This is a genomic window from Pseudomonas grimontii, assembly GCF_007858185.1.
GTDB classification, from domain to species: Bacteria; Pseudomonadota; Gammaproteobacteria; order Pseudomonadales; family Pseudomonadaceae; genus Aquipseudomonas; species Aquipseudomonas grimontii.
In genome coordinates, this window is sequence record NZ_VFES01000004.1 from 230,687 (window position 1) to 284,992 (window position 54,306).

Sequence of the window (54,306 nt, forward strand, 5' to 3'; positions counted from 1 at the left end):
GTCTACTCCCTTGACCTGGGCGCGTTGCTCGCCGGGACCAAGTACCGTGGCGATTTCGAGAAGCGCTTCAAGGCGCTGCTCGGCGAGCTGAAAAAACGCCCGCAGGCGATCCTGTTCATCGACGAAATCCATACCATCATTGGTGCCGGTGCGGCATCCGGTGGGGTGATGGACGCCTCCAACCTGCTCAAGCCGCTGCTGTCGTCGGGTGATATCCGCTGCATCGGTTCGACCACTTTCCAGGAATTCCGCGGCATCTTCGAAAAAGACCGTGCCCTGGCGCGTCGCTTCCAGAAAGTCGACGTGTCCGAGCCGTCAGTTGAAGACACCATCGGCATTCTGCGCGGGCTCAAGGGGCGGTTTGAAGCGCACCACGGCATTGAGTACACCGATGAGGCGCTGCGTGCGGCTGCTGAGCTGGCATCGCGCTACATCAATGACCGGCACATGCCGGACAAGGCCATCGACGTGATCGACGAGGCGGGGGCCTACCAGCGCCTGCAGCCGGTCGAGAAGCGTGTGAAGCGCATCGACGTGCCTCAGGTCGAGGACATTGTCGCGAAGATCGCGCGGATTCCGCCAAAACACGTCAACAGTTCCGACAAGGAGCTGCTGCGTAACCTGGAACGCGACCTCAAGCTCACCGTGTTCGGCCAGGATGCCGCGATCGACGCGCTGTCCACCGCGATCAAACTGTCGCGTGCGGGCCTCAAGTCGCCGGACAAGCCTGTCGGCTCGTTCCTGTTCGCCGGTCCTACCGGTGTCGGCAAGACCGAGGCGGCACGGCAATTGGCCAAGGCCATGGGGATCGAGCTGGTGCGCTTCGACATGTCCGAATACATGGAGCGTCACACCGTGTCGCGCCTGATCGGTGCGCCTCCGGGCTATGTCGGTTTCGATCAGGGCGGTCTGTTGACCGAAGCGATCACCAAGCAGCCGCATTGCGTACTGCTGCTCGATGAAATCGAGAAGGCCCACCCGGAAGTCTTCAACCTGCTGCTGCAGGTGATGGACCACGGGACCCTGACCGACAACAACGGGCGCAAGGCGGACTTCCGCAATGTCATCGTGATCATGACCACCAACGCCGGTGCCGAGACGGCTGCGCGGGCTTCGATCGGCTTTACCCATCAGGACCACTCGTCTGATGCGATGGAAGTGATCAAGAAGAGCTTCACGCCGGAGTTCCGCAACCGCCTGGACACCATTATCCAGTTTGGTCGCCTCAGCCATGAGGTTATCAAGAGCGTGGTGGACAAGTTCCTCACCGAGCTCCAGGCGCAGTTGGAAGACAAGCGCGTGCAGCTGGATGTCACGGAGGCGGCGCGCAGCTGGATCGCCGAAGGTGGCTACGATGCGGCAATGGGCGCTCGTCCGATGGCGCGTCTGATCCAGGACAAGATCAAGCGGCCGTTGGCCGAAGAGATCCTGTTTGGCGAGCTTTCCGACCATGGTGGCGTGGTGCACATCGACCTGAAGGATGGCGAGCTGACCTTCGAGTTCGAAACCACGGCTGAAATGGCCTGATCGTTCTGCAATAACGCAAAAGGCGCCGAAAGGCGCCTTTTTGCTGTCTGAAATGCAATTCTTAGGACAATGGATATCCAATGTGGAAGGGGCAAGCCCCCTCCCACAGGATCCCTCGGTGTTGGAGAAATCCCATGCACACAAAAACGCCCGGCATAACCGGGCGTTTTGTATTGACTTGCTTAGCGAGCGCGGTAAGTGATGCGCCCTTTGCTCAAGTCATAGGGCGTCAGCTCGACGCGCACTTTGTCACCGGTAAGAATACGAATGTAGTTCTTGCGCATCTTGCCGGAGATATGCGCGGTTACGACGTGCCCATTTTCCAACTCCACACGAAACATGGTGTTGGGCAGGGTGTCGACGACAGTGCCTTCCATTTCGAAGCTGTCTTCTTTCGACATGCAGTAAAGCCCTCGGTATCCAGTGAATGGCCCGGTGCAACTGCGCCAGGCAAAAGCGGCGTGCATTGTGCCCGAAAAAGGGTGTTTAAGCCAAGGGGTTCTAGTTAAGCGTGACCCATCTTTGATTAATTAGCAGTTCTATGGGGCGATATTGGGTCTTGTAGTTCATCTTTTTGCAGTTCTTGATCCAGTATCCGAGGTACACCGCCTCCAGTTCCAGGCGCAGCGCCTCACCGATTTGCCAGAGGATCGCGAAGCGCCCGAGGCTGCGGCGCTCTTCGGCCGGCTCGTAGAAGGTGTAGACCGCTGACAGGCCGTTAGGCAGCAAATCGGTCACGGCGACGGCCACCAGGCGGCCGTCCGCGCGGAATTCGTAGAAGCGCGAGAACGGCAGGTCGCGCACCAGGAAAGTGGAAAACTGGTCGCGGCTGGGTGGGAACATATCGCCGTCGGCGTGGCGTTGCTCGATATAGCGCTGGTACAGGTCGAAGTACTCTTCGGTGAATCGTGGTTTTGCCGCCGTCACCGTCAGGTCGGCGTTGCGCTTGAGAATGCGCTTCTGATTGCGGTCCGGGAGAAACTGCGCCACGGGAATGCGTGCCGGCACGCAGGCATTGCAGTTCTGGCAGTGAGGCCGGTACAGATGATCGCCGCTGCGCCGGAAACCCATTTCCGAGAGATCGGCATACACGTGCACATCCATTGGCTGGCTGGGGTCGAGGAACAGTGTGGTGGCCTGCTCGTCGGGCAGATAGCTGCAAGAGTGGGGTTGAGTGGCATAGAACTTCAAACGCGCCAACTCGGTCATGATCAACCCTCGGATAAGCTTTGAAATAAGTGTAAGCCAGGAGCGCGCAAGTCGCCTAAGAAACCCACGGTCCTGCGTTGGGTTGGTCCAGATGGTCACGCAGGAAACCTGCGAAGTCGCTGCGGGATATGGCACGGGCGCCCAGGCTGTGCAGGTGATCGTTGGGCATCTGGCAGTCGATCAGTACAAAGCCCCATGCCTGCAATTGCCGGGTCAATGTGGCAAAGCCGAATTTCGAGGCGTTGTCGGCGCGGCTGAACATGGACTCGCCGAAGAACAACTGTCCCATCGCCAGGCCGTACAGGCCGCCCACCAGCTCGCCGTCGTCCCATACCTCTACCGAATGGGCGTAACCGCGCTGGTGCAGCGTCAGGTAGGCGCTCTGTATGCCCTTGGTGATCCAGGTGCCATCGGCATACGTGCGCGGCGCGGCGCACGCCTGGATGACGGCGGCAAAGTCCTGGTCGAAGGTCACGGTATAGCGCTGCTGGCGCAATAGTTTGCCCAGGCTGCGGGAGATATGCAGTTCGTCGGGGAATATCACAGTGCGCGGGTCGGGCGACCACCAGAGGATCGGCTGGCCGTCCGAGAACCAGGGAAAGCAACCATGGCGATAGGCTTGCACCAGTCGCTCGGCCGACAGGTCGCCACCGGCGGCGAGCAGGCCATTGGGTTCGCGCATGGCCTTGGCCAGCGGGGGGAATGTCAGTGAGTCGCGTTGTAACCAGGTCAGCATGGCATCCAGGCTTACGGAAGGGGAGGGGAGTGGCAGGCAACTCGCCTGCGCCAAGGGTGTGATTATTGTCGACGCAGCGCTGTGGGGCCAGCCCGAATCGGCCATTGGCGCGCATTAGCGTGAGCGGGTGTTTCTGCAACTCTCTGCGTGAGGCGTGGTCGTAATCGGGTCTGGCCGATGCAGGCCATTTGCCAAGCTTGCCTGGATTGGTAAAAACAGCTCATAAGCCTTTGTCAGCAAAGACAATGCATGCTCAAATTGAACATGTTGTGACACACAATTGGCTATCCTGCTTGAAGAAAGCCAAGTGGCGTGGCAACAGGAACACAAACCCGTACAATGCGGCCATTGTGGCGTTATCGCCATTTCATCCAGCAATCGCCCAGTGTTAAAAGTAGATTCCACGACGTTCGTTCATTTTTCAGCTGCTCGGATTGGGCAGTATTTGCAGTTATTCAACAGATGGACGCGCTAACAGGCGCAGGAAAAGACCCGTTTTGAAGAAATCCGCCGCAACACCTAAAGCAGCAGTCGTGCCGGCCTGGCGCCAGCACCTGCATTATCGACTCAAGGAAGGCGCGCTGATCGCTATCGGCGCGCTGTGCCTGTTCCTGATGATGGCCTTGCTTACCTATGGCAAGGACGATCCGGGCTGGAGCCACAACAGCAAGATCGAAGACGTGCAGAACTTCGGTGGGCCTGCCGGTTCCTACAGCGCCGATATTCTGTTCATGGTGCTGGGTTACTTCGCTTACATTTTCCCCTTGCTGCTGGCGATCAAGACCTGGCAGATCTTCCGCCAGCGTCATGAGCCGTGGCAGTGGAGCGGCTGGCTGTTTTCGTGGCGTCTGATCGGCCTGGTATTCCTGGTGTTGTCCGGCGCCGCCCTCGCGCATATTCATTTCCATGCCCCCACCGGCCTGCCGGCGGGCGCGGGTGGGGCGCTGGGCGAGAGCCTCGGCGACCTGGCGCGCAAGACCCTGAATATCCAGGGCAGCACTCTGATGTTTATCGCGCTGTTCCTGTTCGGCCTCACCGTGTTCACCGACCTCTCGTGGTTCAAGGTGATGGACGTGACCGGCAAGATCACCCTCGACCTGCTGGAGCTGTTTCAGGGCGCAGCCAACCGCTGGTGGGCCGCCCGGGTTGATCGCAAGCGCATGGTGGCCCAGCTGCGGGAGGTGGACACCCGCGTCAACGAAGTGGTGGCCCCAAGCACGCCGGACCGCCGCGAGCAGGCCAAGGTCAAGGAGCGCCTGATCGAACGCGAGCAGGCCCTGAGCAAGCACATGTCGGACCGCGAGAAGCAGGTGCCGCCGGTGATCGCCCCGGCGCCACCCAAGGCCGCCGAGCCAAGCCACCGCGTGCAGAAAGAGAAACAGGCGCCGTTGTTTGTCGACAGCGCCGTGGAGGGCACCTTGCCGCCGATCTCGATCCTCGACCCGGCCGAAAAGAAACAACTCAACTATTCCCCTGAGTCCCTGGCGGCCGTCGGCCATTTGCTGGAAATCAAACTCAAGGAGTTCGGCGTCGAAGTGTCGGTAGACTCCATCCACCCCGGCCCGGTGATTACCCGTTACGAAATCCAGCCGGCTGCCGGCGTCAAGGTCAGCCGCATTTCCAACCTGGCCAAGGACCTGGCGCGCTCCCTGGCCGTGACCAGCGTGCGCGTGGTGGAAGTGATCCCCGGCAAGACCACCGTGGGTATCGAGATTCCCAACGAAGACCGCCAGATCGTGCGCTTCTCCGAAGTACTGTCGACCCCTGAGTACGACAACTTCAAGTCGCCGGTCACCCTGGCCCTGGGCCACGACATCGGCGGCAAGCCGGTGATCACCGACCTCGCAAAAATGCCTCACCTGCTCGTGGCCGGTACCACCGGTTCGGGTAAGTCGGTGGGCGTGAACGCGATGATCCTGTCGATCCTGTTCAAGTCCGGCCCGGAAGACGCCAAGCTGATCATGATCGACCCGAAGATGCTCGAGCTGTCGATCTACGAAGGCATTCCGCACCTGCTGTGCCCGGTGGTCACCGACATGAAGGACGCCGCCAACGCCCTGCGCTGGAGTGTTGCCGAGATGGAGCGCCGCTACAAGCTGATGGCGAAGATGGGCGTGCGTAACCTGTCGGGCTTCAACGCCAAGGTCAAGGAAGCCCAGGACGCCGGCACGCCGCTGACCGACCCGCTGTACAAGCGCGAAAGTATCCACGACGAAGCACCGCTGTTGAGCAAGCTGCCAACCATCGTGGTGGTGGTCGATGAGTTTGCCGACATGATGATGATCGTCGGCAAGAAGGTCGAAGAGCTGATCGCGCGTATCGCCCAGAAGGCGCGGGCGGCTGGTATTCACTTGATCCTCGCCACCCAGCGTCCGTCGGTGGACGTGATCACCGGCCTGATCAAGGCCAACATCCCGACCCGCATGGCGTTCCAGGTGTCGAGCAAGATCGACTCACGGACCATCATCGACCAGGGCGGCGCCGAGCAACTGCTGGGCCACGGCGACATGCTCTATATGCCGCCCGGCACCAGCCTGCCGATCCGGGTTCACGGCGCCTTCGTGTCCGACGATGAAGTGCACCGCGTGGTGGAAGCCTGGAAGCTGCGTGGCGCGCCCGAATACAACGACGACATCCTCGCGGGCGTTGAAGAGGCCGGCAGCGGCTTCGACGGCGGCAGCAGCGGTGGCGACGACGATGCCGAAACCGACGCGCTGTATGACGAAGCCGTGGCGTTCGTGCTGGAAAGCCGCCGCGCCTCGATTTCTGCGGTGCAGCGCAAGCTGAAGATCGGCTACAACCGTGCCGCTCGTATGATCGAAGCCATGGAAAACGCTGGCGTCGTCACTGCAATGAACACCAACGGCTCGCGTGAAGTCCTTGCTCCTGGGCAGGCGCGCGACTGATTCCGTGCCGCGTGGCTGCACGCGGCACGCCCTTACGACTCAATGAGGACTCCCATGCGTCTTATCCGCATGCTGTTGTTGCCGGCACTGGCCCTGACCGCTGTTTCGGCCCACGCTGACCCGGCCTCCGTTGCCAGCCTGAAGAACCTGTTGGACAAATCCCAAACCCTGACCGCGCGCTTTTCCCAGCTCACGCTGGATGCCGGCGGCACCCAGTTGCAGGAAACCGCTGGCGAGATGGCCGTGCAGCGCCCAGGGCTGTTCTACTGGCACACGGAAGGCAAGGCCGAGCAGACCATCGTCTCGGACGGCCAGAAAGTCACGCTGTGGGACCCGGACCTGGAGCAGGCGACCATCAAGAAGCTCGACCCGCGCCTGAACCAGACTCCGGCGCTGCTGCTGTCGGGCGACGTGTCGAAAATCAACGACAGCTTCGACATCACCTCCAAGCAGACCAGCAACGTGATCGAGTTCACCCTCAAGCCGAAATCCAAGGACACGCTGTTTGACACGTTGTCCCTGTCGTTCGGCAACGGCGTGATCAATAACATGCGCCTGGTAGACAGCGTCGGCCAGCGCACCGATATTCTGTTCTCCGGGGTCAAGGCCAACCAGCCGGTACCGGCGTCCAAGTTCAAGTTCGACATCCCCAAGGGTGCCGACGTGATCCAGGAATAAACTGCCCAGAGGTTTCAAACGCTGCCCATGGATCTGTTTCGAAGTGACCCGATTGCCCAGCCTTTGGCCGCGCGCTTGCGCTCGACCAACCTGGATGAGTACGTCGGTCAGGAACACCTGCTCGCTCGCGGCAAGCCTTTGCGCGAAGCCCTGGAGCAGGGTGCACTGCACTCGATGATTTTCTGGGGGCCGCCGGGCGTGGGTAAGACCACCCTGGCGCGGCTGCTGGCAAAAGTCTCGGATGCGCACTTCGAAACGGTCTCGGCCGTACTGGCCGGGGTCAAGGAGATCCGCCAGGCTGTCGAGGTGGCCAAGCAGCAGGCTGGGCAGTACGGCAAGCGCACCATCCTGTTTGTCGATGAAGTGCATCGCTTCAATAAGTCGCAGCAGGATGCGTTTTTGCCGTATGTCGAGGACGGCACGCTGATTTTTATCGGTGCTACCACCGAGAACCCTTCCTTCGAATTGAATAACGCCTTGCTCTCGCGTGCGCGGGTCTACGTGCTTAAAAGCCTGGACGAAGCCGCGATGCAAAAGCTGTTGCACCGCGCCTTGAGCGAAGACAAGGGCCTGGGCAAGCGCCAGCTGAGTCTCAGCGACGAAGGCTTCAAGATCCTGCTCACCGCCGCAGACGGCGACGGTCGCCGCTTTCTCAACCTGCTGGAGAACGCCTCCGACCTGGCCGAAGACGGCAGCGAGATTGGCGTCGAGCTGCTGCAAAGCCTGCTCGGCGATACGCGTCGGCGTTTCGACAAGGGCGGCGAAGCCTTCTACGACCAGATTTCGGCGCTGCACAAATCCGTGCGCGGCTCCAACCCGGACGGCGCGCTGTATTGGTTTGCGCGCATGATCGACGGCGGCTGCGACCCGCTGTACCTCGCCCGTCGCGTGGTGCGCATGGCCAGCGAAGACATCGGTAACGCCGACCCACGCGCCCTGAGCCTGTGCCTGGCCGCCTGGGAGGTGCAGGAGCGCCTCGGCAGCCCGGAAGGCGAGCTGGCGGTGGCCCAGGCCATCACGTACCTGGCCTGCGCGCCGAAAAGCAACGCGGTGTACATGGGCTTCAAGTCCGCCCTGCGTGCGGCCGCCGAACACGGCTCCCTCGAAGTGCCGCTGCACCTGCGTAATGCGCCGACCAAGTTGATGAAACAACTGGGCTACGGTGATGAATACCGCTATGCCCATGATGAGCCGGACGCCTATGCCGCCGGCGAAGACTATTTCCCCGACGAGCTTGAGCCGCAGCCGTTCTATCAGCCGGTGCCTCGTGGCCTGGAGCTGAAGATCGGTGAAAAGCTCAATCACCTCGCCCAACTCGACCGCCTCAGCCCCAAACAGCGGAGAAAGTAGTGTTCAAGACGATTCTTGCCGTGTCCGCAGCCGGCATCGCTGGTACATTATTGCGTTTCGCCACCGGTACGTGGGTGAGCGCCAATTGGCCGAAGCATTTTTATGCAGCGACCCTGGCGGTCAACCTGGTGGGTTGCCTGATCATCGGCTTGTTGTACGGCTGGTTCCTGTTGCGCCCGGAAGTACCGATTGAAATTCGCGCCGGCTTGATTGTCGGCTTTGTAGGCGGTCTGACGACCTTTTCATCCTTTTCACTGGATACGCTGCGCCTGCTGGAAAGCGGGCAGGCCCTGGTCGCCTTCGGGTACCTGGGCATCAGCGTGTTCGGCGGGCTGCTCGCCACCTGGGCCGGCCTGTCCTTGACCAAACTTTGATAAACGAGAGACCGACATGCTCGATTCCAAACTGTTACGTAGCAACCTTCAGGACGTAGCGGACCGCCTGGCATCCCGTGGCTTTGCCTTGGATGTTGCGCGCATCGAAGCGCTGGAAGAACAGCGCAAGACCGTCCAGACCCGCACCGAAGCACTGCAGGCTGAGCGGAATGCGCGTTCCAAATCCATCGGTCAGGCCAAGCAACGCGGCGAAGACATTGCGCCGTTGATGGCGGACGTCGAGCGCATGGGCACCGAGCTGTCCGACGGCAAGGTCGAGCTGGAAGGCATTCAATCCGAGCTGGATTCGATCCTGCTGGGCATCCCCAACCTGCCGCACGAGTCCGTGCCGATTGGCGAAGACGAAGACGGCAACGTCGAAGTGCGCCGCTGGGGCACGCCAACGGCGTTTGATTTCGAGATCAAGGACCACGTCGCCCTGGGCGAATTGACTGGTGGCCTGGATTTCGAAACCGCCGCCAAGATGTCCGGTGCGCGTTTTGCCTTGCTGCGCGGCCCGATTGCGCGGATGCACCGTGCCCTGGCGCAGTTCATGATCAACCTGCACACCGGCGAACACGGTTACGAAGAGGCTTACACCCCGTACCTGGTGCAGGCGCCGGCGCTGATGGGCACCAGCCAGCTGCCGAAGTTCGAGGAAGACCTGTTCAAGATCAGCCGCGATGGCGAAGCCGATCTGTACCTGATCCCGACCGCCGAAGTGTCGCTGACCAATATCGTTGCCGGCGAGATCCTCGACGCCAAGCAACTGCCGCTCAAGTTCGTCGCCCACAGCCCGTGCTTCCGCAGTGAAGCCGGTGCGTCGGGTCGTGACACCCGCGGGATGATCCGCCAGCACCAGTTCGACAAGGTCGAGATGGTGCAAGTGGTTGAGCCGTCGACCTCCATGGACGCCCTGGAAGGCCTGACCGCCAACGCCGAACGCGTCCTGCAGTTGCTGGAGCTGCCGTACCGCGTCCTGGCGCTGTGCACCGGCGACATGGGTTTCAGCGCCGTGAAGACCTACGACCTCGAGGTGTGGGTACCCAGCCAGGACAAATACCGCGAGATTTCGTCGTGCTCCAACTGCGGTGATTTCCAGGCCCGGCGCATGCAGGCGCGTTTCCGTAACCCGGAAACCGGCAAGCCGGAGCTGGTGCACACCCTCAACGGTTCGGGCCTGGCTGTAGGCCGTACCCTGGTGGCGGTGCTGGAAAATTACCAGCAGGCTGACGGTTCGATCCGTGTACCTGAAGTACTCAAGCCGTACATGGCGGGCGTTGAGGTCATCCGCTAAATGGAATTTCTGCCGCTGTTTCATAACCTGCGCGGCAGTCGTGTGCTGGTCGTCGGTGGGGGGGAGATTGCCTTGCGCAAATCCCGCCTGCTGGCTGACGCCGGCGCAGTGCTGCGGGTGGTTGCTCCCCAGATCGAAGACCAGTTGCGTGAGTTGGTGCAGGGCAGTGGCGGGGAACTGATTTTGCGCGGTTATCAGCAGGCCGACCTTGAAGGCTGCACCTTGATTATCGCGGCGACCGACGACGAGCCACTGAACGCGCAAGTGTCCAGCGATGCCAAGCGTCGTTGCGTACCGGTCAACGTGGTGGACGCGCCGGCCTTGTGCAGCGTGATCTTCCCGGCGATTGTCGACCGTTCGCCTTTGGTGATCGCGGTGTCCAGCGGCGGTGATGCACCGGTGCTGGCGCGCTTGATCCGCGCCAAGCTGGAAACCTGGATTCCCTCCACCTACGGCCAGTTGGCCGGGCTGGCGGCGCGGTTTCGTGCGCAGGTCAAAGGTTTGTATCCGGACGTGCAGCAGCGTCGGGCGTTCTGGGAAGAAGTGTTCCAGGGCCCGATTGCCGACCGTCAGCTGGCCGGGCAGGGCGATGAGGCCGAGCGTCTGTTGATCGAAAAGGTCAACGGCGCGCCACCTTATGCGCCGGGCGAGGTGTATCTGGTCGGTGCCGGCCCGGGTGACCCGGACCTGCTGACCTTCCGGGCCCTGCGCCTGATGCAGCAAGCCGATGTGGTGCTGTACGACCGCTTGGTGGCTCCGGCGATTCTGGAGCTGTGCCGTCGTGATGCCGAGCGCATCTACGTCGGTAAACGCCGCGCCGACCACGCCGTGCCGCAAGACCAGATCAACCAGCAACTGGTGAACCTGGCCAAGCAAGGCAAGCGTGTGCTGCGTCTCAAGGGTGGCGATCCGTTCATCTTTGGCCGTGGCGGTGAAGAAATCGAAGAACTGGCGGCCCATGGCATCCCGTTCCAGGTGGTACCGGGGATCACCGCAGCCAGTGGTTGCGCGGCCTATGCCGGGATTCCGCTGACCCATCGCGACTATGCACAGTCGGTACGCTTTATCACCGGGCACTTGAAGAATGGGACGTCGGACCTGCCTTGGAGTGACCTGGTAGGGCCGTCGCAGACCTTGGTGTTCTACATGGGCTTGATTGGCTTGCCGATCATCTGTGAGCAACTGATCAAGCACGGTCGCGCCGCGGATACCCCGGCGGCGTTGATCCAGCAGGGCACCACGTCCAACCAGCGCGTGTTTACCGGCACTCTGGCGGACCTGCCGCGCATGGTGGCGGAGCATGAAGTGCATGCGCCGACGCTGGTGATCGTCGGTGAGGTGGTGGTGTTGCGCGAGAAGCTGAAGTGGTTTGAAGGTGCCCAGTCACAAGTCTGAGCACCTGCACACACACTTCAATTGTAGGAGCGAGCTTGCTCGCGAAAATCGTCAACGATAACGCGCCCACCCTGAATGCACGCGGTGTTTTTGAGTTCTTCGCGAGCAAGCTCGCTCCTACGGGTTTTGTATCAGCTCCAAACGCCTTTGCTGGTTAGCTTCACTCGATCATGCCCGGCATCAAACGCCTGCAACGGCCCCTTCGGTACAATCCCCGTCGGGTTGATCGTGCGGTGGCTCGCATAGTAATGCCCCTTGATGTGCTCGAAATCCACCGTCTCGGCCACGCCCGGCCACTGATGCATCTCCCTCAACCAGTTCGACAGGTTCGGGTAATCGGCAATCCGCCGCACATTGCATTTGAAGTGGCTGTAATACACCGCATCAAAACGAATCAGCGTGGTAAACAACCGCACATCCGCTTCGGTCAGGTACTCGCCAGCCAGGTAGCGATGGTCGCCCAAGTGCTGCTCCAGGTGATCGAGTTCGGCAAACACATCATCAAACGCGCTTTCATACGCGTGTTGTGAGGTGGCAAAGCCTGCGCGGTACACGCCATTGTTCACGGCCGGGTAGATCCGCTCGTTCAGCGCATCGATGGTCGGGCGCAGTGCCTCGGGGTAGAAGTCCAGGGTGTTGCCGGTCAGCCCGTTGAACGCGCTGTTGAACATGCGGATGATCTCCGCCGATTCATTGCTGACGATGCGGTTGAGCTTCTTGTCCCACAGCACCGGCACGGTGACGCGACCGGTGTAGTCGGCGGTGTCGGCGGTATAGCGCTGGTGCATGAATTCGAAACCATCGAGCTTATCGCCGGTGGAGCCTTGGGCCTTGTCGAAGGTCCAGCCGTTTTCCAGCATCAGCCAGCTGACCACGGACACGTCGATCAAGCTTTCCAGGCCCTTGAGCTTGCGCAGGATCAGGGTGCGGTGGGCCCATGGACAGGCCAGGGACACGTAGAGGTGATAACGACCGGCCTCGGCCTTGAAGCCGCCTTCGCCGCTGGGTCCAGGCTGGCCATCGGCGGTCACCCAGTGGCGGCGCTGTGCCTGTTCCCGCTGGAAAGCGCCATCTGCGCTACTTTCGTACCACTGGTCTTTCCAGTGTCCTTCGATCAGCAAACCCATGACTGGCTCCTTGGCTAATAAGCGTTGGAGCCCAGTCTAAAGGGATGAGTTCGAACTAAAAGCGCAAAGACCGGGCGTGAATGATCGATTAAATCGATTTGTCCCGAGCGTCCCAATATTGCCGGGCTAATTCGAACGCCTGTTCCCGTGAGTGACCGAGGCCGCGCAGAGCCAGGGCCATGGTGGCGATCAGCGCCAGTTGTGGGTAGCTGTCCTCTACGTCGCCGCGCCACACGGCCTTCAAGTGCTCCGGCTCCAGGGTTGCCGGCTTGACGTGGCGCTGGTCGGAGAGGGCGGGCCATTCTTCATCCCAGCTTTCGCCACCGGTGGTGCCGTAGAGGTGGCTGATCGTGTCGGGGTTGATCTCGACTTCGCCGCCGTCGCCCTTCACCACAATCACATGGTCGCCGAGCAGGCCGCTGGCATCGCGGTGCACGCCCTGGTAACCGGGGTGGAAAATGCTTTGCAGGCCGCAGCGCGCATTCAGCGGGTTGAGCAGGCGCGCCAGGGAGTGGATCGGCGAGCGTAGGCCGAGGGTGTTGCGCAGGTCGATCATGCGTTGCAGTTGCGGCGCCCAATCGCCCAGCGGGATAAACGCCAGGTTGCCTTGTTCAAACGCGGTCCCGACCTGCTGCCAGTTGCGGCATAACGGAATTTGCAGGGTTTGCAGCAATTGTTCGGTGTACAGCCGGCCCGCCGTGTGTGCGCCGCCGCCGTGCATGAGGATGCGCACGCCATTTTGCGCCAGGCACTTGGCCGCCAGCAGGAACCAGGGCAGGTGGCGTTTCTTGCCGGCGTAGGTCGGCCAGTCGACATCCACATTCAGTGCCGGGGCGTTCAGGCGTTCGCGCACGGCTTCGGTAAAACCGGCGAGTTCTTCCGGGCTTTCTTCCTTGTGGCGCAGCAGCATCAGGAAGGCGCCGAGCTGGGTGTCTTCGACTTTTTCGTCGAGCAGCATGCCCATGGCTTCGCGGGCCTCGTCGCGGGTGAGGTTGCGCGCGCCGCGCTTGCCTTTGCCCAGGATGCGCACGAACTGCGCAAACGGATGCTCGGCAGGGGTTTCAAGGGTCAGTGGGGCAAAGTCGGTCATAAGCAATTCGTCGGCCGGGGCAGGCCCGCCAGCTTGGCGGCGAGTTTGGCGGGAGTGCCGTTGAACAGTGTGTTGAGGTGCAGGCTGTTGCCCTTTTGCGGGCCCAATTTCAAGGCGGTGTACTTGATCAGCGGGCGCGTGGCGGGGGACAGCTGGAATTCGGCATAGAACTGGCGCAGCAATTCGAGGATCTGCCAATGCTCCGGGGTCAATTCCAGGCCTTCGGCGGCGGCCAGGGCGTTGGCCACCTCAGGGGACCATTCGTTCAGGTCGACGAGGTAACCGTCCTTGTCCAGATCCAGGGTGCGCGCGCCTACGGTCAGGGTGTTCATAGCCAGGTGTTGACCTTGCTGTAGTCGAGCGACAGCTGCACGAAACCCGGGTAGTCCACGCTGTCGGCCCAGTCGGGCAGCGGCAGATTGCGCGCCAGCATGTCTTCGGCCAACACAAAGACCTTCACGCCCTTGGTGTGCAGGGCTGGGTTGTGCAGCCCGTAGGCGCCATCGCCGCAAAGCAGGATCGCATCCTCGGCGCCACAGATACGCAGGCAACTGGCGAGGCGGCTATCGGTAAAAGGAGAGTGAGATACCACATGTAAAGTCGACATCAGAGGGTTATCACCTGGTCGTAACGGTCAATCAGCCTGGAGATCGCCTCGCTGTCCAGCGACTGGGCATTGGCCGGCTGTGTCAGCCCGCGCTCACCCAGGCTGTGGCTGCAGGCGAACACGTCATCGATGCCGAACAGGCCCAATGCCTGCAGGTTAGCGCCGAGGTCCTTTTGCTGCACGGCCTTGGCGTCCTGGTGCGGCGCCAGTTGGAACACGCCGTCATCCATGAACAGCACGCCGATCGGCAGATCAAACGCGCCCCCGGCCAGCACGATATCCAGCGCTTCGCGCGCGCTCGGCCCGGCCCATGGCGCCTGGCGGCTGATCACTAACAAGGATTTGGACATGTCACGGCCCTCCAAAACAGATCAGGCGGTCGGCGGCCTGGGCGGCGTCGTGCAATTGTCCCAGGCCTGACAGCGCCCAGGGCGCACCCAGGTTGGCCGCGCTGCGTTGATAGCGGGTGGCTTCCTCGGCGTTAAGCACGCCACGACGCAAGGCGGCGGCGATGCACACCACGCCGTCGAGCTGATGCGTGCTGACCAACTCGCGCCATTGGCGGGCGATGTCCTGCTCATCCTGGGGCGCAACGATGGTGTTGGCGGCGCTGTAGACGCCATCCTGATAGAAGAACAGCCGCACAATCTCATGCCCGCCGGCAAGCACCGCCTGGGCGAACAGCAAGGCGCGGCGCGAGGAGGGCGCGTGGGCGGCGGAAAACACTGCAATCGCAAACTTCATGGAACACTCTGCAAGCAAACGTGGGCCAATGATAAAGCCGCCGCCGCGAAAAAGCCCGCCGTGATCAAAACGGTCACCCTCGATGATCGTTCTGACGATTGCCGGTATGCGCCAGGCTGCCTAGTCTGTGTGAATTCGAAACCCAAATGGAGTCCCCATGTCAGGTCCCTTGGCGTCCCTTAAAGTGTTGGATTTTTCCACCTTGCTGCCCGGCCCTTTTGCCTCCTTGATGCTGGCGGACATGGGCGCCGAGGTACTGCGTATCGAATCGCCCACGCGCGTGGACCTGCTGCGGGTGCTGCCGCCCCATGACCAGGGAACTTCGGCCAGTCATGCCTACCTCAATCGCAACAAGCGCAGCCTGGCGCTGGATTTGAAGCAGGCCGAAGCGTTGGAGATCGTGCGCGCACTGGTCAAGGACTACGACATTGTCCTCGAACAATTTCGTCCCGGAGTGATGGAGCGCCTGGGCCTGGGTTACGAGGCGCTGAAGGCGATCAACCCGCGGCTGATTTACGTATCGATCACTGGTTACGGCCAGACCGGCCCTTACAAGGACCGCGCCGGGCACGACATCAACTACCTGGCGCTGGCCGGGGTCGCCAGTTACACCGGCCGCCAGGACAGCGGGCCATTGCCACTGGGCGTGCAATTGGCGGACGTGGGCGGCGGTTCGCTGCATGCGGTGGTGGGGCTTCTCGCTGCCGTCATTTCCCGGCAGCAGAGCGGTGTCGGCCAATACCTGGATGTCAGCATGACCGATTGCTCCTTCAGCCTGAACGCCATGGCCGGAGCGGGTTACCTGGCCTGCGGGGTCGAGCCGGAATGGGAGAGCCATGTACTCAATGGTGGCAGTTTCTACGACTACTACCGCTCTCGGGACGGACGCTGGATGTCAGTGGGCAGCCTGGAACCGGCCTTCATGCAGCAATTGTGTGAAGCGTTGGGGCGCCCGGAACTTGCCGCGCAGGGTTTGAAGCCAGAGCAGCAGCCGGCGCTTAAGCAGGCCTTGCAGGTGGAATTCGAGAAGCGCAGTTTCGAGCAATTGTGCGAGTTGTTTGCCGGGGTGGATGCCTGCGTGGAACCTGTGCTGACGCTGAGTGAGGCCGTGGCCCATCCGCAGTTAACGGCGCGGGCGCTGGTCAGCCAGGTGCCCAGGGGCGATGGCTCGAGCCAGGCGCAGATAGCCTGCCCGTTGAAATTCTCCGAGGGTTTGCCAGCGCCCCGGCACATTGGCGCCGCCGTGGGCGCGCACAGTGATGACGTATTGGCGGAGCTGGGCTTGAGCCCACAGCGCATCAGCGAGCTGCGCAGCTCCAAGGTGATTATGTAGTGGCTGGGCGGACGCTATCGGGAGCAAGCCCCCTCCCACATTTTGATCGTATTCACAGGCCTGAATGTGGGAGGGGGCTTGCTCCCGATGAGGCCTTTATTCCACCCTGGTTTCGCCGGTAAACACCAATGTCTGCCGACAGCGCCGACACAGGTACCGCCGCCCCTGAGCCACCATGCCATGGCGTTGCGACGAAAACGGAAAGTCACTGTCCGCACACGGGCAACGGTAGATATAGCGGGTCACCTGGCGACGCTTCACGGCATAGGTGTGGCAGCGGTCCGGCGGTAGTTCATAGACCCCACGCATGATCAGTTGCCATTCCTCGCCATGGGGCTGGATGCGTTCGCCGAACAATTGGTGGGCAATCAGGTGCGCCACCTCATGGGCCACGGTCTGTTTCAGGAAGTGTTGGCTGTTTTCTCGGTACAACTGTGGGTTGAAGCGCAGCAGGTTCTCGTGCAAATGCGCGACACCGGCCTTCTGGCCCCGCAGCTTGAGGCTGACCTGGGGGCGTTTGAAGCTTCGTTTGAAAAAGGATTCGGCTTGCAGGAAACAATCTTCGACGCGGGTATTGAGTTGCTCGGGCATGCTGTACATATCTCCAGAGACATGCAGTATGCCGCAAAGCTGGGTGTTTCCGAATCTGTCAGGCGCCGAATGGTCATTCATCACGCACAAAGCCACCTTGCGGTGGCCTTGCCTTCACGGTTGGACGCGTCAGTTAGTGTAGATCGGGCCTACGCCCAGGCCCCAGACAATCACGGTAAACGCCATGATCGCTACCAGCACCACCAGGCCCACGGCCAGTACCGAGCTGGAAAACAGGAAGCCTTCGTCGGGATCGATGCTCATGAAGGTCGGCAGCCCCACGTACAACAGGTAGACCGTGTAGCAAATCGCTGCCGTGCCCACCACCATGCCCAGCCACATATGCGGATAGAGCGCCGCCAGCCCGCCGATGAACAGCGGTGTCGCGGTGTAGGTGGCAAAGGCCACGCAACGCGCCATGCTGGGGCTGGCGTCGTAGGTACGGGCCATCCAGTGAATGAACGCGCCCATTACCGCCACGCCGCCGAGCATGGCCGCGTACGACATGAGGGTCATCCACAGCGCACTTTCCTGGGTCAACATGACCGGCGCGCGGTTGCCGATGACCCAGCCGACCTGGGTGGTACCGATAAACGCTGATACGGCGGGGATCGCCGCGAGAATCAGGGTGTGAGTGAGGTACATGTGGCCGATGCTTTCTTCTTTATCGCCACGAATTTCCCGCCATTCCTGGTCGGGATGGGTAAACAGCCCCACGACGTGATGGATCATGCCAGTCACTCCTGTCGTTATTACCATCGCCCCCCATCGGAGCGCCCACGGGCCAAATGGCCACAAAGGTCTGGATATATGTGTGCGACCTCAAGTCGCAGTATAGGAAGGGATGACCGGAATAACTGTAGGGCCTTTAGAGCAAATTGCGCTGTAAACAGGGGTCCTAATCGCGGCGGGGTCTTTTACTGTTAGCCCTTTAGCTGTTTTTTTTGCGTAAAATACCCGGCTTTTCGTCACACACCTCCTGCGGATCCAAGCGCCATGGGCACTCTTACGGTCAACCAGAACAAACTGCAAAAACGCCTGCGCCGCCTGGCCGGTGAGGCGGTCGCCGATTTCAACATGATCGAGGACGGCGACAAGGTCATGGTCTGCCTCTCCGGCGGCAAAGACAGCTACACCATGCTCGACGTGCTGTTGCACCTGCAAAAGGTCGCGCCGATCAAGTTCGAGATCGTTGCCGTCAACATGGACCAGAAACAACCGGGCTTCCCCGAGCACGTGCTGCCTGCGTACTTGAAGGCGCTGGGCGTTGAGTACCACATCGTCGAAAAAGACACCTACTCGGTGGTCAAGGAACTGGTTCCTGAAGGCAAGACCACCTGCTCGTTATGCTCGCGCCTGCGCCGTGGCACGCTCTACACCTTTGCCGATGAGATCGGTGCAACCAAGATGGCCCTGGGTCACCACCGCGACGATATTGTCGAGACCTTCTTCCTCAATATGTTCTTCAACGGCTCGCTCAAGGCCATGCCGCCCAAGCTGCGTGCCGATGACGGGCGCAACGTGGTGATCCGCCCGCTGGCGTATTGCAACGAGAAGGACATCCAGGCCTACTCCGACCTCAAGCAATTCCCGATCATCCCGTGCAACCTGTGCGGCTCCCAGGAAAACCTGCAGCGCCAGGTGGTCAAGGAAATGCTGGTGGATTGGGAGCGCAAGACCCCCGGGCGTACCGAAAGTATCTTCCGCAGCCTGCAGAACGTGCAGCCGTCGCAATTGGCCGACCGCAACCTGTTCGACTTCACCAGCCTGAAAATTGATGAGACTGCCGCGTCGCGCTTCGTCAATGTTGTGAACCTCTGAGCTCATTCAACGCTCTGACACACGGCGCTTGCGGGCGCCGTTTTCAATTCAATTGCCAGCATTCAACAGCAGGAGAGGGCATGCGTGATTACAAGTGGCTGCACGAATACTGTCTGAACCGCTTCGGTTCAGCGGCCGAGCTGGACGCCCACCTGCCGGTGCCCAAGACTCCGGCGCAGTTACGCAAGATCAGTGATGATCGCTACCTGTCGACCTTGGCGCTGCGCGTGTTTCGCGCGGGCTTGAAACACAGCGTGGTGGATGCCAAGTGGCCGGCGTTCGAGCAAGTGTTCTTCGGCTTCGACCCGGAAAAAGTCGTGCTGATGGGCGCTGAGCATCTTGAGCGCCTGATGCAGGACACGCGCATCATCCGTCACCTGGGCAAGCTCAAGAGCGTGCCGCGCAATGCGCAGATGATCCTGGATATCGAGCAGGAAAAAGGCAGCTTCGGCGCATTTATCGCTGACTGGCCGGTGACCGATATCGTTGGGTTATGGAAATACCTGAGCAAGCACGGTCATCAGCTGGGCGGGCTGTCGGCACCGCGCTTCTTGCGGATGGTGGGCAAGGATACCTTTGTGCCGAGCTACGACGTGGTCGCGGCATTGAATGCGCAGAAGATTGTCGACAAGGCGCCAACCAGCCTGCGCGACCTGGCGACGGTGCAGGCCGCGTTCAACCAGTGGCATGCCGAAAGTGGACGGCCGATGTGCCAGCTGTCGATGATGCTGGCGTACACCGTCAACCATTGACCGGGGTCTATTGTGTGGCGAGCAGGCTCGCCACACAGTTACTCGGCCAACCGGCGGTTCAGTTGGTGCCGCCAGCGCACATACAGCAGCGCCGTACAAAACACCGCCAGGCTCGCCAGCATCTCCAGCACCCCGAACCACTGCCGGTTCGGGTCATACGCCGCCAGCGCGCCCTTGATGAAGTACAGGTTCACCACAAAGCACATCCACGAATGCCCGCGCGCACTGCCGACGATCATCCCCGGTGCCAGCACCAGCAGCGGTACCAGTTCGATCAGCAGGATCACCCACGGACGCGCGCCGTGCAGGTCGGCGACGAACAGGTAGTACCCGCACAGCAAACCCACCAGGGCGAAAAACGCCAGCAAGCTTAACGCGCGTGCAGCCTTGACCCGTGGCTCCAGCCACGCTTGCGGCGGTAGAACCTTAGGCTTCCTGGCCACGGCCGTTCTCCAGCAGCGTGGCGGTCTTGGCCAGGCGCAGGCCCAGGGCCCGGCACAGGGTGATTTCATGCGGGTCGAGCAGGCGTTTACCATCCGGTCCGGCATGGTGGCTGGCGCCATACGGCGTGCCGCCGCCCTGGGTGTCGAGCAGCGCCTGTTCGCTGTAGGGCAGGCCTGTGATCAGCATGCCGTGGTGCAACAGCGGCAGCAGCATCGACATCAGCGTGGTTTCCTGGCCGCCATGCAGGCTGGCGGTGGAGGTGAACACCCCGGCCGGTTTGCCGACGAGCGCGCCGGTGAGCCACAGGTTGCTGGTGCCATCGAGGAAGTACTTGAGCGGCGCGGCCATGTTGCCGAAGCGCGTCGGGCTGCCCAGGGCCAGGCCCGAGCAGTTTTTCAAGTCATCGAGGCTGGCGTACAGCGCGCCTTCGTCCGGGATGCTCGGCGCCACGGCTTCGCATTCGGTGGAGATCGCCGGCACGGTGCGCAGCCGCGCTTCCATCCCGCCTTGCTCGATGCCCCGGGCAATCTGCCGAGCCATTTCGCTCACCGAGCCATTGCGGCTGTAATACAACACCAGCACATACGGCGTAGTCACGACAGGATCTCCAGCACGTTCTCTGGCGGGCGGCCAATGATGGCTTTATCGGCGGTTTCCAGGATCGGGCGTTCCATCAGCTTGGGGTGTTCGGCGATGGCGGCAAGCAGTTGCGCTTCGCTGAGGCTGGCATCGGCCAGGTTGAGGGCCTTGTATTCGTCTTCGCCGGTGCGCAGCAGTTGGCGTGCGCTGATACCCAGCTTGGTCAGCAGCGCCTTCAATTGCGCGGCATTCAGCGGGGTTTCCAGGTAACGCACCACGGTTGGGGCGAGGCCTCGGGCTTCCAGCAGTTCAAGCGCACCGCGGGATTTCGAGCAGCGCGGGTTGTGATAAAGCGTCAGATCGGTCATGTGCGGGTCGCATCTTGCGTAAGGTGGCGGGTATTCTACCCGCGCGGCGTCCTGTCCTTAAACCGTAAGAGGCGATAGGTCGCAGCCAACGTTCATTTTTGCGAAGGATTACCCCATGACAAGGCGACTGATCGGTGCATTGGCGATCATCACAACCCTGCTGCTCAGCGGCTGCGGCAATGACTACGGCGTTGACCAGTACGGCCAGAAGGTCGCGGCCGAGCGCCTGGACAAACAGTGGCTGGTGGTTAACTACTGGGCGGAATGGTGTGGCCCGTGCCGCACGGAAATCCCTGAACTCAACGCCCTGGCGGAACAGTTGAAGGGGCAGGGTGTGGGGGTGTTCGGGGTTAACTTCGACAATGTGCAGGGTGCAGAGCTGAAAGAAGCCAGCGACAAGCTGGGGATCAAGTTCACCGTGCTGGCACAGAACCCGGATGGGATCTTCGACATTCCGCGCAGCGAAGCATTGCCGGTGACCTACATCATCGATGACAAGGGTAAGGTGCGCGAGCAGTTGATGGGTGAGCAGACGGCGGAAGGGGTGCTGGCCAAACTCAAGGCCTTGCGCGGCTAGAGTTGTCCCCTCCCACATTCGGGTCCCATCAATCCACAGATTGGGGAATCAGCCTTCTTCAAGCCACAGGCGAATCGGCTTGCCCTCGGCCGGCCAGAAGCGGGTCTGCTCGATCGGCGAGATGTCCCAGCGCTGTACGCCTTGCAGGGCCTGGAAGAAGCGCTGTTCCTGCTCCATCAAGGCCTCGGCGCAGAGCTTGCGGGTGCTGCCGAGCTTGCCGAAGCTGAGCTTTTCACCCTCGACGGTGTACGGCGCGAACCAGTGGTTGCAACCGCCATTGCCGTAGGCACGCCCATCGGCGCCGAGGGTGACGGTCAGGTGTGCGTAATCCATCAGCGGCCGCTCACCAATCCATTCCACCACGTAACTGTGATCCTGCTTGAGCTTGACCGCATCACCGGCGCAGCCACTCAGGGCCGCACCGACGGCGGCGAGCAGAAGCAGGCCTTTCATTGCCCGGCCTTCTGGCATTTCGGGCAGCGGTGCTTGTCGCCTTCGCTGGCCCAGCCCAGCTCGGCAATGCGCGCGTTGGCGGCCGGTTGCAGCGGCTCCTTGGTCAACTTGGTTTCCACCGCGAATTCAAACTCCAGCACAGTGTCGCAGCTGTCGCAGTTGACCTTCCAGGTGTGAATCTCCAGCTCGCCGAACTTCGGCCCGCGGGCCATGGCGACCCACTGGCCTGCAGGGCGGATGGAATAGCGTGCGTCACCTTCGACGGTAAGGCGCATGGACAAGGTTTTACTGCCGCGCAGGGTGACGATCAGCACGTCGTCATGCTTGATCGAACCACCGTTGCCGGTGACCTGGTAACGGCCCGGCACCAGGGCGCGGCATTCGATCAGGGTGTGTTGCGGGCTCAGCAAGCTGAAGCGGAAATCGTGTTCGGCCATGGATCCTCCAAATAGGCGCGGCATCCTATCACGGGTGCCCGCTGATCATGAGCCTGGTATGTGACCGCTGATCATCCTTCGACGAGGTTCTGCGCCCGGCCATCGGCCCACGCCGCAATATTGGTCAGAGTGGTGCCGGCAATCGCCGCGAGGGCCTCGCGGGTGAGGAACGCCTGGTGCGCGGTGATGATCACGTTGGGGAAGGTCAGCAGGCGCGCAAGTACGTCGTCCTGCAGGGGCAGGTCGGAGCGGTCCTCGAAAAACAGCTGGGCTTCTTCCTCATACACATCCAGCCCCAGGTAGCCGAGTTGGCCGTCCTTGAGCGCTTCGATCAGCGCCGGCGTGTCCACCAGGCCACCGCGACCGGTGTTGATCAGCATGGCGCCGGGCTGCATCTGCGCCAGGGAACGTGCGTTGATCAAGTGCTTGCTGTCGGCGGTCAGCGGGCAGTGCAGGCTGATGATCTGCGCCTGGGCCAAGAGCTCTGGCAGGCTCACATAGTCAGCGCCGAGGGCCTGGACCTGCGGGTTGGGGAACGGGTCGTAGGCGAGCAGCCGGCAACCGAAGCCCGTCATGATCCTGGCGAACGTGGCGCCGATCTGGCCGGTGCCGACCACGCCGACGGTCTTGCCCACCAGGTCAAAACCGGTGAGGCCATGCAGGCTGAAATCGCCGTCGCGGGTGCGGTTGTAGGCGCGGTGCAGGCGGCGGTTGAGGGCAAGGATCAGGGCCACCGCATGTTCGGCGACCGCGTGGGGCGAATAGGCCGGGACACGTACGATGGTCAGGCCCAGGCGTTTGGCGGCAGGCAGGTCCACATGGTTGTAACCGGCCGAACGCAGCGCGATCAACCGCGTGCCGCCCTTGGCCAGGTGTTCCAGCACCGGGGCACTGAGGTCATCGTTGATAAAGGCGCAGACCACCTCGTGGTGTTCGGCCAGGGCGACGGTGTCGAGGTTGAGCCGGGCGGGTTGGAATTGCAGTTCCAGGCCGCGCGGCAAGGGTTCGCCGAGGAAACTGTCGCGGTCGTAGGCCTGGCTGCTGAAAATAATCACGCGCATCAAAAAGCTCCCTGCAATTTACGAGTAACAAACATGCGCCTCCCTCCTATCAAATCAGGCTCAGACGCTGACCCGCGCTTCACTGGCCAGCCGTGCGATGGCCATGTCCAGCTCGTCCAGCGCGGTCATGGCCCTGGCGTCGTCCTGCTTGAGCAGGGTTTCGGCGCGTTGGCAGGCGGCGCGCAGTTGCGGCACGCCACAGTAGCGGGTGGCGCCGTGCAGGCGGTGGACGCGTTCGATCAGGGCCAGGTTGTCTTTGGCGTCGCGGGCGACGTGAATGGCCTGACGGTCGGCTTCCAGGGAGGCCAGCAGCATGGCCAGCATGTCGGCCGCCAGGTCGGTCTTGCCGGCGGCCAGGCGCAGGCCTTCCTCGTGGTCCAGCACCGGCAATTGCACGCCTGGGCCCAGGCCTTCGACGGCGCGCTCCGGCACCTGGTTGCGCAGGGCCAGGCCGGTCCATTTCAGCACCACTTGGGCCAGTTGCCGTTCGCTGATGGGTTTGGTCAGGTAATCATCCATACCGCTTTGCAGCAAGGCGCGCTTTTCGTTGGCCATGGCATGGGCGGTGAGGGCGACCACCGGCAACGGCGTGCCATGGCGCTCGCTTTCCCACTGGCGGATCGCCTCGGTGCTCTGGCGCCCGTCCATGCCGGGCATTTGCACGTCCATCAGCACCAGGTCGAAGGTGTCCTGTTTCACCGCGTCGACCGCTGCGTAACCGCTTTCCACTGCTCGTACCTGCGCGCCCATGTCTTCCAGCAGGGTCTGCACCAACAACAGGTTTGCCGGGTTGTCGTCGACACACAGCACACGCGGAGCACGGCTGGACAATGGCTCGCCCGGTTCACTGCGTGACGGCCGCGGGCTGATCAGGTCGGACAGGGCACGGCGCAGCTTACGGGTACACGCCGGCTTGGCCTGCAACTGGCTGTTGGGGTTGGGCACCGACTCGTTGAACAGCATCTGTTCGGTGGTGGGGCACAACACCAGCACTTTGCAACCCAGGTGTTCGAGGTCCCACAGGTGCTGGTTGAGGCGCTCGGGCGGAATATCGTTGGCGGTGACGCCGAGTACCGCCAGGTCGATAGCCTGCTCGGTCTGGTGAGCGCTGGTGATACCGTTGGTCAGGCTTTCCAGGGTATTGAACGGCGTCACTTCCAGGCCACAATCTTCCAATTGGTGTTGCAGGGCCTGGCGCGCCAGTTCGTGGTTTTCCAGCACCGCCACGCGATGGCCCAGCAGCGGCGCGCAGGGCAGGTCTTCGACGTCGTCGCGGGTCTTGGGCAGGTTCAGGCTGATCCAGAATTCAGAGCCTTCGCCCGGCGTGCTGTCGACGCCGATTTCACCGCCCATCTGTTCGATCAAGCGCTTGGAAATCACCAGGCCCAGCCCCGTGCCGCCGGGTTGGCGCGACAGTGAGTTATCGGCTTGGCTGAACGCCTGGAACAACGCGCGCACATCCTGGCTGGACAGGCCGATGCCGGTGTCCTGCACGCTGATGCGCAGTTGCACGCTGTCTTCCTGTTCGTCCTCGACCATCGCCCGGGCGACGATGGTGCCTTCGCGGGTGAACTTGATCGCGTTGCTGATCAGGTTGGTCAGGATCTGCTTGAGCCGCAGCGGGTCGCCCACCAGCGCCAGCGGCGTGTCGCGGTAGACCAGGCTCACCAGTTCCAGCTGCTTGGCATGGGCGGCGGGGGCGAGGATGGTGAGGGTGTCTTGCAGCAAATCCCGCAGGTTGAAGGGGATGCTGTCGAGTACCAGCTTGCCGGCCTCGATCTTCGAGAAGTCGAGGATCTCGTTGATGATGCCGAGCAGATTGTCGGCGGATTTTTCGATGGTGCCCAGGTAATCCAGTTGGCGCGGGGTCAACTCGCTTTTTTGCAGCAGGTGGGTAAAGCCGAGTATGCCGTTGAGCGGGGTGCGGATTTCATGGCTCATGTTCGCCAGGAACTCGGACTTGATTCGACTGGCCTCCAGGGCCTCCTTGCGCGCCAGGTCCAGTTCGATGTTCTGGATTTCGATGGTTTCCAGGTTCTGGCGCACGTCTTCGGTGGCCTGGTCGATGCTGTGCTGCAATTCTTCCTGGGCGTTTTGCAGGGTTTCGGCCATGCGGTTGATGCCCGAGGCGAGCTGATCCAGCTCCTGGCTGCCCAAGGGTGGCAAGCGGGTTTCCAGGTTGCCGTCCTTGAGCTGGGCCACCGCTTGTTTGATCAGGCCAATCGGCGCGTTGATCGTACGGCTGATGCGCAGGGCCAGGGCTGCGGTGCAGATCAGCCCGATGGCAATCAACAACAGGCTGGCGAACAGGCTGCGATAGCCGCGCAGCAACATGCCGTTGTGGGACAACTCCACCTCGACCCAACCGAGCAGGCGATCGGCTTCATCGGGGATCAAATCGCCCGCCAGGTTGCGATGGCGACCAAACACCGGCAGCAGGTAGCGCGTGGCGTCGTTGCCGGTGCGCTGCAACAAGTGGGAACTGTTGCCGACCGGCGGCTGGTTGAGCATGGTCGGACCCGCGTGGGCGAGGGGCGCGCGGTCCGGCGCGAGGAACGCCACGGTACGCACGTCCGTCTGTTCCAGGGATTGGGTGGCGATACGCTCCAACAGATCGGTGTTCCTGCTGCTCATGGCGGGAGCCACCAGAGGCGCCAGTTGCTCGGCGATCATTTCGCCGCGTTGCAGCAGTTGGGCCTGCAACTCCGAGAGCTGCATCCAGGTGAAGTACCCCCCCAACAACAAGGCCATCAGGCTGGTTGGTAATAAGGTCAGCAACAGTACGCGGCCTTTTATCCCCATTCTTCTAAGCACGCCACTCTCCTGCTACCACACTGATATCAATCTTCCACGCGGGCATCCGGCCCGCGCCACCTGCGCAGTGTAGCCATTTGCGCGGTCTGGAATCTTGCAAATTCATCACAGGGGGCAGTCTTCGGACCATTTGATGCCAGGTAGCGACGGCCTGTGGCGGGGTTATCTTGAATAATCACTCATGGAGAAAACGTGCTTTGAAAAGGGTTGGCCAGTGTGTATCTGTCCTGGCGGGCGTGTTGAACTTCAACCGCGCCGCTGTTTGCGCTTTTTCCACTGGTGCGCGACCCACCAGCGCCAGTAACCCATGGTCAGGCAATAGGCCAATGCGCCCAACACGAGCCCCAACACCACCGAGCCCAGCAGGAAGGGCTGCCACAGCGTGCTCAGCTGGCCGCTGATCCACTCCCAGGTCAGGTCGTCGGGCAGGCTGCGCGGCGGCACATTCATCAGCCAGGCGCCGGTCATATAGGTGCAGATGAACACCACCGGCATGGTGATTGGGTTGGTCAGCCATACCAGACTGATGGCGATGGGCATGTTGCCGCGCACGGTGATCGCCAGCACTGCCGCCAGGAGCATCTGCAACGGGATCGGGATAAAAGCCGCGAACAAACCCACCGCCATGGCGCGTGCCACGGAGTGCCGATTCAGGTGCCAGAGGTTTGGGTCGTGCAGCAACGTGCCAAGAAACTGTAATGACTTGTGTTCCCTGATACTGGTTGGGTCGGGCATGTACCGTTTGAATAAGCGCCGGGGCATAAGGGGTCCAGGTCAGTTCGAGGGGCAAGTATGCCCGCATTCTATAAACAGAAAATTCAGACTTTGTGACAAAACATCATAGGACGCGCTGGGCACCCGTCTAAGACTGAGTGGATCACTTGAAAAGGAGGGTTCATGAAGACAGGGATGTTCGCGCTCGCGCTGGGGTTGCTGGCCCTGCGTTTTCTACCGGCGTTGCCGCCGACAGGGTGGCTGATAGCCATGCTGGTGCTGGCATTGATGCTATTGCCCTTTCGCACGTCGCCCCTGGCATTTTTCCTACTGGGCTTGAGCTGGGCGTGCATCAGTGCGCAGTGGGCGCTGGATGATCGACTGCGCCCGGCGCTGGATGGCCAGACGCGATGGCTGGAGGGCCGTGTAACCGGGTTGCCGCAGCAGACGGGGACGGGCGTGCGTTTTGAGTTGGCCGACAGCCAGGCGCGCAACGCGCGGCTGCCCAAGCGCATCCGTGTGTCCTGGCACGGCGGGCCGCCGGTACGCAGTGGCGAGCGCTGGCGTCTGGCCGTTACGCTCAAGCGGCCTTCCGGGCTGCTCAATTTTCACGGTTTTGATCAGGAGGCGTGGCTGCTGGCCCAGCGCGTTGGCGCCACCGGCTCGGTGAAGGATGGCGAGCGCCTTGCGCCGGCTCGTCATGCCTGGCGTGACACTGTCCGCCAACGCCTTATGGCGGTGGACGCCCAAGGCCGCGAGGCGGGCCTGGCGGCCTTGGTGTTGGGGGATGGCTCCGGACTGGCGGCCGAAGACTGGCAGGTGTTGCAGGACACCGGCACGGTGCACCTGCTGGTGATTTCAGGCCAGCACATTGGTTTGCTGGCAGGCCTGATCTACGGGTTGGTCGCGCTGCTTGCACGCTACGGTTGCTGGCCCCGCACCTGGCCGTGGCTGCCTTGGGCGTGCGGCCTGGCCTTTGCCGCCGCGCTGGGGTATGGCCTGTTGGCAGGGTTTGGCGTGCCCGTGCAACGGGCCTGCGTCATGGTGGGGCTGGTGCTGTTGTGGCGCTTGCGCTTTCGTCACCTGGGGTTCTGGTGGCCATTGTTGCTGGCACTTAATGGGGTGCTGATCCTGGAGCCATTAGCCAGCCTGCAGCCCGGGTTCTGGCTGTCCTTTACGGCTGTCGCTGTGCTGGTCCTGGGATTTGGTGGGCGGTTGGGGCCGTGGAGTGTCTGGCAGGCATGGACACGTCCCCAGTGCTTGATTGCCGTTGGTCTGTTTCCTGTGCTGCTGGTGCTCGGTTTGCCCGTCAGCGTGAGTGCGCCTCTGGCCAACCTGATTGCCGTGCCGTGGATCAGCCTCGTGGTGTTGCCACTGGCGTTGCTGGGGAGCGCATTGTTGCCGCTGCCGCATGTGGGGGAGGGCTTGTTGTGGCTGGCGGGTGGGGCGCTTGACGTGTTGTTCCGGGGCCTGGCATGGCTCGCTGGGCAAATGCCTGCCTGGATACCGGCCGAGGTGCCCCTGGGTTACTGGCTGATCAGCCTGTTCGGCGCGGTGCTGTTATTGCTGCCCAGAGGCGTGCCGTTTCGGCCACTGGGCTGGCCGCTGCTGTTGTTGGCGGTATTTCCACCCCGCGAGCCGGTGCCCCATGGGCGGGTGGAGGTGGTGCAGTTGGATGTCGGGCAGGGTCAGGCATTGATCCTGCGTACTCGCCATCACACGTTGCTCTACGATGCCGGCCCGCGTTCGGGGGCGGTTGACCTCGGTGCCCGCGTGGTCGTGCCCGCGTTGAAAAAGCTCGGCGTAGGGACGCTGGATATGATGCTGCTGAGCCATGCCGACGCCGATCATGCCGGCGGGGCGTCGGCTGTTGCCCGAGGGTTGCCGATCAGACGTGTCGTGGGCGGTGAAACCGAGGGCTTGCCCGCGTTTCTCGCAACCCAGCCCTGTGTCAGCGGTGAACAGTGGATCTGGGACGGTGTGTCATTCGAGCTGTGGCAGTGGCCTGATGCGATTAAAGGCAACCCCAAGTCCTGTGTTCTGCAGGTCCAGGCCAATGGTGAGCGAATGCTACTCACCGGGGATATTGATCGGGCAGCCGAGCGAGCATTTCTCGCCTCATCGTTGGCCGTGCGCACCGATTGGTTGCAATCCCCGCACCATGGCAGTCGCAGTTCGTCGTCATGGCCTTTTCTACAGCGGCTGGCACCCACGTCGGTGCTGATTTCCCGCGGGCGTGGCAATGCGTTCGGCCATCCTCACCCACAGGTGGTTGAGCGCTACCGGGCACTGGGCAGCCAGCTGTATGACAGTGCCGAGCAGGGCGCGGTGCGTGTGCAACTAGGGGCTTTCGAGCCACCGACTGTTGCGCGTAGTCAACGCCGTTTTTGGCGCGAAACGTTACCGTAACCCAGCCTTACTAAAGACCGGCGACTGGGACAGACGGGTCCACGGCCGCCGAACCCCGCCGCCGAACCTATATGGTAAAGTGGCGCACTTTTTCGAGGGGACATTCACTGTGTGGGAATTGGTCAAATCTGGCGGCTGGATGATGTTGCCAATCATCTTGAGTTCCATCGCCGCACTCGGCATCGTTGCCGAACGTTTGTGGACCCTGCGCGCCAGTCGCGTTACCCCCGAGCATCTGCTGGGGCAGGTCTGGGGCTGGATCAAGAACAAGCAACTGGACAAGGAAAAACTCAAGGAACTGCGCGCCGACTCGCCGCTGGGTGAAATCCTCGCCGCTGGCCTGGCCAACTCCAAGCATGGTCGCGAGATCATGAAAGAGTGCATCGAAGAGGCCGCCGCCCGTGTCATCCATGAGCTGGAGCGCTATATCAACGCCCTCGGCACCATCGCGGCCATGGCGCCGTTGCTCGGTTTGCTGGGGACGGTGCTGGGCATGATCGATATTTTCAGCTCGTTCATGGGCTCGGGCATGTCCACCAACGCGGCCGTATTGGCCGGGGGCATCTCCAAGGCCCTGATTACTACGGCGGCGGGCCTGATGGTCGGCATTCCCTCGGTGTTCTTCCACCGTTTCCTGCAGCGGCGCATCGATGAACTGGTGGTCGGTATGGAGCAGGAAGCCATCAAGCTGGTGGAAGTGGTGCAGGGCGACCGTGATGTGGACCTGATTGGGGGCAAAGCGTGAAATTTCGCCGCAAGCAACGGGAAAATGTTGATATCAACCTCGCGTCGTTGATCGACGTGGTGTTTATCCTGCTGCTGTTTTTTGTCGTCACCACCACTTTCACCCGGCAGACCGAACTGCGCGTCGACCTGCCGGAAGCCGTGAGTGGTTCGCCGGCCGAAGACCAGGAAGTCAAGCAACTGGACATCGCCATCAGCGCCGACGGGGCGTTTTCGGTGAATAACCAGTTGCTGGAGAAAAACGACCTCGCCAGCCTGATCGCTGCCCTGGAGAAAGAGTCCGGTGGTGATACCAAAATGCCGTTGTCCATCAGTGCCGATGGCAAGACCCAGCACCAGGCCGTGATCACCGCGATGGACGCCGCCGGCAAGCTCGGTTTCAGCCATCTGCGCATGAGCACTGTCGAGGCGGCGAGCCAACCCTGATGGCCATGTCCGATCGTTTGCTCAAGGCCTGGTACGAGGGCCATCCGGCGCTCGCGTTGTTGCGTCCGCTGGAGTCGTTGTATCGCCGGGTGGTGCAGCGTAAGCGCGCGCGGTTCCTGGCGGGAGAGGGCGAGATCTATCAATCGCCGGTGCCAGTGGTGGTGGTCGGTAATATCACCGTGGGCGGCACCGGCAAGACGCCGTTGATCCTGTGGTTGATCGAACACTGTCGGCGCAGTGGCCTGCGGGTAGGGGTGGTCAGTCGCGGGTATGGCGCCAAGCCGCCGCAGTTGCCATGGCGCGTCGAGGCCGGCCACAGCGCCACAGTGTCGGGTGATGAGCCTTTGTTGATCGTGCAGCGCTGCGGCGTGCCCCTGATGATCGATCCCGACCGCAGCCGTGCGGTGAAGGCCTTGCTTGCCAGCGAAACCCTCGATTTGATCCTTTCCGACGACGGCCTGCAACACTACCGCCTGGCCCGTGACCTGGAATTGGTGCTGATCGACGCCGCCCGTGGCCTCGGCAACCGCCGTTGCCTGCCGGCCGGGCCATTGCGCGAACCGGTTGAGCGTTTGCACAGTGTTGATGCGCTGCTCTACAACGGTGCCGGCTCGGATCGCGACGATGGCTTTGCGTTTCGCCTGCAGCCCACCGCACTGGTCAACCTGCACAGCGGCGAACGCACGTCGGTGGCGTACTTTCCTGAGGGGCAGCAGATACATGCGGTCGCCGGTATCGGCAACCCACAACGTTTCTTCAACACCCTCGAAACGCTACACTGGCAGCCGATTCCCCATGCTTTTGCCGACCACGCGCCCTACAGCGCCGAGGTCTTGAATTTTACGCCGTCATTGCCACTGGTCATGACCGAGAAGGACGCGGTGAAGTGCCGCGCCTTTGCCCAGCCCGACTGGTGGTACCTTGCGGTAGATGCGGTGCCGTCGCCGGCGTTCGTCGCCTGGTTCGACACGCAGCTGATGCGCCTGCTGCCCGCCCGTCTTTTGCCTTAAACGCTTCTTTCCAGGAAACACTCATGGACACCAAACTGCTCGACATCCTCGCTTGCCCGATCTGCAAAGGCCCGCTCAAGCTCAGCGCCGATAAAACCGAGCTGATCAGTAAGGGCGCCGGCCTGGCTTACCCGATCCGTGATGGCATCCCGGTGATGCTGGAAAGCGAAGCCCGCACCCTGACCACCGACGAGCGCCTGGATAAATGACCACAGCCTTTACCGTTGTCATTCCTTCCCGCTACGCCTCGACGCGCCTGCCGGGCAAGCCGCTGCAACTGATCGGCAGCAAGCCGATGATCCAGCTGGTGTGGGAACAGGCCTGCAAAAGCAGCGCTCAGCGCGTCGTGGTGGCCACTGATGACCCGCGCATCATCGAAGCCTGCAAAGGGTTCGGCGCCGAAGCGGTACTGACCCGTGAAGATCACAACTCCGGCACCGACCGCCTGGCCGAAGTGGCCACGCAGCTTGGCCTGGCGCCAGACGCCATCGTGGTTAACGTGCAAGGCGACGAGCCGTTGATCCCGCCTGGCGTGATCGACCAGGTGGCCGCCAACCTGGCCGCCCACGGTGAAGCGCGTATGGCTACCCTGGCCGAACCGATTGAAGACATCGACACCCTGTTCAACCCCAACGTGGTGAAGGTGGTCAGTGATGTCAATGGCCTGGCGCTGACCTTCAGCCGTTCGACCTTGCCCTGGGCGCGCGACGCCTTCGCCAAGAACCCTGACGTGCTGCCGGAAGGCGTGCCGTACCGCCGCCATATCGGTATCTACGCCTATCGTGCGGGTTTTCTGCATGACTTCGTCAGATGGGGCCCGTGCTGGTTGGAAAATACCGAATCCCTGGAGCAACTCCGAGCCCTTTGGCACGGCGTACGTATCCACGTGGGGGACGCCCTGGAAGCACCGCCTGCGGGTGTCGATACCCCGGAAGACCTTGAACGCGTCCGTCGCCTGTTGGGGGCCTGATGGAGGTTCTGTTTGTCTGCCTGGGCAATATCTGCCGCTCGCCCACCGCTGAGGGCGTACTGCGCCATAAATTGCGCGAAGCCGGGTTGGCGGGGCTGGTCGAGGTGGCGTCCGCCGGTACTGGCGAATGGCATATCGGCAATCCGCCGGACCAGCGCAGCCAACGTGCGGCGCTGGTGCGCGGCTACGATCTGTCGGCCCAGCGTGCCCAGCAGGTCTCCCGCGCCGACTTTGCGCGCTACGACCTGATCCTGGCCATGGACAACAGCAACCTGCGCAATCTCAAGGCCATGCAGCCCACTCAGGGCAAGGCGGAATTGGACCTGTTCCTGCGCCGCTATGACGCGGAAGTGGACGAGGTGCCGGATCCCTACTACGAAGGCGAACAAGGCTTCGAACGGGTCCTGGACCTGATCGAGCGGGCGTGTGATTTATTGGTGATCGAATTGAAGGGACGGTTATGACCTTGCAAGTACTGGCGCAGGTGTCGCTTAAGCCATTCAACAGCTTTGGCATTGATGTGCGTGCCCAACTGTTTGCCGAAGCCCACAGTGATGCCGATGTACGCGAGGCACTGGCCTATGCGGCGACCCAGGCGTTGCCCTTGCTGGTGATCGGTGGTGGCAGCAACTTGCTGCTGACCCAGGACATTCCTGCCTTGGTGTTGCGCATGGCCACCCAGGGCATTCGGGTGCTGCAGGATGATGGCGTGCAGGTGGTGATCGAAGCCGAAGCCGGCGAAGCCTGGCACCCGTTTGTACTGTGGACCCTTGAACAGGGCTTCTGCGGCCTGGAAAACCTCAGCCTGATCCCCGGTACCGTGGGCGCTGCCCCCATGCAGAACATCGGTGCCTACGGTGTGGAGATCAAGGATGTCTTTGCCGGCTTGACCGCCTTGGACCGCCAGACGGGCGAGCTGCGCGACTTCAGCCTGGAAGAATGCAACTTTGCCTACCGTGACAGCCTGTTCAAGCACGAAACCGGGCGCTGGCTGATCCTGCGGGTACGCTTCGTCTTGAGTCGCGCCAGCCACCTCAAGCTCGACTACGGCCCAGTGCAACAGCGCCTGGCAGGGCAGGGGATCACCGAGGTCACGCCGAGCGATGTCAGTCGCGCGATTTGCAGCATCCGTAGCGAAAAATTGCCCGACCCGGCAGTGCTTGGCAATGCCGGCAGCTTCTTCAAGAACCCGCTGGTATCGAAGGGCCAGGCTGAAGAGTTACAGGCGCTGTATCCGGACCTGGTGGCCTACCGGCAGGCGGATGGGCAGATGAAACTGGCCGCTGGCTGGCTGATCGACAAGGCCGGCTGGAAGGGCTTTCGTGACGGCGATGCCGGCGTGCATACGCTGCAGGCGCTGGTGTTGGTCAACTATGGCGGCGCCACAGGGCACGATATAGCCAACCTGGCCCAGCGTATCCAACGGGACATCGCCGAGCGTTTCAAGGTCGAGCTGGAAATGGAACCCAACCAGTACTAATACCGTGAAAACAAAAATGCCCCGCATCTTTCGATACGGGGCATTTTTTATGCAGCGAGTAAATCAGTCGTCGCGGCTCATGATGCCGAAGATCTGCAACAGGCTGATAAACAGGTTGTAGATCGACACATACAGGCTGACGGTTGCCATGATGTAGTTGCGTTCACCGCCGTGGATGATGGCGCTGGTCTGGAACAGGATGCACACGGAGGAGAACAGCACAAAACCCGCGCTGATCGCCAGTTGCAGGCCGCTGATCTGGAAGAACATGCCTGCAACCACCGCCGCCAGCAACACGAAGAAGCCTGCGGTGATGAAGCCACCCAGGAAGCTCATGTCCTTGCGGGTGATTAGCACGTAGGCCGACAGACCACCAAACACCAGGGCCGTCATGGCAAACGCCGAGCTGACCACTTCCGCACCGCCGGCCATGCCGAGGTAGCGGTTGAGGATCGGGCCGAGGATAAAGCCCATGAAACCGGTCAACGCAAACGCAGACACCAGGCCCCAGGCCGAGTCACGCAGCTTGTTGGTCAGGAAGAACAGGCCATAGAAGCCGATCAGTACGACAAAGATATTCGGATAGCCGACCCGCATCTGCTGGGCCACGAACGCCATCACGCCGCTGAATGCGAGGGTAAGGGCGAGCAAGCCATAGGTGTTGCGCAACACGCGGCTGACTTCAAGCTGCTCAGCCTGCGCGTTGCCATTCACTGCGTAATTCTGTTCGCGCATGGCGACACTCCTTCGGTTTTGAAACGTTCAGTCGCAAAGATCATAACAGACGCTCTGTAACAAGCTATGGCGAGAGTTTGACAGTGTGTTTCATTCGGGTATTATGGCGCCCGCTGAGACAGGATGGGCTACTCTAATCCTGTGACGCACAAGGGAAATTGGCAGAGTGGTTGAATGCACCGGTCTTGAAAACCGGCGAACGTTAATAGCGTTCCCAGGGTTCGAATCCCTGGTTTCCCGCCAAGATTCAAACGAAAGCCCCGCAATGCGGGGCTTTTGTGTTTCTGGGGTTTGGCGACCTCGGGCTTTGGGGGCGGGCGATGACCATTGTTCTTCGCGCAAAAAACCAACCCGGTGTCGAGAACTGTGTGAACCCATCCGCATTAACCCGTATGCACAAGGAACGATGCTAATTAGCCATGCTCCAACCATCCGTGCCAAGCCTGCCCAGTGGGGGCATGGCTCAATCGGCTCCGCGTAAACGGCGGCGTGCGCTACCCCATTACAAGGACGCAAGCTTTATGCAGTCATCCCCCTCCCAAGCGCCTTCCGCCACCGGCGAACTGATCGCCAGTTTCCGTCACGGCAAGGGTTTTCTGATTTTCAGTTTGATATTTGGCCTTGTGTTGTTAGGTCTCGCCGGGTTTGTGTTGTATCTGGGCACGATCCTGCCACCGGGCAATGAGGGGCCGGTCAGTCTCCAACCGTCCCGTGGCATGGCCTTCAGTTTCAGTAACCCACATACCTTGATTTACGCCACCAGCGCTTTGCTGGCCGTTCTCGGGCTTGGTGTATTTGCCGCTTACGCCTGGCACAGGAAACTGCGCGCGCCGCGTTACACAGTGTATGAGCACGGCATCGAGCGCATCATCGACGATCAGCGGGAATACACCGCCTTTGCCGAGATTGACGACCTGTATCTGTTTGGCTCCGGGCAAACCGTGCTGACCGGCATGATCACCAACGTGGCCTACCGTCGTAATGCCACCGAGCCGTTTCATCGGGTGATCGAGAGCCTCAAGGGCTTTCACGACTTCCAGCAGTTGGTCCGTGAGCTGCACGTACGCGCACGTCTGCCGGGGGTAGTGGCGACGCTGGAGTCGGGCGGGGCGGTCAGGTTCAATTGCATCAGCTCCGGGCAGGTCTGGGGCAAGCGTGTCACCGGCAACTTCCTCAAAATCACCACGACGCCGATTGTGGTGAGCCAGGATTTTCTCGAATACCAGGGGCGCATAGTGCCGATGTCGTCGCTGCGTAGGGTCGACCTCAACGCCTGGACCGAAAAGGTGGTGATCAAGGACGAGAGCGGCAAACCCGTGTTGTCGACCATCGCCACCGGCATTCTGAGCCACGATCTGTTCCTCAATACCCTCGATGCCGTGTTTGCGGCTGAAGAACAAAAACGTGAGCCGGCAGCGTCAAGGATGAGTACTAAACGATGATCTATCGCGGCGCAGGCTGGCTGACGCTGTTCACACCGGTGGCCATGGTGTTGTTGCTGATGGGGTTGTGGCCCGACCCCAGCGTCAAACCCGGCAATACCTCATCGATGCAACTGCTGATGGGGGCGGGGATTGGCTCGGGTATCAACACCGTGCTGGGCTTTGTACTGAATCGGCAGGTGCATGAAGATGGCGTGCGCCATCACTTCTTTTTCATGCCCATGCAGTGGCCGGCGCTGGCGATCATGATTGTCTGCGCGGTGATTGCCCTGCTCAAGTAAGGCTGCCGACCGCTTCGGCAGGGGCGGCGGCTTCTTGCCCAGCCTGGCCTTCATCACCACGTCGCGACTGTCGTAGTGATACCGTCTACCCAGCCATCCCCGGAGCCTGCTGGATGAATCGCCAACGCCCACCCCGCCTCGTCGTAACGGCTCCAGCAGTGCCAGGCACTGAATACCCTGCCGGGCACCCACCTGTCTGGCATTACGGCCCGGATGTACCGATCGTTGGCAGCAGTGGTCGGGGTATTTTAGGTTTCTGCATTGGGCTGTTTATGCTTTTGCCGGGCTATGTGCTGGCGATGTTGCTCTTTGTCGGGCTCGGAGCGCTACAAAGTGCGCCGTCCAGCGATGGGGCGAGCTTCACAACGTCCTCGCTCCTCCTGTGCATGCTTGGCACTGCAGTGCTCATCGGTGCGATGTTTGCGTGGATGGCCTCTGCGCCTCATGTGCAGGCCTTTACGTTCGATGAACGCCAGCAACTGCTTACACTCATCGTCATCCGTCGTGGTCGCAGACCCACCGAAGTGCGTGTGCCATTTAGCGACATCATCTACGTCTGCCCCTACGTGCTCGCCCGGTTTGATCGCGATGGGCATTTGCGCGTCGTGTGTCAGGGGCCGAAGGACAAGCTGTTCGAATATCAATTGGGAGAGAGTATCTCTCTGGACGAAATGGCGTTTCATGCTGAGTGGTTGCGGGGAATGATAGGGGAGCGGATGCACGAACCATTGAACTTGGACAAGTGACGCACGTATGTGAATAGCGTCTTGAAGCGACTCCCATGACTTTCGATGTTGAATTTTCCGGGTTAATCCCCACAAGGACGGTGAAATGACCCGCTATTTCAAAAGCCCAGACAGTGACCAGGTTGAAGAGGTCGATGCGTTTCAAGTTCTGGCGATATTGTTTCTGGGGGCGATCTATCTTCTCTTCGCCGGCCTTTGGCGGCACTTGCTGATTTGGGGCCTGGCGATAGGGGTGGGTCTGCTCGCAGGCCCACCTTGGGCGGCTATACCGATTGCGGTATTACCCATCATCTACTGTTTTCTGATACGCAAAATCGTAGCGGACGAGTACTTGAAGAAGGGCTGGGCTGAGGTGCCAGATCCAAAGCTTGCGCTCAAGGAAGCAACGCCACGACCACCAACTGCTCTTTGAACTTGGTGTACAACGTGAGCGTGTGATTCAGGTAGATTTTCGATCCGCTTGCTCGTTTTTCCGGCGAGCCACTGCTCCACACGCCAAATACGATGACTTCTGTGCCTTTGCCCAGTGTCTGCAACCACTCGCTGTCTTTATCTCCAACACTGACCTTGAAGACGCTTGTCACATTTTCTGCGTCGGGCCGTTCGTATTTAGCCGTGAGATTCAGATAGCTCATGACCCGGCCGCTGCCTTCATCTGGCACGTAAACCCGGTCGACCGTGCCCACCACTGCGAAGGGGTGGCACTCGCTCCCCAGGCGTTGCAGCATTCGCCATGCATCTTCGTAGCGGTTTTTTTCAAAGAAAAAGTCTGACCAGCGAATTTTCTTAGTGCCAAAGCGCAGCACCAGATGTTGAGCCAGTTCATCATCCGCTTCGCACCGCTCACGCAGCTTAAGCAGATCAGCCGTAGTGCGCAGGTAGCTGGCCAGTTTTTTGCCGCTTGGCTGATATAGCTTGGGCTGTCTCTGCGTGGCAGAGCCATCCGTTGCTGAGGTCGTAAACTGAGCACCAGAGAGTGATTTGCCACCCAGATTATTGTGCAGCAGTAACAGGCGCAGTTCGGAAGCGCCGGCGTTGAGCGTTCCGATAAAGTCGGGATCGGACTCGGCGGCGACGATAGTTTTCAACTGGCCGAGGGCGTCGTATTTGCACCCGGGTTTGTGGTCGGAGTCACGACCGGCAGTCAGCCCGATGTAGGCGGCGCGGTCGAAAGGTTCCTTTCCCGATCGGTTGACGAGTCCGCGCGGTACAAAGCGCACCGGTGCACGGCAGTTGCCGCCGTCACACACCAGCGATGGAATTGTGCGGTTATGATCGCTGAGCGTTTGAAGTGCCTCGATAGTGTGCGGATGGCCCAGCGCATCCAATGCCGACGACATTTTTATTCCTTTGCCCACGCATAGCTCCTGATTGAAACGGCAGTTGAGTGGGGCTCATCCTATCAAGCGAAATCCCTGTCTGCGACCCGTAGTGCCGGGTCGTCCGCGCTTGAAACCCGCGCCAACTCTACGGCCGCAGTAATCGCTGCGCGTGCTTGAGGGCTATTCTTCCAGCACGTCGAACCAAGTGCCGCGGATGCTTGAGCCAGGATGTCGCTCACCTCTGACTGCGCGAGGTTGGCCAGCGATTCGATACCCATCTGCTCCAGCCGAGCAATGACGGTAGGACCTACGCCTTTGAGTGCGAGCAAGGCCGCTCTTTCTTCCCATGAGAATGGCATCTGCAAATTCCTTTTTTCAATGAGCCTTCAGGGGGGCGTTGCAGCTGTAATTTAAGTTGATGGGCCCCAAATACAGGGCGAGACCTCCCTCAGCCACACCCGCAGCCGATTTCGAAGGCAGTGACGCATGGCTCAGCAGAAAAGCTGAGCCACCGAAAGCAGGCAAATCACCTGGACAAAAATCTGAGCTCGAATGGGATGTTTCATCTGCGTTACCCTCCTGTACAGCTGCGGGTGAGAGTGTCGTGCACGATGTGAATCTTATCTGGATCGCCAACAACACTCGCAACTGTTCTACCGAGTATAGATCCTGAAACGAATCTTTCACGATGGGGCCGATTCAGGGCCCGGCAGGCGCTGTTTACAACTATCTGCCCAGCCCATCGCACTTTTTTTCATTTCTCCAATCTATCTTTGTCCAAGCCCCGCCGATTTCCCGCGAGGGCAAAAGAACCAGATCGGGTGCCGATGGATCGCACGTTACCTTTATTCAAGACTCGACGGATGCACCGGCCACTGTTGCTGGCCGTGGTGTTAATGCTCTGCGCCAATGGGTGCACCCAGCAGCAGGGGCGGGACATAGCCAAGCAGTTCAGCAATGGCAAACCCGATGAATTCTTCCAGACCAGTGTCGATCGCATGGCGACACTGGGCATGCGCGACAACTTGCAAAGCCTGTATTTGCTCATGAACAAGCTCTATCTGCGTAACCCCAACCAGTGGCGTCAATCGGGTTATCCGGATGCGGTGAGCGCTGCGCGGGAGATCCGCCTGGCCATTGAACAGCGCCGCTCATTGCCCGCCCTCGGTGAGCGTCGCGACCTGGCGGCCCTGAGTTACTCCTTGAGCCCTGAATTTCAGGGCGACCGGGTCGGCGCGTTTATCTATGCAATCGGCAGCATGCTCGTGACTGCCCATGGAGGCCGCACTGAGTTCTACATGACCGATTCGATCAACCCGCAGTTCGTCAGCAACGCCGCGCGTAACATCGAAAAGGCCACCTGGTTGCTCAGCAAGCGTCAGGATGCAAATGGCGTCCTGCTCCTGTTTTCCAACGAAATATCGGAGGAGGGCAGTAACCTGAGTTTCGCCGTCGAGTTCGGCAAGATTGTGGCGCGTCTGGACCTGTTGACCCAGATGCTCGATGAGCGCTACCGCCGTATTGGGCTTAACTATGCACAAAGCCTGTTACTGATGAATTTCCTGCCGGTGCAGTAATGCAGTTCGTCGCCAGGCACTTAAGCCCCAAAGCCGGTTGCCGATGCAGATTTTATCCCGTTGTGCTCTGTTATTTCAGAAGAGCGTTATCAAGCATCTGACAGTTGAAGAGTTGGGCGCGATGACGGAGATGTATGCTGTTTCTGTTTTGAATGTAGGAAGCGGCCTATCTTGCATTCCGATGCTTGAAACACCTCTCTATGCGCAATAGCCTCGGATTTTTTTGAAAGAACGAGGCCCTACCTTGGGTAAGCGAAAAACGGTCTGGCCGACGGACCGCGAAATACGCCTGCGCTTTATCCTCTTCGCTGTGATCGACGCCGCGAGTGTTCAGGGCGTTCCCTCCGAGTTGTTGCTGCCGGCACATAAACTGCTGCGTGACTCGCCGACAGAGGCGCAGTTGCTCGCCGCTCTGGGTGAAATTCTTGCCGCTGATGAAATGCATGGGTTCAGGTTGCCACCGGGGTCGGAGGCCGATGAATTGATGCAGTCCCTGGAGAAGCCCGACGGCTAGCGTCATCCGTTAGATCGTTTATTTCCTTAAGATTGGACGAGATTCCTCAATCGAATATCCATGACGTCCATTCATGCGGGCTAGCGGATGTAAGTAACGCAATAGCGCCTGAATCATCGTTATCACGCCAAATGCAGCTGTTTTGTTCAACTAAGCGTCCCTGAGAACATCCATTCCTGCTGCTGCGCCGTCGTCTTGCACAGCCCTCCGGCATCTCTAGAATCGGCGCCAGAACTTAGCCATTTCCTGTCGATTACGGAGTTTCGAACATGATGAATGCAATGCAGATGCCGATGAACACCTCCATGCCAATGATGCCGATGATGGGCATGCCGATGATGATGGCGACCATGAAATGCGAAATGGCCGCTGACGCCATGATGTGCACCATGAAGCCGGCGGCAGGCATGGACATGGCGCAGTTCAAGACCAACGCCGAAATGATGGCGATGATGATGAACTGCGGCATGCCGATGATGATGCAGTGCGCCAATATGTCGATGATGTGCATGTCGGCCGACGCCATGGCCATGATGACCGGCATGAACATGATGCCGATGATGGGCATGCCGATGCCCATGATGAAGTGCGTCATGGAGTGCACCATGATGGCCGATGGCATGATGTGCAAAATGATGCCGATGCCGGGCATGAGCATGGACATGATGAACAACTGCTGCATGCTCATGAACAAAATGATGAACGACTGTGCCATGCCCATGATGATGAGCTGCAACGGCATGCCGATGATGTGCTGCACCTGCTGACAGGTCCCGCGCCATAAAAAACGCCCCGATAAGTCGGGGCGTTTTTTTTGCCGGGATTAATCCAGCCGCTCGGGGTAGGTGATCACCAGGAACGCTACGGCTTCGCTGTCCGCCGGGTTGCGGTAGCGGTGGGGCTGGTCGGCGTAGAACAGGATCGAATCGCCGGTGGACAACAAGTAGCGCTCGTCATTGACGCTGACTTCCAGCACGCCTTGGGCCACCACCAGGTTTTCCTGGATGCCCGGCCCGTGGCCTTTAGAGACCTCCTCGCCAAGTGCACGCAGGCGAATCTCGTAGAACTCCGACTGGCGTGCCGTGTCGTAGGGAAACAATGCGCGGCTGATAAATGCGCCATCGGCACTCACCAGGCGTTTGCTCTGCTGCGCCGGCAACACTTCAACCCCTTCGAACGCGCGATCCTCCAGGAACGCCGCCACCGACACCTTCAGACCCTTGGCAATTTTGCACAGCACCTTGATCGACGGCACGCTGCGCCCGGACTCGATCTGCGCCAGCATCGCCCGGCTCACGCCGCAGGCGCGTGCCAGGGCGTCCAGTGACAGGTGCCGTTTGCTGCGCAGCCGTTGCAGGTTATGCGCCACGCACAGGCTGATCACATCGTCATCGGTGTTGGGTTTGGGCAGTGGTTCGGGAGGTTCGGGAATCACATGCAGGAAATTCATTGGCCTACGCCCTGCGTGTATCGCTGGGTGTTGTGGCGTGGGTGGTAAACACCGCCAACCCTGCGCGTGCCGCGTACATCGTCCACATCAACTCGGCCGCAGCACGTGCCTGGCGGCGTTTGCGGTGGAGGGTAAAGTCGATGACGGTGGCGGATGTGGGCATGGGGACGCTCTCGTAGGTAACTCAGTGGCTCCAGATTAATGCGTGCTGGTTATTTCTTTAAATACTGAGTTTGCATGTGTTAATTCGATTTTGGACTTAAAAAATAGAGCGCGTCCGACGCTGTTGTGGGAAGTGTCTGGTCCGTTATTAAGGCGTGACTTGGCGAGCATCGTTGCCTTCCCATCACTGTTCGCGTGATGGCCAAGCCTTTCACGCTCCCGCATTTCGAGGATCCGCCCATGCTGCTGCGCCCACCTCCGTTCCTGTTTGCCGCCCTGACCTTAAGCTCGCTGGTGCACGCCGAAGACCTGCAATTGGCGCCGGTCGAAGTTACCACGCCAGAGGCCAGTGCCGGCGAAGTCGCCCAGGCGCAGCTCAAGAGCGTGCCCGGCGCCACCAATTACATCGACATGAGCAGCGTGCAGCAGGGGCGGGTGAGCACTAACGAAGACGTGTTCAAGTACCAGCCGGGGGTGTACGCCAAGGCGGCGAATAATGAAGGGGTGAAGCTGTCCATTCGCGGTTCGGGCCTGAACCGTAGCCCGGGCGCCCATGCTTCGGGGCTGTACGAAATGTTCGATGGCTTGCCGCTGACCGGCCCCGGCGGCACCCCTTATGAACTCAAGGACCCGTTGTGGCAAAGCCGCGTCGAGGTGCTGCGCGGCGCCAATGGCTTTGATCAGGGCGCGTTGGCGCTGGGCGGCGCGGTCAACTACGTGACCCATACCGGCTACGACGCGCCCAAATTGCAAGTGCGCTATGAAGCCGGCAGCCGTGGCTATGCCCAGCGCGAGATCAGTTCGGGCCAAGTGCTGGGGGATGCCGACTACTACATCAGCCTGACCGACTCGGAATCCGACGGCTACCAGCGCCAGAGCGCGGCCACCGGCAAAGGCATGGCCGCCAACTTCGGTTACCGCTTCAACCCGGACCTGGAAACCCGCTTCTACTTCCGCTACCGCGAAACCACCAACGACACCCCCGGCAAACTCACCCGCGCCCAGATCAGCCACGACCCGCGCGCCGCCAACAGCCTCAACGCCGCCCGTGATTCCAAGCGCCTGCAACCGGGTTCCACCTGGATTGCCAACAAGACCACCCTGCAGCTGGATGACAGCTCGCGCCTGGAAGTCGGGCTGGCGTACCACGATTACCCGATGGACCTGCGCGAAGGCACCAACCGCCTCAAGGTTGCCTACACCGATATCAGCAGCACCTTGAATTACATCCGCCAGGACACGTTATTCGGCCACGACAGCAAAACCACCCTCGGCCTGCGCACCACCCAGGCGATGCCCAACAACGGCACATCGGAATACGTGCGTACGCCAGCCGGCAACACCGCAACCTACGCCCCCGGCACCAAGACCCGCGACTACAGCTACCTGGGCTCCGACACCGTGCTGCATATCGGTAACGACCTGGAACTGGTCGAGGATTTGTGGCTGACCACCGGCCTGGCCGCGATCTACACCCGCCGTGAAACCCAGGTCACCTATCCCGACGGCCAGGCGCCGCTCAGCCAGCACGACTGGGACTACGCTCCGCGCATCGGCCTGCGGTATGACTTCAACCCGCAGTTGCAGGTCTACGGCAACCTGAGCCGCTCGGTCGAGCCGCCGCATGCGTGGTCGATGATCTGGGGCTCCAATAAATACTTTCCCGTGGGCAGCGGCCCGGCCACTGGATTACAACGCGAAGGCGTCAGCCTGAAAAACCAGACCGCCACCACCCTGGAAATCGGTGGTCGTGGCGAAGCATGGCTCGGCCAGTGGGATCTGGCGCTGTACCGCTCCGAAGTGCGTCACGAACTGCTCACCGTGGAAACCCAGGCCCAGACCTCGACCAGCAATGCCATCGTCGCCGAATCCAACGCCAGTCCCACCGTGCACCAGGGCGTGGAACTGGGCCTGCTCAGCCCGCTGTGGGACGGCGGCCGCAGCGGCAAGCTCGACGTGCGCCAGGCCTATACCTTCAGCGATTTCCACTACCGCGACGACGACCGTTTCGGTGGCAACCGCTTGCCGGGCATCCCCAAGCACTACTATCAGGCGCAACTGCGCTACAGCCACCCGACGGGTTTCTACACCAGCCTCAACACCGAGCATTCCTCACGGGTGGCGGTGGACTACGCCAATTCCTATTACGCCGCGTCCTACACGCTCCTCGGCGCCACCGTCGGCTACGACGCGCCCAAACAGGACTGGCAAGCCTGGGTCGACCTGCGCAACCTCACCAACCGCCGCTACGCCAACACCGTCACGCCGGGCTACGACGACAAGGGCCTGGATGTCGCACGCTCCACCCCGGCCGATGGACGCGGGATCTACACCGGCGTCTCATGGAGCTGGCGCTAAGAGGACACACAGGTACCTGCTGCATGGAGATCAAACTGTGGGAGGGGGCTTGCCCCCGATAGCCATATCTACACAATTTTCAGAGACTGGCGAGTTCCCCTGTGGCAGCGGGCTTGTCCCGCGTTGGGCCGCGTAGCGGCCCCAAAACAGCCGCTATGGAGTTTCTGATACACCGCATTCTGCTTTACTGGGGCTGCTACGCAGCCCAACGCGGGACAAGCCCGCTCGCCACAGGGAGATTTGTCAGGGGCTGAAAAGTTGTGTAGATACCCATGCCCCGATAGCGGTGTATCAGCGACAGATAAGCTGACTGACCCACCCTCTATCGCGAGCAAGCCCCCTCCCACAGTTGATTCGTGGTGCTTTCAGCGCTTGCGAGCCCCTTGCCCCACTATCGTTTTACTGGCATTGTTTGCGCAATTGGTAATTCTTCCCATTTGAGACTCTTTTGCGCATGCATGACATTTCGGCCGCGCTCGGCGATTCAGTGCGTCAGCAGACCCTTACGGCGATGTACAGCGAGCACCACGGCTGGTTGCATGGCTGGCTGCGCCGAAAACTGGGGTGTTCCCAGCACGCCGCCGACCTGGCCCACGATGCCTTCATCCGTGTGCTGATGCTCGCCGAGCCGCAAAATATCAAGGAACCCCGGGCCTTCCTGGCTACCACGGCGGGGCGCTTGTTGATCGATGGCGTCCGGCGCCGACGTATTGAAAAAGCCTACATGGAAGCGCTGGTAATCCAGAGTGAGGACGCCGGCATGCCCGACCCGGCCGCGATCCATGTCGCCCTGCAAGCCCTGGAACGCATCGCCGAAATGCTTGCCGGCTTGCCCGCCAAGGCCCGCGAAGCCTTCCTGTTGAGTCGCCTCGACGGGCTGACCTACAGCGAAATCGCCACGCGCCTGGACGTGTCTGCCAGTACCGTCAAAAACTACATCTCCAGTGCCCTGGTGCACTGCTACCACAGCCTGCACGCAGCAGACCCGCTGGCATGAGTTCTGAACAGATCATCCAGCAAGCGGCGAATTGGCTGACCCGCCTGCACGATGAAGAGGTCAGCGACGCCGAGCGCCAAGCCTTCAACGCCTGGTGCCAGGCAGACCCTCGCCACGCCGTCGCTATCGAACGCATGCGCTCGCTGTGGGGCAGCCTCGACACCTTGCCCGCACAACCTGCACGCCTTGCCCTGAACCGCGCGTTTGCGCCGCGACGCGCACGCGGTGCGCAGGTGATGGGTGTGCTCGGCATCGTGCTGTGCGGCTGGCTGGGCCTTGAGCACCTGCCGGTATGGATGGCCGACCAACGCACCGGCGTGGGCGAGCGCCGTCAGATCGCCCTCGAAGACGGCAGCCAGTTGCAGCTCAACAGCAACTCGGCGGTGGACGTGAAATTCGACGGTCACCAACGGGTGATCGAACTGCTGCAAGGCGAACTCTGGGTTGACGTGGCCAAGGACGCGCAACGGCCCTTCGTGGTGCGCACCGACCAAGGCACGGCGACCGCCCTGGGCACGCGTTACCTGGTCAAGCGTGCGCCAGACGGCACGACGGTGGTGACGGTGATCGAGTCCACCGTGGCGGTCGAAGGTGATGCCCGCGAAGGCGTCAAGGTCAGCGCCGGCCAGCGGTCGATCCTCGACCATGGCCGCGCCCAGCCACCCGAGGCCATCGGCAACGCCGACCCGGACGCCTGGACCCGTGGCCTGCTCAAGGTCAACGACCAACCGCTGAGCGAGGTGTTGCAAACCCTGGCCAGCTACCGCCACGGCCTGCTGCGCTTCGACCCCCAGGCCCTGCAGAACCTGCGGGTGACGGGGGTGTTCAAGCTGGATGACACGGCGGCGGCGCTGTCGACCCTGGCGGATAACCTGCCGATCCAGGTGGAGTACTTCACCGACCTGCTGGTGGTGGTCAAGCCGCGCTGAGGCCTCTCCCCGCATATCCACCATCACACAAATCCGTAGCAGCTGCCGAGCGCAAGCGAGGCTGCGTTGGCGGTGTGTCAGGCATAACGCAAACGCAGCCTCGCTTGCGCTCGGCAGCTGCTACGGGGGGCGCGATGGGTGGCTACGTGCGTTCAGTCATTGCCTTGGCGCAGGCGCTTGTACAGGGTGTTGCGGCTCACCCCCAGCTCCCGCGCCAGGTGGGAAATGTTCCCACCGGCCGCCTTCAATCGCTGGCTCAGGTCGATGCTGTCATCCGGGTACTCATTGGCGGGCAGCGGTGCCGTCACTTTCAAATCGACAAAAAAATCATCCGGCAGATGCTCCGGGCGAATCGGCTGTTCCTCGGCCATCGCCAGCGCCACCTGCAGCACGCTGCTCACCTGGCGCAGGTTGCCCGGCCATGGGTGCTGTTCGAACAGCGCCAGCACCTCGGCACTGAGCCCGGCCCATTGGCTTGGCTCACGGTGTTGCTGCCACAACTGCTGGAACAGCGCCCGCTTGTCGCTGCGTTCGCGTAATGGCGGCAATTCAAGGGTCAGGCCGCCGATGCGGTAGTACAAATCCTCGCGAAAACGCCCGGCCTGGACCCGCTCGCGCAAGGCTCGGTTAGTGGCCGAGATGATGCGCAAATCAACCGGGAACAACTCGCTGCTGCCCACCGGCTGCACGCAACGCTCCTGCAATACCCGTAGTAGGCGCGCTTGCGTCGGCAGCGGCATATCGCCGATTTCATCGAGGAACAGCGTGCCCTTGTCGGCCTTGCGGATCAGGCCGATGCTGCCTTTCTGGTTGGCGCCGGTAAACGCGCCTTTTTCGTAGCCGAACAGTTCCGATTCCACCAGCTCCGCGGGAATCGCCGCACAGTTCACCGCGATAAAGGCCTGCTGGCTGCGGGAACTGGCCTGGTGCAGGGCCTTGACGAAGACTTCCTTGCCCACGCCGGTTTCACCGTGGATCAGCAGCGGGATGTCCTTTTCCAACAAACGCTCGGCCTGGCGCACGGCTTTTTCCACGCGCACATCGCCAAAGTGCAAGGTCTTCAAGCCAATCGCAGCGGGCTTTGGCGCAACGGGCTCACTGAACACCCGCGCCTGCACCGGCATCTGCTTTGGCCGTTTCAGCAGGCACTGGAAGCGATTGCGCCCCGCCGCCTGCAACGAAAAGGGCAGGCCCTCCGGCTGATTGAGCAACTCCAGCAGCGACACCTTGAACAAACTGTCGATCATCACCCGCGACAGACTGATGCCCAGCAAATTGTCGGCACGACGGTTGGCCGAGAGCACCTGGCCGCTCTCGTCAAAGATCAGCAGCCCGGCCCATTGGCTGTCGAGGTTGCTCAGGCCGGTGTTGAACGTCAGTTGGAAGTGCTCACCGCGAAACAGGTTGAGGATCAGCCGGTTTTCCACGGTCTGGCTCATCATCTTGACCATGCCCAAGGTGTGGGAGGGCGGCAGGTAGCTGTCGCTGGACACATCCAGTACCGCGATGATTTCGCGCTGGGCATCGAAGATCGGCGCCGCCGAGCCGGTCATGAAGCGGTTGGCCTTGAGGAAGTGTTCGTCATGCTCGATATGCACCGCCTGGGCGCAGGCCAGTGCGGTGCCGATGGCGTTGGTGCCGCTGGAGCGTTCCATCCAACTGGCGCCGGCGCTGAAGCCACGGGCCAGCTTGGGCTCGATAAAGCGCTGGGTGCCCCAACTGGTCAACACCTGGCCCTGATTGTCGGCGAGCATGATCAGGCAGTTGGAATTGCTCAGGATGTTTTCGTAATAGGGCAGGACTTCCTGGTGCGTGGTCTGCACCAGGGAATGCTGGCTTTCCAGCAATTGGCTGATGCCCTCGGCGGGCAGTTGATCGAAGTTGGGCGTGCTCTGGTGGTCCAGGCCGAAGGCGCGGCAACGGCGCCAGGATTCCTGGATAAGGGTGTCGTGAGCCAGGGGTTCGGCCATGGGGCGACCTTCTTTTTATTGTTTTGGGGTCTTGCACAATCCAGCGGATGTAACCAGATCAATCGGGTTCAAAGAGTGTTGTTCAGAACTGTTCATTGTCAACCCCCGGATTGTTCAGTTGTTCAGCCCGACCTGTTCATTTCTGTTCGCTCCTGAACATCCCGTTCAGCTCATTGCCTTATGGATCAAGCACCTGCCATTTTTGGCACGAAACTCGCTCTGACGACTGGCCAGATTCATTCCAATAATAAAAAGGTCGTGTCATGTCATTGACCCTGGAACATGTCTCCCGCGTCGTCGAAGGCCAAACCTGGATCGACGATGCCAACCTGCGCTTCGAAGCCGGTTCCTTCAACGTCTTGCTTGGCCGCACCCTGTCCGGCAAGACCAGCCTGATGCGCCTGATGGCTGGCCTGGACAAGCCCGACAGCGGCCGCATCCTGATGAACGGCGTGGACGTCACGCAAAAGCCGGTGCGCCTGCGCAACGTGTCGATGGTGTATCAGCAGTTCATCAACTACCCGACCATGACCGTGTTCGAAAACATCGCCTCGCCGTTGCGCCAGGCCGGTGTATCCAACGAGCTGATCCAGAGCAAAGTACTGGAAACCGCAAAGATGCTGCGCATCGAGAAATTCCTGCAGCGCCACCCGTTGGAATTGTCCGGTGGCCAGCAGCAACGCACGGCCATGGCCCGGGCCTTGGTCAAAGACGCCGAACTGATCCTGTTCGACGAGCCGCTGGTGAACCTGGACTACAAACTGCGCGAAGAGCTGTGTCAGGAAATGCGCGAGCTGTTCAAGGCGCGGCATACCATTGCCATCTACGCCACCACCGAGCCCAACGAGGCCCTGGCCCTGGGCGGCACCACTACCATTCTTCATGAAGGCCGGGTGATCCAGAGCGGCAAGGCTGCCGAGGTCTATCACCAGCCACAAACCGTGTTGGCCGCCGAGCTGTTTTCCGAGCCGCCGATCAACTTGATGCCGGGGCGTATCAGCGGTAACGAGGTGAGCTTCGCCAATTTCGTGCACTTCCCGCTGAACGTCGACCTGCGCCCCATCGGCGAAGGCGAGTTCCGCTTCGGCGTGCGCCCCAGCCATATCAGCCTGGTGCCGAGCAACGATGACGACCTGGAACTGGCCGTGACCGTGGAAGTCGCCGAGATCAGCGGCTCGGAAACCTTCCTGCATGTGCGCAGCGAACATTTCCTGCTGGTGCTGCACCTGCCGGGGGTACATGAGTACGACGTCGACGCGCCGATCCGAGTGTATATCCCCACCCATAAACTGTTTGTGTTCGATGGCCAGGGCCGTTTGGTCCAGGCCCCCGGGCGCCGCGTCGCGAGGGTTGCCTGATGGCCGAGATCCATTTGCAGAACCTGGCGCACAGCTACAGCCCTACACCGAACGGGCCTGAGGACTACGCGATCCGGGAAATGAACCACATCTGGGAGCAGGGCGGTGCCTACGCCTTGCTCGGGCCGTCGGGCTGCGGCAAGTCGACCCTGCTCAATATTATCTCCGGCCTGCTGAGCCCGTCCGAAGGCCAGGTGCTGTTCGACACCCAGGTGGTCAATGACCTCACCCCGGAAAAACGCAACATCGCCCAGGTGTTCCAGTTCCCGGTGGTGTACGACACCATGACCGTGTTCGATAACCTGGCCTTTCCCCTGCGGAACCAGGGCATGGCCGAGGCGAAAATTCACAGCAAGGTGCAGGAAATTGCCGAAGTCCTCGACCTGCAAACCCTGCTGAGCAAAAAGGCGCGCAACCTTACCGCCGACGAAAAACAGAAAGTCTCCATGGGCCGTGGCCTGGTGCGTGACGATGTGTCGGCAATCCTTTTCGACGAACCGCTGACGGTGATCGACCCGCACCTGAAATGGAAGCTGCGGCGCAAGCTCAAGCAGATTCACGAGCAGTTCAATATCACCATGGTCTACGTCACCCATGACCAGCTTGAGGCCTCGACCTTCGCCGACAAGATCGCGGTGATGTATGGCGGGCAGATCGTGCAGTTCGGCACGCCCCGTGAGTTGTTCGAACGGCCAAGCCACACCTTTGTCGGCTATTTCATCGGCAGCCCTGGGATGAATCTGATCGAAGTGCAGGCCGAGGCCGGCGGTGTGCGGTTTGCCGGTACTCACCTGCCGTTGTCCGAGACTATGCAGCAACGCATTGCCGGCACCGACTACAAGAAGCTGCAGGTGGGCATCCGCCCGGAATTTATCCACGTCTGGGACGAGTACAACCCTGACGCCCTGCAGGCCGATGTCACTCACCTCGAAGACCTCGGCACCTACAAGATCATGACCCTCAACCTCGACGGCGCCACGCTGAAGATACGCCTGGCCGAAGACAAACCGGTGCCGGAGGGCAAGGCCTGTATCAGCTTCCCCGCGCAGTGGCTGATGGTGTATGCCGACGACTACCTGCTGGAGGTGCTGCCATGAACAAGGTGCAGAACAACAAAGCCTGGTGGCTGGTGCTGCCGGTGTTCCTGCTGGTGGCGTTCAGCGCGGTGATCCCGATGATGACCGTGGTCAACTATTCGGTGCAGGACATCTTCGACCAGTCCAGCCGCTACTTCGTCGGCGCCGACTGGTACAAACAGGTGCTGCTCGACCCGCGCCTGCATGACTCGCTGCTGCGCCAGTTCATCTATTCGGCCTGCGTGCTGCTGATCGAAATCCCCCTGGGCATCGCTATCGCCCTGACCATGCCGACCAAGGGCCGCTGGTCGTCGCTGGTGCTGATCATCCTCGCCATTCCGCTGCTGATTCCGTGGAACGTGGTGGGCACCATCTGGCAGATCTTCGGCCGCGCCGATATCGGCCTGCTGGGCTACAGCCTCAACGCCCTGGGCATCAGCTACAACTACGCGGCCAACACCATGGACGCCTGGGTCACAGTGCTGGTGATGGATGTGTGGCACTGGACCTCGCTGGTGGCGCTGCTGTGCTACTCCGGGCTGCGGGCCATCCCGGATGTGTACTACCAGGCGGCGCGTATCGATCGGGCTTCGGCGTGGGCGGTGTTCCGACATATCCAGTTGCCGAAGATGAAAAGCGTGCTGCTGATTGCGGTGATGCTGCGCTTCATGGACAGCTTCATGATCTACACCGAACCCTTCGTCCTCACGGGCGGGGGGCCGGGTAATGCCACCACCTTCCTCAGTCAGACGCTGACCCAGATGGCCGTAGGCCAATTCGACCTGGGCCCGGCGGCGGCGTTTTCCCTGGTGTATTTCCTGATCATCCTGTTGGTGTCCTGGCTGTTCTACACCGCCATGACCCACTCCGACGCCAACCGCTGAGGCCGCCAACATGAGCAAGCGCAAGGTTATTCCGCTGCTGATCTACATCCTGTTCCTGCTGGTGCCGATCTACTGGCTGCTGAACATGTCCTTCAAGAGCAACACCGAAATCCTCGGCGGGCTGACCCTGTTTCCGCAGGATTTCACCCTGGCCAACTACAAGGTGATCTTCACCGACCCGAGCTGGTACACCGGTTACCTCAACTCGCTGTACTACGTGAGCCTGAACACGGTGATTTCCCTGAGCGTGGCGTTGCCGGCAGCCTATGCCTTCTCGCGCTACCGCTTCCTGGGTGACAAGCACCTGTTTTTCTGGCTGCTGACCAACCGCATGGCGCCACCCGCAGTGTTCCTGCTGCCGTTTTTCCAGCTGTATTCGTCCATCGGCCTGTTCGATACGCACATCGCCGTGGCCCTGGCCCACTGCCTGTTCAACGTACCGCTGGCGGTGTGGATCCTGGAGGGCTTCATGTCCGGGGTGCCCAAGGAAATCGACGAAACTGCCTACATCGACGGCTACAGTTTTCCCAAGTTCTTCGTGAAGATTTTTATCCCATTGATCGGCTCCGGCATCGGTGTGACGGCGTTTTTCTGCTTCATGTTTTCCTGGGTCGAGTTGCTGCTGGCGCGTACCCTGACCTCGGTCAACGCCAAGCCCATCGCGGCGGTGATGACCCGCACGGTGTCGGCGTCGGGGATCGATTGGGGCGTGCTGGCAGCGGCGGGGGTGTTGACCATCCTGCCCGGCATGCTGGTGATCTGGTTTGTTCGCAACCACGTGGCCAAGGGCTTTGCCCTGGGCCGGGTCTGAGGAGTCGATGATGGAATGGATGGCCTGGACCACCCCCACTGCACTGTTCTTTGGCGGCATTGCCCTGATTCTGGCGGGCATGACCACCTGGGAGCTGCGCTCGCCGAGCATCCCTCGGCGCGGCTTGCTACCGATCAGCACCACCCGTGGTGATCGCTTGTTTATCGGTCTTCTCGGCAGCGCCTACCTGCATTTGCTGGTGATCGGCGTTACCGACTGGAGCATCTGGGTAGCGTCCGCGCTCTCCCTGGTATGGCTGTTGAGTGTGATGCGTTGGGGCTAGTGCCCTTATGAATAAACAACCAGGAGGTCTCTATGTTGAATAAAAACAATAAGCTGCGACATAGCATTTCATTGGCCGCCGTACTGGCCCTCAGCGGTTTGAGCGCCACGGCCTGGGCCGATGCGTACGAAGATGCCGCGAAAAAATGGATCGGCAGCGAGTTCAAACCGTCCACGCTCACCGAAGCCCAGCAGCTCGAAGAGTTGAAGTGGTTTATCAAGGCGGCGGAACCGTTTCGTGGGATGAAGATCAACGTGGTGTCGGAAACCCTCACCACCCACGAGTACGAATCCAAGGTGCTGGCCAAGGCCTTCAGTGAAATCACCGGCATCAAGCTGACCCACGACCTGCTGCAGGAAGGCGACGTGGTGGAGAAGCTGCAGACCCAGATGCAGTCCGACAAGAATATCTATGACGGATGGGTCAACGATTCCGACTTGATCGGTACGCACTTTCGCTATGGCAAGACCGAATCCATCACCGACCTGATGGCCAACGAAGGCAAGGCCTTCACCTCGCCCACCCTGGATATCAAGGACTTTATCGGCATCTCCTTCACCACCGCGCCGGACGGCAAGATCTACCAACTGCCCGACCAGCAATTCGCCAACCTCTATTGGTTCCGCGCCGACTGGTTCGAGCGTCCGGAGCTGAAAGCCAAGTTCAAGGAAAAATACGGCTATGAGCTGGGCGTGCCGGTGAACTGGTCGGCCTACGAAGACATCGCCAAATTCTTCAGTGAAGACGTCAAGGAAATCGACGGCAAGCGCATCTATGGGCACATGGACTACGGCAAGAAAGACCCGTCCCTGGGCTGGCGTTTCACCGATGCCTGGTTCTCCATGGCCGGTGGCGGCGACAAGGGCCTGCCCAACGGTTTGCCGGTGGACGAGTGGGGCATTCGCGTGGAGGACTGCCACCCGGTGGGCTCCAGCGTGACCCGTGGCGGTGACACCAACGGCCCTGCCGCGGTGTTCGCCACGCAGAAATACGTGGACTGGATGAAAGCCTACGCGCCACCGGAAGCGGCGGGCATGACCTTCTCCGAATCCGGCCCGGTGCCGTCCCAGGGCAACATCGCCCAGCAGATCTTCTGGTACACCGCGTTTACCGCCGATATGACCAAGCCGGGCCTGCCGGTGGTGAACGCCGACGGCACGCCGAAGTGGCGCATGGCGCCGTCGCCGGTCGGGCCGTATTGGGAAAAGGGCATGAAGAAGGGGTATCAGGACGTGGGTTCCTGGACGTTCCTCAAGTCGACGCCGGAGAAGCAGAAACTCGCGGCCTGGCTTTATGCGCAGTTCGTGACCTCGAAAACCGTGTCGCTGAAGAAAACCATCGTCGGCCTGACGCCGATTCGTGAGTCTGACATCAACTCACAGGCCATG

60 protein-coding genes and 1 tRNA gene (2 of these 61 only partly in view) are annotated in these 54,306 nt (G+C 61.0%); 35 read left to right on the forward strand and 26 right to left on the reverse strand.

The window, feature by feature from the left end:
- Window positions 1-1,527: the 3' portion of an ATP-dependent Clp protease ATP-binding subunit ClpA gene (clpA, locus tag FIV39_RS09460; protein ID WP_053128508.1), read on the forward strand. Its footprint begins 744 nt before the window's first position; 1,527 of the gene's 2,271 nt are visible here — the last part of the coding sequence; its start codon lies beyond the left edge, outside the window; the stop codon is at window positions 1,525-1,527.
- 182 nt (window positions 1,528-1,709) lie between these two features.
- Here the strand turns inward: clpA and infA are convergent, their stop codons facing one another.
- The 3 genes from infA to aat all read right to left on the reverse strand — a co-directional run bounded on the left by infA (window position 1,710) and on the right by aat (window position 3,472).
- Window positions 1,710-1,928: a translation initiation factor IF-1 gene (infA, locus tag FIV39_RS09465; RefSeq protein WP_002553999.1), complete on the reverse strand. Its 219-nt coding sequence runs from the start codon at window positions 1,926-1,928 to the stop codon at window positions 1,710-1,712.
- Between the two features lie 100 nt (window positions 1,929-2,028).
- On the reverse strand, window positions 2,029-2,736 hold the full coding sequence (locus FIV39_RS09470; protein WP_053128509.1) for an arginyltransferase: 708 nt from the start codon (window positions 2,734-2,736) through the stop codon (window positions 2,029-2,031).
- Window positions 2,737-2,791: 55 nt separating this feature from the next.
- Entirely contained in the window at window positions 2,792-3,472 is a 681-nt protein-coding gene (aat, locus tag FIV39_RS09475) for a leucyl/phenylalanyl-tRNA--protein transferase (RefSeq protein WP_090402834.1), read from the reverse strand.
- A 497-nt stretch (window positions 3,473-3,969) separates the two neighbouring features.
- On the opposite strand from aat, the gene FIV39_RS09480 reads away from it, so the two are divergent.
- From FIV39_RS09480 to cysG, 6 genes are read left to right on the forward strand one after another with little or no spacing between them, the layout of a single operon-like run.
- Window positions 3,970-6,378 (forward strand): DNA translocase FtsK, encoded by a 2,409-nt coding sequence (locus FIV39_RS09480; RefSeq protein ID WP_090402837.1) that lies wholly within the window; start codon window positions 3,970-3,972, stop codon window positions 6,376-6,378.
- Between the two features lie 54 nt (window positions 6,379-6,432).
- Entirely contained in the window at window positions 6,433-7,056 is a 624-nt protein-coding gene (gene lolA, locus FIV39_RS09485; protein WP_016975527.1) for an outer membrane lipoprotein chaperone LolA, read from the forward strand.
- 27 nt (window positions 7,057-7,083) lie between these two features.
- A complete protein-coding gene (locus FIV39_RS09490; RefSeq protein WP_090402839.1) occupies window positions 7,084-8,406 on the forward strand; it encodes a replication-associated recombination protein A in 1,323 nt (440 codons plus the stop codon).
- A complete protein-coding gene (crcB, locus tag FIV39_RS09495) occupies window positions 8,406-8,780 on the forward strand; it encodes a fluoride efflux transporter CrcB (protein WP_027606345.1) in 375 nt (124 codons plus the stop codon). Before FIV39_RS09490 ends, crcB begins: the two co-directional genes overlap by 1 nt.
- A gap of 16 nt (window positions 8,781-8,796) precedes the next feature.
- Window positions 8,797-10,077: a serine--tRNA ligase gene (gene serS / locus FIV39_RS09500; protein WP_065927075.1), complete on the forward strand. Its 1,281-nt coding sequence runs from the start codon at window positions 8,797-8,799 to the stop codon at window positions 10,075-10,077.
- Entirely contained in the window at window positions 10,078-11,472 is a 1,395-nt protein-coding gene (gene cysG / locus FIV39_RS09505) for a siroheme synthase CysG (RefSeq protein ID WP_090402841.1), read from the forward strand.
- Window positions 11,473-11,603: 131 nt separating this feature from the next.
- On the opposite strand, the gene FIV39_RS09510 is transcribed toward cysG, so the two are convergent.
- The 6 genes from FIV39_RS09510 to tusD all read right to left on the reverse strand — a co-directional run bounded on the left by FIV39_RS09510 (window position 11,604) and on the right by tusD (window position 15,040).
- A complete protein-coding gene (locus FIV39_RS09510; RefSeq protein ID WP_090402843.1) occupies window positions 11,604-12,599 on the reverse strand; it encodes a glutathione S-transferase family protein in 996 nt (331 codons plus the stop codon).
- 88 nt (window positions 12,600-12,687) lie between these two features.
- Window positions 12,688-13,689 carry a glycosyl transferase family protein gene (locus FIV39_RS09515; protein WP_090402846.1) on the reverse strand — a complete coding sequence of 334 codons (1,002 nt, stop codon included), beginning with the start codon at window positions 13,687-13,689 and terminating at the stop codon, window positions 12,688-12,690.
- Window positions 13,686-14,021, reverse strand: a complete 336-nt coding sequence (locus FIV39_RS09520) for a TusE/DsrC/DsvC family sulfur relay protein (protein WP_090402848.1) — start codon at window positions 14,019-14,021, stop codon at window positions 13,686-13,688. Before FIV39_RS09520 ends, FIV39_RS09515 begins: the two co-directional genes overlap by 4 nt.
- The gene (gene tusB, locus FIV39_RS09525; RefSeq protein ID WP_090402850.1) at window positions 14,018-14,296 is read right to left on the reverse strand and encodes a sulfurtransferase complex subunit TusB; all 279 of its coding nucleotides are present in this window, start codon (window positions 14,294-14,296) and stop codon (window positions 14,018-14,020) included. The genes FIV39_RS09520 and tusB overlap by 4 nt, the downstream gene beginning before the upstream one ends.
- On the reverse strand, window positions 14,296-14,646 hold the full coding sequence (gene tusC / locus FIV39_RS09530; RefSeq protein ID WP_090402852.1) for a sulfurtransferase complex subunit TusC: 351 nt from the start codon (window positions 14,644-14,646) through the stop codon (window positions 14,296-14,298). Before tusC ends, tusB begins: the two co-directional genes overlap by 1 nt.
- A 1-nt stretch (window position 14,647) precedes the next feature.
- Complete coding sequence (gene tusD, locus FIV39_RS09535) at window positions 14,648-15,040, reverse strand: sulfurtransferase complex subunit TusD (RefSeq protein ID WP_090402854.1); 393 nt, start codon at window positions 15,038-15,040, stop codon at window positions 14,648-14,650.
- 157 nt (window positions 15,041-15,197) lie between these two features.
- On the opposite strand from tusD, the gene FIV39_RS09540 reads away from it, so the two are divergent.
- The gene (locus FIV39_RS09540; protein ID WP_090402856.1) at window positions 15,198-16,373 is read left to right on the forward strand and encodes a CaiB/BaiF CoA transferase family protein; all 1,176 of its coding nucleotides are present in this window, start codon (window positions 15,198-15,200) and stop codon (window positions 16,371-16,373) included.
- Window positions 16,374-16,469: 96 nt separating this feature from the next.
- Here FIV39_RS09540 and FIV39_RS09545 read toward each other — a convergent pair whose 3' ends face one another.
- Complete coding sequence (locus tag FIV39_RS09545; protein ID WP_027606355.1) at window positions 16,470-16,964, reverse strand: SprT family zinc-dependent metalloprotease; 495 nt, start codon at window positions 16,962-16,964, stop codon at window positions 16,470-16,472.
- Window positions 16,965-17,093: 129 nt separating this feature from the next.
- On the reverse strand, window positions 17,094-17,696 hold the full coding sequence (locus tag FIV39_RS09550; protein ID WP_090402858.1) for a Yip1 family protein: 603 nt from the start codon (window positions 17,694-17,696) through the stop codon (window positions 17,094-17,096).
- 264 nt (window positions 17,697-17,960) lie between these two features.
- Between FIV39_RS09550 and ttcA the strand changes: the two genes are divergently transcribed.
- Window positions 17,961-18,785, forward strand: coding sequence for a tRNA 2-thiocytidine(32) synthetase TtcA (ttcA, locus tag FIV39_RS09555; protein ID WP_090402860.1), 825 nt, complete (start codon window positions 17,961-17,963; stop codon window positions 18,783-18,785).
- An 80-nt stretch (window positions 18,786-18,865) separates the two neighbouring features.
- A complete protein-coding gene (locus FIV39_RS09560; RefSeq protein ID WP_053128532.1) occupies window positions 18,866-19,537 on the forward strand; it encodes a DNA-3-methyladenine glycosylase I in 672 nt (223 codons plus the stop codon).
- 38 nt (window positions 19,538-19,575) lie between these two features.
- On the opposite strand, the gene FIV39_RS09565 is transcribed toward FIV39_RS09560, so the two are convergent.
- Genes FIV39_RS09565 through arsC form a run of 3 tightly spaced genes read right to left on the reverse strand, consistent with a single transcriptional unit; the run spans window position 19,576 to window position 20,928 of the window.
- The gene (locus tag FIV39_RS09565) at window positions 19,576-19,980 is read right to left on the reverse strand and encodes a DUF2069 domain-containing protein (RefSeq protein WP_090402862.1); all 405 of its coding nucleotides are present in this window, start codon (window positions 19,978-19,980) and stop codon (window positions 19,576-19,578) included.
- A complete protein-coding gene (wrbA, locus tag FIV39_RS09570) occupies window positions 19,964-20,578 on the reverse strand; it encodes an NAD(P)H:quinone oxidoreductase (RefSeq protein ID WP_090402864.1) in 615 nt (204 codons plus the stop codon). The genes FIV39_RS09565 and wrbA overlap by 17 nt, the downstream gene beginning before the upstream one ends.
- Entirely contained in the window at window positions 20,575-20,928 is a 354-nt protein-coding gene (gene arsC, locus FIV39_RS09575; protein ID WP_090402866.1) for an arsenate reductase (glutaredoxin), read from the reverse strand. Before arsC ends, wrbA begins: the two co-directional genes overlap by 4 nt.
- Window positions 20,929-21,043: 115 nt before the next feature.
- Between arsC and FIV39_RS09580 the strand changes: the two genes are divergently transcribed.
- A complete protein-coding gene (locus FIV39_RS09580) occupies window positions 21,044-21,505 on the forward strand; it encodes a TlpA disulfide reductase family protein (protein ID WP_090402869.1) in 462 nt (153 codons plus the stop codon).
- Between the two features lie 48 nt (window positions 21,506-21,553).
- On the opposite strand, the gene FIV39_RS09585 is transcribed toward FIV39_RS09580, so the two are convergent.
- The 5 genes from FIV39_RS09585 to FIV39_RS09605 form a co-directional block, all read right to left on the reverse strand.
- Window positions 21,554-21,958 carry an META domain-containing protein gene (locus FIV39_RS09585; RefSeq protein WP_090402871.1) on the reverse strand — a complete coding sequence of 135 codons (405 nt, stop codon included), beginning with the start codon at window positions 21,956-21,958 and terminating at the stop codon, window positions 21,554-21,556.
- Window positions 21,955-22,395 (reverse strand): hypothetical protein, encoded by a 441-nt coding sequence (locus FIV39_RS09590; protein ID WP_027607327.1) that lies wholly within the window; start codon window positions 22,393-22,395, stop codon window positions 21,955-21,957. Before FIV39_RS09590 ends, FIV39_RS09585 begins: the two co-directional genes overlap by 4 nt.
- A 71-nt stretch (window positions 22,396-22,466) precedes the next feature.
- A complete protein-coding gene (locus FIV39_RS09595) occupies window positions 22,467-23,456 on the reverse strand; it encodes a 2-hydroxyacid dehydrogenase (protein ID WP_090402873.1) in 990 nt (329 codons plus the stop codon).
- A 60-nt stretch (window positions 23,457-23,516) separates the two neighbouring features.
- The gene (locus FIV39_RS09600) at window positions 23,517-26,270 is read right to left on the reverse strand and encodes a response regulator (protein WP_090402875.1); all 2,754 of its coding nucleotides are present in this window, start codon (window positions 26,268-26,270) and stop codon (window positions 23,517-23,519) included.
- 246 nt (window positions 26,271-26,516) lie between these two features.
- Window positions 26,517-27,032, reverse strand: a complete 516-nt coding sequence (locus FIV39_RS09605; RefSeq protein ID WP_027607322.1) for a DUF2062 domain-containing protein — start codon at window positions 27,030-27,032, stop codon at window positions 26,517-26,519.
- Window positions 27,033-27,167: 135 nt separating this feature from the next.
- Here FIV39_RS09605 and FIV39_RS09610 point away from each other — a divergent pair, with 135 nt between their 5' ends.
- The 8 genes from FIV39_RS09610 to murB all read left to right on the forward strand — a co-directional run bounded on the left by FIV39_RS09610 (window position 27,168) and on the right by murB (window position 34,023).
- Window positions 27,168-29,393, forward strand: coding sequence for a DNA internalization-related competence protein ComEC/Rec2 (locus tag FIV39_RS09610; protein WP_244176287.1), 2,226 nt, complete (start codon window positions 27,168-27,170; stop codon window positions 29,391-29,393).
- A 109-nt stretch (window positions 29,394-29,502) separates the two neighbouring features.
- Window positions 29,503-30,138 carry a MotA/TolQ/ExbB proton channel family protein gene (locus tag FIV39_RS09615; RefSeq protein WP_090402877.1) on the forward strand — a complete coding sequence of 212 codons (636 nt, stop codon included), beginning with the start codon at window positions 29,503-29,505 and terminating at the stop codon, window positions 30,136-30,138.
- Window positions 30,135-30,563 carry an ExbD/TolR family protein gene (locus FIV39_RS09620; RefSeq protein ID WP_090402879.1) on the forward strand — a complete coding sequence of 143 codons (429 nt, stop codon included), beginning with the start codon at window positions 30,135-30,137 and terminating at the stop codon, window positions 30,561-30,563. Before FIV39_RS09615 ends, FIV39_RS09620 begins: the two co-directional genes overlap by 4 nt.
- On the forward strand, window positions 30,563-31,573 hold the full coding sequence (gene lpxK, locus FIV39_RS09625) for a tetraacyldisaccharide 4'-kinase (protein WP_090402881.1): 1,011 nt from the start codon (window positions 30,563-30,565) through the stop codon (window positions 31,571-31,573). The genes FIV39_RS09620 and lpxK overlap by 1 nt, the downstream gene beginning before the upstream one ends.
- A 23-nt stretch (window positions 31,574-31,596) precedes the next feature.
- A complete protein-coding gene (locus FIV39_RS09630; protein ID WP_003174668.1) occupies window positions 31,597-31,782 on the forward strand; it encodes a Trm112 family protein in 186 nt (61 codons plus the stop codon).
- Window positions 31,779-32,543 (forward strand): 3-deoxy-manno-octulosonate cytidylyltransferase, encoded by a 765-nt coding sequence (gene kdsB / locus FIV39_RS09635; RefSeq protein ID WP_090402883.1) that lies wholly within the window; start codon window positions 31,779-31,781, stop codon window positions 32,541-32,543. Before FIV39_RS09630 ends, kdsB begins: the two co-directional genes overlap by 4 nt.
- On the forward strand, window positions 32,543-33,007 hold the full coding sequence (locus tag FIV39_RS09640; RefSeq protein ID WP_090402886.1) for a low molecular weight protein-tyrosine-phosphatase: 465 nt from the start codon (window positions 32,543-32,545) through the stop codon (window positions 33,005-33,007). Before kdsB ends, FIV39_RS09640 begins: the two co-directional genes overlap by 1 nt.
- On the forward strand, window positions 33,004-34,023 hold the full coding sequence (gene murB / locus FIV39_RS09645) for a UDP-N-acetylmuramate dehydrogenase (RefSeq protein ID WP_090402888.1): 1,020 nt from the start codon (window positions 33,004-33,006) through the stop codon (window positions 34,021-34,023). Before FIV39_RS09640 ends, murB begins: the two co-directional genes overlap by 4 nt.
- Before the next feature lie 63 nt (window positions 34,024-34,086).
- On the opposite strand, the gene FIV39_RS09650 is transcribed toward murB, so the two are convergent.
- Window positions 34,087-34,758: a Bax inhibitor-1/YccA family protein gene (locus FIV39_RS09650; protein ID WP_003174664.1), complete on the reverse strand. Its 672-nt coding sequence runs from the start codon at window positions 34,756-34,758 to the stop codon at window positions 34,087-34,089.
- Between the two features lie 152 nt (window positions 34,759-34,910).
- Here FIV39_RS09650 and FIV39_RS09655 point away from each other — a divergent pair.
- From FIV39_RS09655 to FIV39_RS09675, 5 genes are all read left to right on the forward strand, one after another.
- Window positions 34,911-35,001, forward strand: a tRNA-Ser gene (locus FIV39_RS09655).
- 278 nt (window positions 35,002-35,279) lie between these two features.
- Window positions 35,280-36,200 carry a hypothetical protein gene (locus FIV39_RS09660; protein WP_090402890.1) on the forward strand — a complete coding sequence of 307 codons (921 nt, stop codon included), beginning with the start codon at window positions 35,280-35,282 and terminating at the stop codon, window positions 36,198-36,200.
- On the forward strand, window positions 36,197-36,481 hold the full coding sequence (locus FIV39_RS09665) for a hypothetical protein (RefSeq protein ID WP_090402893.1): 285 nt from the start codon (window positions 36,197-36,199) through the stop codon (window positions 36,479-36,481). Before FIV39_RS09660 ends, FIV39_RS09665 begins: the two co-directional genes overlap by 4 nt.
- Window positions 36,482-36,594: 113 nt before the next feature.
- Window positions 36,595-37,227, forward strand: coding sequence for a hypothetical protein (locus FIV39_RS09670; RefSeq protein WP_244176289.1), 633 nt, complete (start codon window positions 36,595-36,597; stop codon window positions 37,225-37,227).
- Window positions 37,228-37,312: 85 nt separating this feature from the next.
- Window positions 37,313-37,639 (forward strand): hypothetical protein, encoded by a 327-nt coding sequence (locus tag FIV39_RS09675; protein ID WP_090402897.1) that lies wholly within the window; start codon window positions 37,313-37,315, stop codon window positions 37,637-37,639.
- Here the strand turns inward: FIV39_RS09675 and FIV39_RS09680 are convergent.
- Together FIV39_RS09680 and FIV39_RS33330 are read right to left on the reverse strand one after the other, a co-directional pair.
- Window positions 37,602-38,567: a hypothetical protein gene (locus tag FIV39_RS09680; RefSeq protein WP_146371506.1), complete on the reverse strand. Its 966-nt coding sequence runs from the start codon at window positions 38,565-38,567 to the stop codon at window positions 37,602-37,604. The two genes, FIV39_RS09675 and FIV39_RS09680, sit on opposite strands and share 38 nt — an antisense overlap.
- Before the next feature lie 62 nt (window positions 38,568-38,629).
- Window positions 38,630-38,908 (reverse strand): Pathogenicity locus, encoded by a 279-nt coding sequence (locus FIV39_RS33330; protein ID WP_090402901.1) that lies wholly within the window; start codon window positions 38,906-38,908, stop codon window positions 38,630-38,632.
- 468 nt (window positions 38,909-39,376) lie between these two features.
- Between FIV39_RS33330 and FIV39_RS09690 the strand changes: the two genes are divergently transcribed.
- Together FIV39_RS09690 and FIV39_RS09695 are read left to right on the forward strand one after the other, a co-directional pair.
- Window positions 39,377-40,126, forward strand: a complete 750-nt coding sequence (locus FIV39_RS09690; RefSeq protein WP_090402903.1) for a hypothetical protein — start codon at window positions 39,377-39,379, stop codon at window positions 40,124-40,126.
- Between the two features lie 244 nt (window positions 40,127-40,370).
- Window positions 40,371-40,640 (forward strand): hypothetical protein, encoded by a 270-nt coding sequence (locus FIV39_RS09695; protein ID WP_090402905.1) that lies wholly within the window; start codon window positions 40,371-40,373, stop codon window positions 40,638-40,640.
- 253 nt (window positions 40,641-40,893) lie between these two features.
- On the opposite strand, the gene FIV39_RS32965 is transcribed toward FIV39_RS09695, so the two are convergent.
- The 3 genes from FIV39_RS32965 to FIV39_RS32970 all read right to left on the reverse strand — a co-directional run bounded on the left by FIV39_RS32965 (window position 40,894) and on the right by FIV39_RS32970 (window position 42,253).
- A complete protein-coding gene (locus tag FIV39_RS32965) occupies window positions 40,894-41,400 on the reverse strand; it encodes a hypothetical protein (RefSeq protein ID WP_186731509.1) in 507 nt (168 codons plus the stop codon).
- 63 nt (window positions 41,401-41,463) lie between these two features.
- Window positions 41,464-42,090, reverse strand: coding sequence for a helix-turn-helix domain-containing protein (locus FIV39_RS09705; RefSeq protein WP_090402907.1), 627 nt, complete (start codon window positions 42,088-42,090; stop codon window positions 41,464-41,466).
- A gap of 4 nt (window positions 42,091-42,094) precedes the next feature.
- Window positions 42,095-42,253: a hypothetical protein gene (locus tag FIV39_RS32970; protein WP_167361107.1), complete on the reverse strand. Its 159-nt coding sequence runs from the start codon at window positions 42,251-42,253 to the stop codon at window positions 42,095-42,097.
- A gap of 239 nt (window positions 42,254-42,492) precedes the next feature.
- Here FIV39_RS32970 and FIV39_RS09710 point away from each other — a divergent pair, with 239 nt between their 5' ends.
- The 3 genes from FIV39_RS09710 (at window position 42,493) to FIV39_RS09720 (ending at window position 46,536) form a co-directional block, all read left to right on the forward strand.
- Window positions 42,493-44,610 carry a TonB-dependent receptor family protein gene (locus FIV39_RS09710; protein WP_090402908.1) on the forward strand — a complete coding sequence of 706 codons (2,118 nt, stop codon included), beginning with the start codon at window positions 42,493-42,495 and terminating at the stop codon, window positions 44,608-44,610.
- A 454-nt stretch (window positions 44,611-45,064) separates the two neighbouring features.
- Complete coding sequence (locus FIV39_RS09715; protein WP_090402910.1) at window positions 45,065-45,607, forward strand: sigma-70 family RNA polymerase sigma factor; 543 nt, start codon at window positions 45,065-45,067, stop codon at window positions 45,605-45,607.
- Window positions 45,604-46,536 (forward strand): FecR family protein, encoded by a 933-nt coding sequence (locus tag FIV39_RS09720; protein WP_090402912.1) that lies wholly within the window; start codon window positions 45,604-45,606, stop codon window positions 46,534-46,536. Before FIV39_RS09715 ends, FIV39_RS09720 begins: the two co-directional genes overlap by 4 nt.
- 152 nt (window positions 46,537-46,688) lie before the next feature.
- Here the strand turns inward: FIV39_RS09720 and FIV39_RS09725 are convergent, their stop codons facing one another.
- A complete protein-coding gene (locus FIV39_RS09725) occupies window positions 46,689-48,506 on the reverse strand; it encodes a sigma-54-dependent Fis family transcriptional regulator (protein ID WP_090402914.1) in 1,818 nt (605 codons plus the stop codon).
- A gap of 263 nt (window positions 48,507-48,769) precedes the next feature.
- Between FIV39_RS09725 and FIV39_RS09730 the strand changes: the two genes are divergently transcribed.
- The 6 genes in view from FIV39_RS09730 to FIV39_RS09755 are tightly spaced (at most 32 nt apart) and all read left to right on the forward strand, a layout consistent with a single transcriptional unit that may run on beyond the window.
- A complete protein-coding gene (locus tag FIV39_RS09730; protein WP_146371508.1) occupies window positions 48,770-49,864 on the forward strand; it encodes an ABC transporter ATP-binding protein in 1,095 nt (364 codons plus the stop codon).
- A complete protein-coding gene (locus FIV39_RS09735) occupies window positions 49,864-50,961 on the forward strand; it encodes an ABC transporter ATP-binding protein (protein ID WP_090402918.1) in 1,098 nt (365 codons plus the stop codon). Before FIV39_RS09730 ends, FIV39_RS09735 begins: the two co-directional genes overlap by 1 nt.
- On the forward strand, window positions 50,958-51,824 hold the full coding sequence (locus FIV39_RS09740; RefSeq protein WP_025858174.1) for a carbohydrate ABC transporter permease: 867 nt from the start codon (window positions 50,958-50,960) through the stop codon (window positions 51,822-51,824). Before FIV39_RS09735 ends, FIV39_RS09740 begins: the two co-directional genes overlap by 4 nt.
- 10 nt (window positions 51,825-51,834) lie before the next feature.
- Window positions 51,835-52,635: a carbohydrate ABC transporter permease gene (locus FIV39_RS09745; RefSeq protein WP_003174634.1), complete on the forward strand. Its 801-nt coding sequence runs from the start codon at window positions 51,835-51,837 to the stop codon at window positions 52,633-52,635.
- Between the two features lie 10 nt (window positions 52,636-52,645).
- Window positions 52,646-52,918 carry a DUF2160 domain-containing protein gene (locus tag FIV39_RS09750; protein ID WP_014718862.1) on the forward strand — a complete coding sequence of 91 codons (273 nt, stop codon included), beginning with the start codon at window positions 52,646-52,648 and terminating at the stop codon, window positions 52,916-52,918.
- A gap of 32 nt (window positions 52,919-52,950) precedes the next feature.
- Window positions 52,951-54,306, forward strand: partial view of an ABC transporter substrate-binding protein gene (locus FIV39_RS09755; RefSeq protein WP_090402920.1) — the 5' portion only. 387 nt of this gene lie beyond the right edge of the window; 1,356 of the gene's 1,743 nt are visible here — the first part of the coding sequence; it begins with the start codon at window positions 52,951-52,953; its stop codon lies off the right edge, out of view.

What these genes read in the sequence shown, in the direction of transcription:
- tusB (WP_090402850.1), bottom strand. Translation starts at nt 14,296, where the DNA reads ATGTCGACTTTACATGTGGTATCTCACTCTCCTTTTACCGATAGCCGC.
- FIV39_RS09710 (WP_090402908.1), top strand. Translation starts at nt 42,493, where the DNA reads ATGCTGCTGCGCCCACCTCCGTTCCTGTTTGCCGCCCTGACCTTAAGC.
- FIV39_RS09715 (WP_090402910.1), top strand. Translation starts at nt 45,065, where the DNA reads ATGCATGACATTTCGGCCGCGCTCGGCGATTCAGTGCGTCAGCAGACC.
- FIV39_RS09670 (WP_244176289.1), top strand. Translation starts at nt 36,595, where the DNA reads ATGAATCGCCAACGCCCACCCCGCCTCGTCGTAACGGCTCCAGCAGTG.
- FIV39_RS09675 (WP_090402897.1), top strand. Translation starts at nt 37,313, where the DNA reads ATGACCCGCTATTTCAAAAGCCCAGACAGTGACCAGGTTGAAGAGGTC.
- tusC (WP_090402852.1), bottom strand. Translation starts at nt 14,646, where the DNA reads ATGTCCAAATCCTTGTTAGTGATCAGCCGCCAGGCGCCATGGGCCGGG.
- lpxK (WP_090402881.1), top strand. Translation starts at nt 30,563, where the DNA reads ATGGCCATGTCCGATCGTTTGCTCAAGGCCTGGTACGAGGGCCATCCG.
- FIV39_RS09690 (WP_090402903.1), top strand. Translation starts at nt 39,377, where the DNA reads ATGGATCGCACGTTACCTTTATTCAAGACTCGACGGATGCACCGGCCA.
- lolA (WP_016975527.1), top strand. Translation starts at nt 6,433, where the DNA reads ATGCGTCTTATCCGCATGCTGTTGTTGCCGGCACTGGCCCTGACCGCT.
- murB (WP_090402888.1), top strand. Translation starts at nt 33,004, where the DNA reads ATGACCTTGCAAGTACTGGCGCAGGTGTCGCTTAAGCCATTCAACAGC.
- aat (WP_090402834.1), bottom strand. Translation starts at nt 3,472, where the DNA reads ATGCTGACCTGGTTACAACGCGACTCACTGACATTCCCCCCGCTGGCC.
- FIV39_RS09590 (WP_027607327.1), bottom strand. Translation starts at nt 22,395, where the DNA reads ATGGCCGAACACGATTTCCGCTTCAGCTTGCTGAGCCCGCAACACACC.
- FIV39_RS09735 (WP_090402918.1), top strand. Translation starts at nt 49,864, where the DNA reads ATGGCCGAGATCCATTTGCAGAACCTGGCGCACAGCTACAGCCCTACA.
- FIV39_RS09745 (WP_003174634.1), top strand. Translation starts at nt 51,835, where the DNA reads ATGAGCAAGCGCAAGGTTATTCCGCTGCTGATCTACATCCTGTTCCTG.
- FIV39_RS32970 (WP_167361107.1), bottom strand. Translation starts at nt 42,253, where the DNA reads ATGCCCACATCCGCCACCGTCATCGACTTTACCCTCCACCGCAAACGC.
- FIV39_RS09585 (WP_090402871.1), bottom strand. Translation starts at nt 21,958, where the DNA reads ATGAAAGGCCTGCTTCTGCTCGCCGCCGTCGGTGCGGCCCTGAGTGGC.
- FIV39_RS09510 (WP_090402843.1), bottom strand. Translation starts at nt 12,599, where the DNA reads ATGGGTTTGCTGATCGAAGGACACTGGAAAGACCAGTGGTACGAAAGT.
- FIV39_RS09520 (WP_090402848.1), bottom strand. Translation starts at nt 14,021, where the DNA reads ATGAACACCCTGACCGTAGGCGCGCGCACCCTGGATCTGGACAAGGAC.
- FIV39_RS09650 (WP_003174664.1), bottom strand. Translation starts at nt 34,758, where the DNA reads ATGCGCGAACAGAATTACGCAGTGAATGGCAACGCGCAGGCTGAGCAG.
- ttcA (WP_090402860.1), top strand. Translation starts at nt 17,961, where the DNA reads ATGGGCACTCTTACGGTCAACCAGAACAAACTGCAAAAACGCCTGCGC.
- FIV39_RS09680 (WP_146371506.1), bottom strand. Translation starts at nt 38,567, where the DNA reads ATGTCGTCGGCATTGGATGCGCTGGGCCATCCGCACACTATCGAGGCA.
- FIV39_RS09470 (WP_053128509.1), bottom strand. Translation starts at nt 2,736, where the DNA reads ATGACCGAGTTGGCGCGTTTGAAGTTCTATGCCACTCAACCCCACTCT.
- FIV39_RS09730 (WP_146371508.1), top strand. Translation starts at nt 48,770, where the DNA reads ATGTCATTGACCCTGGAACATGTCTCCCGCGTCGTCGAAGGCCAAACC.
- FIV39_RS09605 (WP_027607322.1), bottom strand. Translation starts at nt 27,032, where the DNA reads ATGCCCCGGCGCTTATTCAAACGGTACATGCCCGACCCAACCAGTATC.
- FIV39_RS09595 (WP_090402873.1), bottom strand. Translation starts at nt 23,456, where the DNA reads ATGCGCGTGATTATTTTCAGCAGCCAGGCCTACGACCGCGACAGTTTC.
- FIV39_RS09490 (WP_090402839.1), top strand. Translation starts at nt 7,084, where the DNA reads ATGGATCTGTTTCGAAGTGACCCGATTGCCCAGCCTTTGGCCGCGCGC.
- arsC (WP_090402866.1), bottom strand. Translation starts at nt 20,928, where the DNA reads ATGACCGATCTGACGCTTTATCACAACCCGCGCTGCTCGAAATCCCGC.
- kdsB (WP_090402883.1), top strand. Translation starts at nt 31,779, where the DNA reads ATGACCACAGCCTTTACCGTTGTCATTCCTTCCCGCTACGCCTCGACG.
- FIV39_RS09610 (WP_244176287.1), top strand. Translation starts at nt 27,168, where the DNA reads ATGAAGACAGGGATGTTCGCGCTCGCGCTGGGGTTGCTGGCCCTGCGT.
- FIV39_RS09665 (WP_090402893.1), top strand. Translation starts at nt 36,197, where the DNA reads ATGATCTATCGCGGCGCAGGCTGGCTGACGCTGTTCACACCGGTGGCC.
- FIV39_RS09640 (WP_090402886.1), top strand. Translation starts at nt 32,543, where the DNA reads ATGGAGGTTCTGTTTGTCTGCCTGGGCAATATCTGCCGCTCGCCCACC.
- FIV39_RS09630 (WP_003174668.1), top strand. Translation starts at nt 31,597, where the DNA reads ATGGACACCAAACTGCTCGACATCCTCGCTTGCCCGATCTGCAAAGGC.
- tusD (WP_090402854.1), bottom strand. Translation starts at nt 15,040, where the DNA reads ATGAAGTTTGCGATTGCAGTGTTTTCCGCCGCCCACGCGCCCTCCTCG.
- serS (WP_065927075.1), top strand. Translation starts at nt 8,797, where the DNA reads ATGCTCGATTCCAAACTGTTACGTAGCAACCTTCAGGACGTAGCGGAC.
- FIV39_RS09740 (WP_025858174.1), top strand. Translation starts at nt 50,958, where the DNA reads ATGAACAAGGTGCAGAACAACAAAGCCTGGTGGCTGGTGCTGCCGGTG.
- FIV39_RS09540 (WP_090402856.1), top strand. Translation starts at nt 15,198, where the DNA reads ATGTCAGGTCCCTTGGCGTCCCTTAAAGTGTTGGATTTTTCCACCTTG.
- FIV39_RS33330 (WP_090402901.1), bottom strand. Translation starts at nt 38,908, where the DNA reads ATGCCATTCTCATGGGAAGAAAGAGCGGCCTTGCTCGCACTCAAAGGC.
- FIV39_RS09545 (WP_027606355.1), bottom strand. Translation starts at nt 16,964, where the DNA reads ATGCCCGAGCAACTCAATACCCGCGTCGAAGATTGTTTCCTGCAAGCC.
- FIV39_RS09750 (WP_014718862.1), top strand. Translation starts at nt 52,646, where the DNA reads ATGGAATGGATGGCCTGGACCACCCCCACTGCACTGTTCTTTGGCGGC.
- FIV39_RS09720 (WP_090402912.1), top strand. Translation starts at nt 45,604, where the DNA reads ATGAGTTCTGAACAGATCATCCAGCAAGCGGCGAATTGGCTGACCCGC.
- FIV39_RS09550 (WP_090402858.1), bottom strand. Translation starts at nt 17,696, where the DNA reads ATGATCCATCACGTCGTGGGGCTGTTTACCCATCCCGACCAGGAATGG.
- FIV39_RS09725 (WP_090402914.1), bottom strand. Translation starts at nt 48,506, where the DNA reads ATGGCCGAACCCCTGGCTCACGACACCCTTATCCAGGAATCCTGGCGC.
- FIV39_RS09515 (WP_090402846.1), bottom strand. Translation starts at nt 13,689, where the DNA reads ATGACCGACTTTGCCCCACTGACCCTTGAAACCCCTGCCGAGCATCCG.
- cysG (WP_090402841.1), top strand. Translation starts at nt 10,078, where the DNA reads ATGGAATTTCTGCCGCTGTTTCATAACCTGCGCGGCAGTCGTGTGCTG.
- FIV39_RS09705 (WP_090402907.1), bottom strand. Translation starts at nt 42,090, where the DNA reads ATGAATTTCCTGCATGTGATTCCCGAACCTCCCGAACCACTGCCCAAA.
- FIV39_RS09560 (WP_053128532.1), top strand. Translation starts at nt 18,866, where the DNA reads ATGCGTGATTACAAGTGGCTGCACGAATACTGTCTGAACCGCTTCGGT.
- FIV39_RS09660 (WP_090402890.1), top strand. Translation starts at nt 35,280, where the DNA reads ATGCAGTCATCCCCCTCCCAAGCGCCTTCCGCCACCGGCGAACTGATC.
- infA (WP_002553999.1), bottom strand. Translation starts at nt 1,928, where the DNA reads ATGTCGAAAGAAGACAGCTTCGAAATGGAAGGCACTGTCGTCGACACC.
- FIV39_RS09580 (WP_090402869.1), top strand. Translation starts at nt 21,044, where the DNA reads ATGACAAGGCGACTGATCGGTGCATTGGCGATCATCACAACCCTGCTG.